This window comes from Nocardiopsis nanhaiensis, from assembly GCF_054778635.1.
The window spans coordinates 112,772-159,826 of the sequence record NZ_BAAGZJ010000004.1; the positions used below are offsets into that span (position 1 = coordinate 112,772).

Annotated in this window: 45 protein-coding genes and 1 pseudogene (1 of these 46 running past the window's edge); 40 read left to right on the forward strand and 6 right to left on the reverse strand. The window is 67.0% G+C overall.

The features are described from left to right. Together ACYVD1_RS03105 and ACYVD1_RS03110 are read right to left on the reverse strand one after the other, a co-directional pair. Nucleotides 1–124: the 5' portion of an acetoacetate--CoA ligase gene (locus ACYVD1_RS03105; RefSeq protein WP_460756676.1), read on the reverse strand. It extends 2,282 nt beyond the left edge of the window; the window shows 124 of its 2,406 coding nt (coding positions 1–124); it begins with the start codon at nucleotides 122–124; the stop codon falls past the left edge of the window. Further along, nucleotides 121–573 carry an FAS1-like dehydratase domain-containing protein gene (locus tag ACYVD1_RS03110; RefSeq protein WP_460756679.1) on the reverse strand — a complete coding sequence of 151 codons (453 nt, stop codon included), beginning with the start codon at nucleotides 571–573 and terminating at the stop codon, nucleotides 121–123. Before ACYVD1_RS03110 ends, ACYVD1_RS03105 begins: the two co-directional genes overlap by 4 nt. Before the next feature lie 94 nt (nucleotides 574–667). On the opposite strand from ACYVD1_RS03110, the gene ACYVD1_RS03115 reads away from it, so the two are divergent. The 8 genes from ACYVD1_RS03115 to ACYVD1_RS03150 all read left to right on the forward strand — a co-directional run bounded on the left by ACYVD1_RS03115 (nucleotide 668) and on the right by ACYVD1_RS03150 (nucleotide 10,097). Next, a complete protein-coding gene (locus ACYVD1_RS03115) occupies nucleotides 668–1,861 on the forward strand; it encodes an acyl-CoA dehydrogenase family protein (RefSeq protein ID WP_460756684.1) in 1,194 nt (397 codons plus the stop codon). Nucleotides 1,862–1,928: 67 nt separating this feature from the next. Then, on the forward strand, nucleotides 1,929–3,017 hold the full coding sequence (locus tag ACYVD1_RS03120; protein ID WP_460756688.1) for an acyl-CoA dehydrogenase family protein: 1,089 nt from the start codon (nucleotides 1,929–1,931) through the stop codon (nucleotides 3,015–3,017). A 160-nt stretch (nucleotides 3,018–3,177) separates the two neighbouring features. Next, nucleotides 3,178–4,353, forward strand: coding sequence for a helix-turn-helix transcriptional regulator (locus ACYVD1_RS03125; protein WP_460756694.1), 1,176 nt, complete (start codon nucleotides 3,178–3,180; stop codon nucleotides 4,351–4,353). A gap of 93 nt (nucleotides 4,354–4,446) precedes the next feature. Continuing rightward, complete coding sequence (locus ACYVD1_RS03130) at nucleotides 4,447–5,769, forward strand: cytochrome P450 (protein WP_460756698.1); 1,323 nt, start codon at nucleotides 4,447–4,449, stop codon at nucleotides 5,767–5,769. Next, nucleotides 5,766–6,989, forward strand: a complete 1,224-nt coding sequence (locus ACYVD1_RS03135) for an NAD(P)/FAD-dependent oxidoreductase (protein WP_460756701.1) — start codon at nucleotides 5,766–5,768, stop codon at nucleotides 6,987–6,989. Before ACYVD1_RS03130 ends, ACYVD1_RS03135 begins: the two co-directional genes overlap by 4 nt. Before the next feature lie 184 nt (nucleotides 6,990–7,173). Next, the gene (locus ACYVD1_RS03140) at nucleotides 7,174–7,410 is read left to right on the forward strand and encodes a 2Fe-2S iron-sulfur cluster-binding protein (protein WP_460756706.1); all 237 of its coding nucleotides are present in this window, start codon (nucleotides 7,174–7,176) and stop codon (nucleotides 7,408–7,410) included. Nucleotides 7,411–7,473: 63 nt separating this feature from the next. Then, on the forward strand, nucleotides 7,474–8,577 hold the full coding sequence (locus tag ACYVD1_RS03145) for an NAD(P)-dependent alcohol dehydrogenase (RefSeq protein WP_460756712.1): 1,104 nt from the start codon (nucleotides 7,474–7,476) through the stop codon (nucleotides 8,575–8,577). 50 nt (nucleotides 8,578–8,627) lie between these two features. Further along, nucleotides 8,628–10,097 (forward strand): aldehyde dehydrogenase, encoded by a 1,470-nt coding sequence (locus ACYVD1_RS03150; RefSeq protein WP_460756715.1) that lies wholly within the window; start codon nucleotides 8,628–8,630, stop codon nucleotides 10,095–10,097. Nucleotides 10,098–10,406: 309 nt separating this feature from the next. Here the strand turns inward: ACYVD1_RS03150 and ACYVD1_RS03155 are convergent, their stop codons facing one another. After that, a complete protein-coding gene (locus ACYVD1_RS03155) occupies nucleotides 10,407–10,922 on the reverse strand; it encodes a thioesterase family protein (RefSeq protein ID WP_460756722.1) in 516 nt (171 codons plus the stop codon). Nucleotides 10,923–11,181: 259 nt separating this feature from the next. On the opposite strand from ACYVD1_RS03155, the gene ACYVD1_RS03160 reads away from it, so the two are divergent. The 10 genes from ACYVD1_RS03160 to ACYVD1_RS03205 all read left to right on the forward strand — a co-directional run bounded on the left by ACYVD1_RS03160 (nucleotide 11,182) and on the right by ACYVD1_RS03205 (nucleotide 21,327). After that, nucleotides 11,182–11,961, forward strand: coding sequence for an electron transfer flavoprotein subunit beta/FixA family protein (locus ACYVD1_RS03160; protein ID WP_460756727.1), 780 nt, complete (start codon nucleotides 11,182–11,184; stop codon nucleotides 11,959–11,961). A 56-nt stretch (nucleotides 11,962–12,017) separates the two neighbouring features. Next, on the forward strand, nucleotides 12,018–13,007 hold the full coding sequence (locus ACYVD1_RS03165; RefSeq protein ID WP_460756732.1) for an electron transfer flavoprotein subunit alpha/FixB family protein: 990 nt from the start codon (nucleotides 12,018–12,020) through the stop codon (nucleotides 13,005–13,007). Nucleotides 13,008–13,380: 373 nt separating this feature from the next. Further along, nucleotides 13,381–14,262, forward strand: a complete 882-nt coding sequence (locus ACYVD1_RS03170) for a cytochrome b/b6 domain-containing protein (RefSeq protein ID WP_460756738.1) — start codon at nucleotides 13,381–13,383, stop codon at nucleotides 14,260–14,262. 50 nt (nucleotides 14,263–14,312) lie between these two features. Then, nucleotides 14,313–15,449 (forward strand): acyl-CoA dehydrogenase family protein, encoded by a 1,137-nt coding sequence (locus tag ACYVD1_RS03175; RefSeq protein WP_460756742.1) that lies wholly within the window; start codon nucleotides 14,313–14,315, stop codon nucleotides 15,447–15,449. A gap of 54 nt (nucleotides 15,450–15,503) precedes the next feature. Further along, entirely contained in the window at nucleotides 15,504–16,598 is a 1,095-nt protein-coding gene (locus tag ACYVD1_RS03180) for an enoyl-CoA hydratase/isomerase family protein (RefSeq protein ID WP_460756745.1), read from the forward strand. Continuing rightward, complete coding sequence (mmsB, locus tag ACYVD1_RS03185) at nucleotides 16,595–17,572, forward strand: 3-hydroxyisobutyrate dehydrogenase (protein WP_460756749.1); 978 nt, start codon at nucleotides 16,595–16,597, stop codon at nucleotides 17,570–17,572. Before ACYVD1_RS03180 ends, mmsB begins: the two co-directional genes overlap by 4 nt. A gap of 8 nt (nucleotides 17,573–17,580) precedes the next feature. Continuing rightward, complete coding sequence (locus ACYVD1_RS03190) at nucleotides 17,581–18,360, forward strand: enoyl-CoA hydratase (protein WP_460756754.1); 780 nt, start codon at nucleotides 17,581–17,583, stop codon at nucleotides 18,358–18,360. Nucleotides 18,361–18,419: 59 nt separating this feature from the next. Continuing rightward, nucleotides 18,420–19,922: an aldehyde dehydrogenase family protein gene (locus tag ACYVD1_RS03195; protein ID WP_460756758.1), complete on the forward strand. Its 1,503-nt coding sequence runs from the start codon at nucleotides 18,420–18,422 to the stop codon at nucleotides 19,920–19,922. Between the two features lie 2 nt (nucleotides 19,923–19,924). Then, nucleotides 19,925–21,178 carry a CaiB/BaiF CoA transferase family protein gene (locus ACYVD1_RS03200; protein WP_460756763.1) on the forward strand — a complete coding sequence of 418 codons (1,254 nt, stop codon included), beginning with the start codon at nucleotides 19,925–19,927 and terminating at the stop codon, nucleotides 21,176–21,178. Next, the gene (locus ACYVD1_RS03205; protein ID WP_460756767.1) at nucleotides 21,175–21,327 is read left to right on the forward strand and encodes a hypothetical protein; all 153 of its coding nucleotides are present in this window, start codon (nucleotides 21,175–21,177) and stop codon (nucleotides 21,325–21,327) included. Before ACYVD1_RS03200 ends, ACYVD1_RS03205 begins: the two co-directional genes overlap by 4 nt. A gap of 27 nt (nucleotides 21,328–21,354) precedes the next feature. Here ACYVD1_RS03205 and ACYVD1_RS03210 read toward each other — a convergent pair whose 3' ends face one another. Both ACYVD1_RS03210 and ACYVD1_RS03215 read right to left on the reverse strand, forming a co-directional pair. After that, on the reverse strand, nucleotides 21,355–21,942 hold the full coding sequence (locus ACYVD1_RS03210; RefSeq protein WP_460756771.1) for a TetR/AcrR family transcriptional regulator: 588 nt from the start codon (nucleotides 21,940–21,942) through the stop codon (nucleotides 21,355–21,357). 213 nt (nucleotides 21,943–22,155) lie between these two features. Then, on the reverse strand, nucleotides 22,156–23,031 hold the full coding sequence (locus ACYVD1_RS03215) for an SDR family oxidoreductase (RefSeq protein ID WP_460756774.1): 876 nt from the start codon (nucleotides 23,029–23,031) through the stop codon (nucleotides 22,156–22,158). A 650-nt stretch (nucleotides 23,032–23,681) separates the two neighbouring features. Here ACYVD1_RS03215 and ACYVD1_RS03220 point away from each other — a divergent pair. The 3 genes from ACYVD1_RS03220 (at nucleotide 23,682) to ACYVD1_RS03230 (ending at nucleotide 27,314) form a co-directional block, all read left to right on the forward strand. After that, complete coding sequence (locus ACYVD1_RS03220; RefSeq protein ID WP_460756779.1) at nucleotides 23,682–24,662, forward strand: quinone oxidoreductase family protein; 981 nt, start codon at nucleotides 23,682–23,684, stop codon at nucleotides 24,660–24,662. Nucleotides 24,663–24,708: 46 nt separating this feature from the next. Then, nucleotides 24,709–25,494, forward strand: coding sequence for an enoyl-CoA hydratase/isomerase family protein (locus ACYVD1_RS03225; RefSeq protein ID WP_460756784.1), 786 nt, complete (start codon nucleotides 24,709–24,711; stop codon nucleotides 25,492–25,494). A 143-nt stretch (nucleotides 25,495–25,637) separates the two neighbouring features. Further along, complete coding sequence (locus ACYVD1_RS03230) at nucleotides 25,638–27,314, forward strand: AMP-binding protein (RefSeq protein ID WP_460756788.1); 1,677 nt, start codon at nucleotides 25,638–25,640, stop codon at nucleotides 27,312–27,314. A 108-nt stretch (nucleotides 27,315–27,422) separates the two neighbouring features. On the opposite strand, the gene ACYVD1_RS03235 is transcribed toward ACYVD1_RS03230, so the two are convergent. Continuing rightward, nucleotides 27,423–28,229, reverse strand: a complete 807-nt coding sequence (locus tag ACYVD1_RS03235; protein ID WP_460756791.1) for a FadR/GntR family transcriptional regulator — start codon at nucleotides 28,227–28,229, stop codon at nucleotides 27,423–27,425. A gap of 246 nt (nucleotides 28,230–28,475) precedes the next feature. On the opposite strand from ACYVD1_RS03235, the gene ACYVD1_RS03240 reads away from it, so the two are divergent. The 19 genes and pseudogenes from ACYVD1_RS03240 (at nucleotide 28,476) to ACYVD1_RS03330 (ending at nucleotide 46,961) form a co-directional block, all read left to right on the forward strand. Beyond that, the gene (locus ACYVD1_RS03240) at nucleotides 28,476–29,642 is read left to right on the forward strand and encodes an acyl-CoA dehydrogenase family protein (RefSeq protein ID WP_460756795.1); all 1,167 of its coding nucleotides are present in this window, start codon (nucleotides 28,476–28,478) and stop codon (nucleotides 29,640–29,642) included. A 1-nt stretch (nucleotide 29,643) separates the two neighbouring features. Further along, nucleotides 29,644–30,438, forward strand: a complete 795-nt coding sequence (locus tag ACYVD1_RS03245; RefSeq protein ID WP_460756799.1) for an SDR family NAD(P)-dependent oxidoreductase — start codon at nucleotides 29,644–29,646, stop codon at nucleotides 30,436–30,438. Nucleotides 30,439–30,441: 3 nt separating this feature from the next. Next, nucleotides 30,442–31,644, forward strand: a complete 1,203-nt coding sequence (locus ACYVD1_RS03250; protein WP_460756806.1) for a thiolase family protein — start codon at nucleotides 30,442–30,444, stop codon at nucleotides 31,642–31,644. 32 nt (nucleotides 31,645–31,676) lie between these two features. Further along, nucleotides 31,677–33,026 carry an acetyl-CoA hydrolase/transferase family protein gene (locus ACYVD1_RS03255; protein ID WP_460756810.1) on the forward strand — a complete coding sequence of 450 codons (1,350 nt, stop codon included), beginning with the start codon at nucleotides 31,677–31,679 and terminating at the stop codon, nucleotides 33,024–33,026. Next, nucleotides 33,023–33,976: a hydroxymethylglutaryl-CoA lyase gene (locus tag ACYVD1_RS03260; RefSeq protein ID WP_460756813.1), complete on the forward strand. Its 954-nt coding sequence runs from the start codon at nucleotides 33,023–33,025 to the stop codon at nucleotides 33,974–33,976. The genes ACYVD1_RS03255 and ACYVD1_RS03260 overlap by 4 nt, the downstream gene beginning before the upstream one ends. 60 nt (nucleotides 33,977–34,036) lie before the next feature. Next, a complete protein-coding gene (locus tag ACYVD1_RS03265) occupies nucleotides 34,037–34,795 on the forward strand; it encodes an SDR family NAD(P)-dependent oxidoreductase (RefSeq protein ID WP_460756818.1) in 759 nt (252 codons plus the stop codon). A 31-nt stretch (nucleotides 34,796–34,826) separates the two neighbouring features. After that, nucleotides 34,827–35,654 carry a 1,4-dihydroxy-2-naphthoyl-CoA synthase gene (gene menB, locus ACYVD1_RS03270; protein ID WP_460756823.1) on the forward strand — a complete coding sequence of 276 codons (828 nt, stop codon included), beginning with the start codon at nucleotides 34,827–34,829 and terminating at the stop codon, nucleotides 35,652–35,654. Between the two features lie 114 nt (nucleotides 35,655–35,768). Then, nucleotides 35,769–36,554, forward strand: coding sequence for an enoyl-CoA hydratase/isomerase family protein (locus ACYVD1_RS03275; protein ID WP_460756829.1), 786 nt, complete (start codon nucleotides 35,769–35,771; stop codon nucleotides 36,552–36,554). Between the two features lie 390 nt (nucleotides 36,555–36,944). Beyond that, nucleotides 36,945–37,757, forward strand: a complete 813-nt coding sequence (locus tag ACYVD1_RS03280) for an enoyl-CoA hydratase/isomerase family protein (RefSeq protein WP_460767479.1) — start codon at nucleotides 36,945–36,947, stop codon at nucleotides 37,755–37,757. After that, nucleotides 37,758–38,606, forward strand: a complete 849-nt coding sequence (locus ACYVD1_RS03285; RefSeq protein WP_460767483.1) for an enoyl-CoA hydratase/isomerase family protein — start codon at nucleotides 37,758–37,760, stop codon at nucleotides 38,604–38,606. A gap of 11 nt (nucleotides 38,607–38,617) precedes the next feature. After that, entirely contained in the window at nucleotides 38,618–39,691 is a 1,074-nt protein-coding gene (locus tag ACYVD1_RS03290; protein ID WP_460756845.1) for a phosphotransferase family protein, read from the forward strand. After that, on the forward strand, nucleotides 39,688–40,701 hold the full coding sequence (locus ACYVD1_RS03295; RefSeq protein WP_460767486.1) for a hypothetical protein: 1,014 nt from the start codon (nucleotides 39,688–39,690) through the stop codon (nucleotides 40,699–40,701). Before ACYVD1_RS03290 ends, ACYVD1_RS03295 begins: the two co-directional genes overlap by 4 nt. 60 nt (nucleotides 40,702–40,761) lie before the next feature. Continuing rightward, nucleotides 40,762–41,704: pseudogene (locus ACYVD1_RS03300) on the forward strand (transposase). Nucleotides 41,705–42,235: 531 nt separating this feature from the next. After that, nucleotides 42,236–43,237, forward strand: a complete 1,002-nt coding sequence (locus tag ACYVD1_RS03305) for a DUF7064 domain-containing protein (protein ID WP_460756853.1) — start codon at nucleotides 42,236–42,238, stop codon at nucleotides 43,235–43,237. Nucleotides 43,238–43,347: 110 nt separating this feature from the next. Next, the gene (locus ACYVD1_RS03310) at nucleotides 43,348–44,502 is read left to right on the forward strand and encodes a phosphotransferase family protein (RefSeq protein ID WP_460756856.1); all 1,155 of its coding nucleotides are present in this window, start codon (nucleotides 43,348–43,350) and stop codon (nucleotides 44,500–44,502) included. Beyond that, nucleotides 44,502–45,029: a hypothetical protein gene (locus tag ACYVD1_RS03315; protein WP_460756859.1), complete on the forward strand. Its 528-nt coding sequence runs from the start codon at nucleotides 44,502–44,504 to the stop codon at nucleotides 45,027–45,029. The genes ACYVD1_RS03310 and ACYVD1_RS03315 overlap by 1 nt, the downstream gene beginning before the upstream one ends. Further along, on the forward strand, nucleotides 45,026–46,045 hold the full coding sequence (locus tag ACYVD1_RS03320) for a DUF7064 domain-containing protein (protein ID WP_460756862.1): 1,020 nt from the start codon (nucleotides 45,026–45,028) through the stop codon (nucleotides 46,043–46,045). Before ACYVD1_RS03315 ends, ACYVD1_RS03320 begins: the two co-directional genes overlap by 4 nt. Next, complete coding sequence (locus ACYVD1_RS03325) at nucleotides 46,042–46,503, forward strand: hypothetical protein (protein ID WP_460767489.1); 462 nt, start codon at nucleotides 46,042–46,044, stop codon at nucleotides 46,501–46,503. Before ACYVD1_RS03320 ends, ACYVD1_RS03325 begins: the two co-directional genes overlap by 4 nt. Further along, nucleotides 46,503–46,961 carry a phosphotransferase gene (locus ACYVD1_RS03330; RefSeq protein WP_460767492.1) on the forward strand — a complete coding sequence of 153 codons (459 nt, stop codon included), beginning with the start codon at nucleotides 46,503–46,505 and terminating at the stop codon, nucleotides 46,959–46,961. The genes ACYVD1_RS03325 and ACYVD1_RS03330 overlap by 1 nt, the downstream gene beginning before the upstream one ends. The last annotated feature ends 94 nt before the right edge of the window (nucleotides 46,962–47,055 follow it).

Here is a 47,055-nt window from a genome sequence, read left to right on the forward strand (position 1 = left end):
ACCCGGCATCCCGGGCAAAGGAGGGGTCGTGGTGCAGGGGGTTGAAGTCCCCGCCGGCCCCGGCGAACCGGACGATGTCCGTCTGCGTGACAGGTCCGAAGCGTCCTGCGGACGGGGTGGTCATTTCCGGCCCCTTTCGAGGATCGTTTCCCGCTGGCGGACGGTGACCGTGCCGTCGCGGTCCAGGTATTCGGTCTCCAGGGTGATGATCCGCAGGGCAGTGCCGCTGCTGCTCGTCTTGGCCTCGTCAGCGACAACCACCCGTCGGCCAGTCAGGGAGTCGCCGGCCGTGAGCGGGCGGAGGTACTGCCACCCGGTCTTGCCAACGACGACCCGAGCCAATTCCAGGCCGAGCGTCTCGAGCATCGCGGTCTGGCTGCGGTGGTGGCCGGCGGCGACCACATGGGTTGCCGTTGCGGCGACGTCCGGCAATCGGCGTCGCTGGGCCTCGCAGCGGTCGGTGTGCACGGTGTCGTGGGCCCCGGTGGCCCGCGCGAACTCGGCGATCTTGCCCCGTTCGACGTCGAAGGCGACTTCGTCCACCACGGTGCCGACCAAGCTGGTGTCCTCCATGAGCACGTCCTCTCGCTGATGAGGTCTTAGGCTAGCCATATTAAATGGTCTGACCTAAAGTTCACTGTAGCGAATGAAGGATGAAGGGACGAGCATGGATTTCTCCGAGCAGCCGGAAGAGGCACGGTTCCGCGCCGAGGTGCGTGCCTGGCTTGCCCGTGCACTCCCCGCCCTGGACTGGCCCGAGCCGCCGGAGCTGGAGGAGAAGGCACCGTTCTGGCGCAACTACCAGACCGAACTCTTCAATGCCGGCTATGCCGGCCTGACCTGGCCGAAGGAGTACGGAGGCCAGGGGCTCGACGAACGGATGGCCTCCATTTTCGCTGAGGAGTCTGCGCATGCGGGCGCTCCGGAGCGGCTGAACACCATCGGTGAGGACTTCGCCGGGCCGACCATCGCCCACTACGGGACGGCTGAGCAGAAGGAGCAATACCTGCGCCGGATCCTCACCGGTGAGGACATCTGGTGCCAGTTGTTCTCTGAGCCGGAATCCGGCTCAGACCTGGCCTCACTGCGTACCAAGGCCGTGAAGGTGGAGGGCGGTTGGCGGATCACCGGCCAGAAGATCTGGACCTCCCGGGCCCAGCTGGCCGCCCACGCCATTCTCCTGGCCCGCACCGGAGGGGGCGAGCGGCACAAGGGCATCACCTACTTCCTGCTGCCGATGGATGCGGCGGGAGTGACCATCCGCCCGCTTGAGCACATGCTCGGCGAGGCGGAGTTCAACGAGGTCTTCCTGGACGAGGTCTTCCTGCCGGACTCCGCCGTCGTCGGCGACGTGGACGGTGGCTGGAAGGTGACCATGGGCACCCTGTCTTTCGAGCGCGTTGCGATCGCCACCGGGCGGGTGAACACGGTGAAGGAGATCGAGCGCCTCATCGGGGACGTCCGGTCCCGCACGGCCGGAGACGGCGGCCCGCTGGGCGCCGACCCGCAGGTCCGGCGTACGGTGGCCGATCTGTGGGGCCGGGTGCACCTGCACCAGGCCATCAGCCAGCGCGTCATCTCCGGGGCCACCGGCGGAGAGCCCCCGGGTGAGGTCACCTCCATCGGAAAGCTCTACTTCTGCCCGCTGGTGGAGGACCTGGCCGATGCCGGGCTCTCGCTGGAGCCGCTGGATGACCAGTTCGGGCTGGCAGACGAGGTGGCTGCCTCTGGCGGCGGCGATCCGGGACGGCACTGGCTCCGCCTGGCGAACCAGGCCCGAGGCACCGCCATCGCCGGCGGGTCCACTTTCATCCAGCGCAACATCGTGGCCGAACGGATCCTCGGGATGCCCCGCAAGTAGCGGACCCCCGTTCCCGACTATCCGGGACCACCGCCAAGACCTCATAACCAGTGACTGGAGTAGAACCATGGAATGGAAGTTTTCAGAGGAGCAGGAGGCCTACGCCGAGGCTCTCCAGGACTGGCTGGAGAGCTCCGTGGACTCGAAACGGCTGCGGCGCTGGTTCGAGACCGGCGACCCCTCTGAGTTCCTAGGTTCGTTCGCCCGGTACTGGGCAGGTGTCGGCATCCCCGAGGAAGAGGGGGGACAGGGCGGGGGTCTGGTGGAGCTGGCCCTGACGTCCGAGCACCTCGCCCGCGTAGCCGCCCCGTCTTCGGAGTGGCTGGCGACGACCCTGGCCCTGCCGGCACTCGCCGGGCGGCCTGAGGACGTGGAGACGGCCCTGTCCGGCCAGACGCTTGCCCTGCTCGTACCCGCGGACCGGATTCCCGACGACGCCGCGCCCTTGGAGGTGCGGGATTCCGGAATCCACGGGGTTGTTCCCCGGGTGCTTTCCGGTGACAAGGCGGCCCGTTTCGTGGTGCCGGTCGCAGGTGCCGGCGGAGTGGAGCTCCACTTGGTCGGGGCCGCCCAGGACGGCGTCCGGTCCACGGCGCGCCGGTTGCTGGACCGGTCGAGGTCCATGGCGGACGTGACCCTGGACGGGGCCGCGTCGGAACGCCTGGACGTGGACGCGTCGGCCGTGCTGTCCGGGATCGCCCGTCAAGCCGCGGTGCTGGTCGCGGCGGACACCCTTGGTGTCAGTCAGAGGCTGCTCGACCTTTCCGTCGAGTACGCGAAGCAGCGTCAGCAGTTCGGCGTGGCCATCGGGTCGTTCCAAGCCGTCAAGCACGCCGCCGCCACCATCATGGTCGGTGTGGAGGCGGCGCGGTCTGCGGTGTACTACACGGCCGCTTCGGTGGACTCCGGCCAGCCGGAGGGCTCCTTGCACGCCGCCGCGACCAAGGCGCAAGTCACGGCCGAGGGGCCGCGCGCGGCGGACTCCGCCCTGACCATGCACGGCGCGATCGGCTATACCTGGGAGCACGACCTGCACCTGTTCTACAAGCGGGCCAAACTGAACGCTGGCCTGTTCGGTTCCCCGGAGGCGTGGAATGACCGGCTGGCAGACGCGCTGGGGTTGCTGGGAGCGCACTCGCCTACCCCGACGGGATAGTTACTCGATGAAGCCTGCCCGCAGCCTCTGCGGGCGGTGGAGCCCGGTCAAGTCGGGCGGCTCTGGACCGCTGGTCCGGCGAGGGCCGCAATGTTTGGACTGACCAATGGTCCATTGAAAGCATTGTACGCTTATCAGGCTTGTGGGATACTCACTGAGTATGACGAGTCCACCGTTGGGTCCGGCCAGCGGACCGTACGAGTCGTACGAGTCGTGGGAGTCCCTGACAGCGCGGGCCCACCACATCCTGGAAACCGTCGCCCTGTTGGACCACAGGTGTCTCCCACTGCACGGAGTCGGCGACAGTTGGCGGGAGCTGGACGCCGCACTGGCCTGGGCCGAGGGCGTTCTGCGGAGCCGTGGTCCCGTGTGGTCGCAGGCCGGCGGTCTGGACGTGCCGGGTGCTGCGCGCCTGCTGGCGTCGGACGTTGCCGTGCTGCGGAACAGTCTGATGACCCGGCAGATGGCAACCCGGCAGGAGATGATGCACCGGGTTGACCAGTCCCTGCAGAAGTTGCGGACGATCGGGTCGATCGACGAGTTCAGTTCCCGACTGCCGGTGGAGATCGTGGAACTCGGTTACGTCAGATCGCTGTTCTCCTGGGTGGACCGTCTGCATTGGGTAGCTCAGTCTGCGCACTCCGAGCGCGGTCCGGCGGAGAGCAGGCGGCTGGTGGAGGCCGGTCGGCGCAAACCGCTCCGGGACCTGAGGAGCCTTTTCGAGTACGACATGATCCAGGGTCGGCGCCCCATCCTCATGCGGGGGATCAGGGACAGTTCCAGGGTGCACCCGGACATCATCAAGGTCACCGAATCGGACTCCTATGTCGCGTCCCCGCTGGTGGTGGGCGATGAGGTAGTGGGGTTTGTCAGCCTGGACCTCCATGCGCAGAGCGGCACCGTGGACGATTTCGACCGAGACCTGGTCAGCCTCCTGACCGTCGGCGCCGGAGCCGCCCTGGAGCGGATCCTCCTGACTGGCGGTGGGGAGGAACCGAGGCTGGCTGCTGACCGCGGCCTTCGGTTGCTCCGCAAGGCGTCGGGTGCAAGCCGGGGCGGGACCGCGGTCGAAGTGGAGTCCGCGGGGGCCGCCGCCCCTGTTGGTGCCGCTGGCCTGAGGGCGCCAGGGCGCGGCTGCTGCGGGGAGTTGACGAAGCGGGAACTTCAGATCCTGTCCCTGATGGCCGAGGGCCTGTCCAACGCCGACCTGGCGGCGGCCCTGGTGATCAGCGAAGGTACCGCCAAAACCCATGTCAGGAACATCCTCCGCAAGCTCGGCGTGGACAACAGGACTCGGGCCGCTGCCCTGTACCGGCGCCACAGCGGCGATAGCTGACGGTGCCTTCCGGGCGGCAAGATACCCCATTCGATAGATGTAACCCAGGTCACATTCCTCCATGTTGGAAACAGCCAACTCACGGAGGACACGATGAGCGTTACCCAGAACGCGCAGGAGACGCAGGTCCCCGACCACATCGCCCGCCAGGTCGTCACCCCGGAAGGCCACCGCGACGACGAGGCCCTCTTCGAGGCGTACCGGTGGCTTCGCGAGAACGCCCCGCTGGCCAAGGTGAAGGTCGAGGGATACGACCCGGTCTGGTTGCTGACCAAGCACGCGGACATCATGACGGTCGAACGCCAGCCCGAGATCTTCACCAACGGCGGAGCCACCCCTGGTGCGCACAACCCGAACTTCGCCAGCCAGGCGGACGACGCGTTCACCAAGGAGCTGACCGGTGGAAGCCTGCGGATCATCGAATCCCTGACATATCTCGATCCCCCGGAGCACACCATGTTCCGCGACATCGGCGCGGAATGGTTCCGGCCGGCGTCGCTGAAGCACTGGGAGGACAAGATCCGGGTGCTGGCCCGCGAAGCCATCGACCAGCGCCTCGTCTCCGGCCGTAACGAACTGGACTTCGTGAAGGACTTCAGCGTCTACTACCCGCTGCACGTCATCATGACCCTCTTCGGGGTTCCAGCCGAGGACGAGCCGCGGATGATGGCCTTGACGCAGGACTTCTTCGGCACCGCAGACCCGGATGCCCAGCGCGCCGACGTGACCCCCATGTCCCCGGCCGCGGCGGCTGAGCAGTGGGCCGCCACCATCCAGGACTTCTACCGGTACTTCGACACCCTCGTCGACGACCGCCGCGCCGAACCGAGGGGCGACCTGGCCTCCATCATCGCCAACGCGACGCAGCCCGACGGCGAGTATTTCCCCCGCGAGGTGGCCTACGGCTGGTTCATCGCGATCGCCACGGCCGGCCATGACACCACCTCGTCCACCATGGCCAGCTGCCTGGAAGCACTGGCCGAACACCCGGACCAGCTCGCGGCGGTCCAGGCGGAACCGTCGAGGATCCCCGACCTGGTCAACGAAGCCCTGCGCTGGGCCTCACCGGTCAAGCAGTTCACCCGGCAGGCCGTAGAGGCCTACGAACTGCGCGGGCAGCACATCGAGCCGGGGGACCGGCTGATGACCCTGTACCAGTCCGCCAACCGCGACGACGAGGTCTTCGACAACCCCTACGAGTTCCGCTTCGACCGCAAACCCAACAAGCACATCGCCTTCGGCTACGGCCCGCACATGTGCATCGGCCAGCACCTGGCCAAAATGGAGCTCAGGGTGATGTTGGAGGAACTGCTGCCCCGCATCGCCTCCGTGCGGCTCACCGGGGGCCGCAAGGTCGTCCAGACCAACTTCGTCGGCGGCCTGAAGAACAGGCCCCTGATCCTGGAGCTGTCGTGAGTCCACGCAGGGTCGTCGTGGTGGGCGGCGGCCATGCCGGAGGAACCTTCGTGGCCTTGCTGCGCAGGGAGGGCTTCGACGGTGAGATCGTCATGGTCGGCGCCGAGGAGCACGCCCCCTACCACCGCCCCCCGTTGTCCAAGTCCTTCGGCAGCGAGAACGTCAAGTGGCTCTACGACCCCGCGTTCTACGCGGACAACGGCATTACCGCGCTCCTGGGGGACACGGCCGTGTCCATCCACCGGTCCTCCCGGCGGGTGACCTTGGCCGGAGGCACGCAGCTCGAGTACGACATGTTGGTCCTGGCCACCGGGGCGGAACCCCGATGTCTGGATCTGCCCGGGAAGGACCTCGAGGGTATCCACGTCCTTCGCGACCTGGCCGACGCCACCAGCCTGGGAAGGGACATCCTCTCCGGGCGGCCGCTGGCCATCGTCGGCGGCGGCTACGTCGGCTTGGAAGTGGCCGCGGCCGCCCGGACCCGTGGCGTGGAGGTCACCGTGATCGAACGGGAGGACCGCATCCTGGCCCGTGTGGCCAGCCCGGACCTCTCCGACCGCATCGCGGAGCACCACCAACGGAGCGGCACCACAATCGTCACGGGCGCCGAGACTGTGGGATACCGGTGCGACGCCGGCCGGGTCGGTGGTGTGCGGCTGGCCGACGGGACGGAAATCCCTTGCGGAACCGTGCTGGTGGGGGCAGGAGCGATCCCGAGGGACGGCTTGGCCCGTGAGGCGGGTCTGGCTTGCGATCAGGGGGTCGTGGTCAACGCGCGCTCCCGCACCAGCGACGAGTCCATCCTGGCGATCGGAGATGTCGCGAACCGGCCCGTGGCCGGACTGGCCACTCCGTCCGGGCGAATGCGGGTGGAAAGCATCCAGAACGCCGTGGAACAGGCGCGACATGCCGTCGACGTCGTCCTCGGCCGACCGGCGCAGGACCATGACATTCCGTGGTTCTGGTCGGATCAGTTCGAACTGAAGATCAAGATCGTCGGCATTGTCCACGGCGACTACGAGACGGTGCAGCGCGGGGATCCGGCTGGCGGGAGCTACGCCCTGTACCACCTCCGCGGCGGCCGGCTGCTCGCCGCCGAGACGGTCAACTCGCCCAGGGACTTCATGGCCGCGAAGAAGATGCTCACCAGGCAGTGCCCGGTCGACCCGCAGGCTCTTCTCGACCCGGACACCGACCTGCGGGTCCTCGTGTCGGCCTGAGGTCCGCCGGTCCGAGAACTGCCGGCCTGAGCCCTCCCGGGCCGAGGCCCCTGGGCGGCTGCCGATATCGAAATCCCAGCCCAAGAAGGAAGGGACTGACATGCCCACTGTCACCTATGTGCTTCCGGACGGAACCGAAAAACCGATGGATGTTCCCTGCGGGCAATCCGTCATGGATGGCTCCGTGCGGAACAATCTGCCCGGCATCGTGGCCGAATGCGGCGGGAGCTGTTCCTGTGCCACCTGCCACGTCTTCCTGGAACACGCCCCTGACGGCGCGTTCGAGGAGCCGATGACTGAGGAAGCGGACCTCATCGAGTTCCTCGAGGACGCGTCAGCGAACTCCAGGCTGTCCTGCCAGCTGATCGTCTCGGACGAGGCCGAGGGCGCCCGTGTCCGGGTCTCCCGCGGCAACTGCTGATACGGGCTGGCCGCAGCTGACCTCAGCCCGAAACCGGAGTCGTTCACACCCCCAGGAGAAACCATGAAAACCACCGCAGCTGTCCTAGAGGCCACCGGTGGAGAGTTCACGCTCAAGGACCTGGCCATCGGCGATCCAGGTCCTGGCGAGGTCCTGTTCGAAGTCGCCGGAGTCGGCCTGTGCCACACTGACATCGCCGTCCGGGAGGGTCACTTGCCCTTCCCGTTCCCCGGCGTGTTGGGGCACGAAGGCAGCGGCACCGTACTGGCCGTTGGCGAAGGCGTCACGAAGGTCGGGATCGGCGACCGGGTCGCTGCCAGCTTCAACAGCTGTGGCAAGTGCACTCAGTGCCGGGCCGGCGTCCCGGCCTATTGCCTCGAGTTCATGGACCGCAACTTCGGTGGTGCGCGCCCCGATGGCACCAGTGCCCTCAGTCACGCAGGCCAACCGGTGGCCTCGAACTTCTTCGGCCAGTCCACATTCGCCCGCCATGCCATGGCGCGCGAACGCAACGTGGTCAAGATCCCCGAATCGGTTCCTCTGGAGATCGCCGGACCGCTGGGCTGCGGGGTGCAGACCGGTGCCGGCGCCGTGCTCAACGCGCTGGACGCCGAGCAGGGCTCGTCCCTACTGGTGACCGGCGGGGGATCGGTAGGGCTATCCGGTGTCCTGGCCGCGGTGGCCCGTGGGGTGGGGACCGTCATCGTGTCCGACCCTCTGCCCCAGCGTCGGGAGCTGGCCCTGTCCCTTGGCGCCACCCACGTGGTGGACCCTACGGCTTCGTCGATGTCGGCGCGGGTGCGGGAGATCCTGCCCGAGGGGGTGGACTACGTCCTGGACACCACCGCCATGGAGGACGTCATCATCGAGATCCTCGCCTCCATGGGACAACGGGGGCACCTGGGCATGGTGGGCGTGCCGCAGCAGCCGCAGGCCGCCCTCAACGTCAATCTGCTGGAGATGCAGGCCCGCGGGATGAGCTTCACCGGAATCGTCGAGGGAAACAGCGATCCGGACTCCTTTATCCCTGAGCTCATTGCCCTGTACGAAAAGGGCGTCCTCCCCTTTGACCGGCTGGTCACCACCCTGCCTTTCGACCGGATCAACGAGGCCGTCGCCGCCCAGGCCAGCGGAGAGGCCGTGAAGGTCGTGCTGGTCCACGGTTGATCCGCCGTGTACCCGCACCTGTAACCCCATCCCGAACCAAGGAGCTGGACGTGACCACCTCGGACACCAAACAGATAGTGGACTACGACCGCATGTACATCGGCGGCGCCTGGGCAGAACCGACGACGCCCGCGCGCATCGGCGTCCGTTCCGCCACCACCCATGAGCCCGTCGGCAGCGTTCCCGAGGCCAGCGAGGCCGACGTCGACGCGGCCGTCGCGGCTGCCCGGACCGCGTTCGACGACCCGTCCGGCTGGGCCCACTCGACTCCCGGACAACGCCGCGAGGCCCTCGAGCGCTTCGCCCGTGCCCTGGAGTCCCGCGGTGAGGAGACCGCCCGGCGGGTCACGGTCCAGAACGGCATGCCCATTTGGTTGGCTCAGCAGTGGGAACAGGGCTTCCCGCCAGTGCTGGTGCGCTACTTTTCCGACCTCGCGGAGAAGACCCAGGAAGAGGTCAGGCCCGGCCTGCTGGGCAAGCAGACTCTCGTGGTGCGCCGTCCCATCGGGGTCGTGGCCCAGGTCGTCCCGTGGAACGTCCCCCAGGCCATCACCTTCCTTGCCTTGGCGCCAGCGCTGGCCGCCGGCTGCACCGTGGTGCTGAAGCCCTCCCCGGAAACCGTCCTGGATGCCTTCCTGCTTGCAGAGGCCGCTGACGAGGCGGGCCTGCCGCCCGGAGTGGTGAACATCGTCCCTGCTGGACGCGAGGTCGGCGCCTACCTCGTGTCCCATCCCGGTGTGGACAAGGTGTCCTTCACCGGGTCTTCGGAGGCCGGCCGGAAGGTCGCGGCCGCCTGTGGAGAGCTGTTGCGCCCGGTGACCTTGGAGCTGGGCGGCAAGTCCGCCGCTGTCATCCTGGACGACGCGGAACTCGAGTCGAACCTGGAGGACTTCTTCGCAGCGACCATGGTCAACAACGGGCAGGTCTGCTGGCTGGGAACCCGAATCCTGGTACCCGCCGCCCGCTACGGCGAGATCACCGGGACGCTCGCCGATCTCTACTCCGGGCTGGCCGTGGGCGACCCGCTCGACCCGGCCACGAAGATCGGACCGCTGGTCTCCGAACGCCAGCGGGACCGCGTCGAGGGTTACATCGCCAAGGGCAAGCAGGAGGCCCGCCTGCTCGTCGGTGGCGGCCGACCGCAGGGGCTGGGCCAAGGGTGGTTCGTTGAGCCGACGGTCTTCGCCGACGTCGACCCGAAGGCCACCATCGCCCAGGAGGAGATCTTCGGGCCCGTGCTCTCGGTGATTCCCTACGAGGACGAGCAACAGGCCACGCGGATCGCCAACGATTCGGACTTCGGCCTGGGCGGTTCGGTCTGGACGAGGGACCCCGACCGCGGCGCGGCCTTCGCCCGCACTGTCCGCACCGGCACCATCGGCGTCAACGGCTACAACAACGACCCCGTGGCGCCCTTCGGCGGCGTGAAGGCCAGCGGACTCGGCCGCGAACTCGGCCCCGAGGGTCTGGCGTCCTTCCAGGAAACCAAGACCGTGTACCTGGACCGCCCCAATCCCTGAGGCTGCTGGTGTCCGCACAGCCCCTGCCGCTCGGGCCCGGCCGAAGCGAGCTCTGTGGCATGAGTCCACCGGCGCGGCGATCGGCCTCAGCCGCGTCGATGCCCACCTGGCCGGGGCCCTCCCAGCCGTACCCGCACCAGCCGCTGCGCGGCACTTCGCCCCGCCGGGCAACTGCTCGACGGGGCGAAGTGATCTGCATCCGGGATAGGCCGACAGCATCCCGTTTCCGCCGCGGGCGCCAGGTCCGAGCGGCTCCGCGCATGTGGCGGCGGCACTGGTTCTCCAGGACCGCCCCCGTCCGGCGGGGAGTCAGTTCCGTCGGATCCCCAGGGAACCGCTCACCGGAGCTGGCCAGTGCAGTGCGGTGTCCTCGGCTATGAAGCGGTCGAAGGCTTGTGCCACGTCGTCCGGGAAACCCGCGGGGCGACGGCTGTCCATGTCGACGTGGATCAGGACCGTCTCGTAGATGCAGGCCAGCCGGTCCTTCTCGCGGTCCATGACCAGGGCCAACATATGCCCGACCTTCTCGTTTCGGTCCAGGACGCGGACATGTGCGGTGATAGGCGTGCCCAGCCGCATCTCATGGACGTAGGTCAGGTGCTGCTCCGCGGTGAAGAGGCCCAACCGGCGCTCTGCGCGATACGCGTCATCGATCCCCATCTTCTGGCAGACCTGGTCCGTGGAGAACCCGCCCATGTCCACGTAGTGACGGATGTTCATGTGGTCGTTGGCATCGATCCAGTCCTCACGGACCTCGTCGGTCCAGTGCACGGGGATCTGCAGAACCTGTTCCGCGGAAGGGTTGGTGCGCGTTGCTGATACCACGGCGATCTCCTGGGTGAGAGCCCTCGGGCTGACGATTCTATGGTCAGACCATACCTATCGATGGTCGAACAGGCGCAGCCGCCCCCGGCGCTGCGGTCGGCAGGGCTTGATGTGGGCCGGCTGCCGCTCGCCCCGCTGTGGGCAAGTCCTGGCTGGTGCTTCGCTGGCAATTACTTGGATGTCCTAGTATTTTTGGTCAGACCAACGTACTATGCTTATGGTCAGACCATGAAGGTTCCTTGGGCAAGGAGAGCACGCGATGAAGATTGTCGTATTGGCCAAGCAGGTGCCGGACACCTGGTCGGATCGGAAGCTCGACCTGGATTCGGGGTTGTTGGACCGGGGCGCCTCGGAACCGGTGCCGGACGAGATCAATGAGCGTGCTCTGGAGACGGCCCTCCGGTTCAAAGACGCCAATGCGGACACGGAGATCGTGATCCTGTCCATGGGCCCGGAGGACTCCGCCAAGACACTGCGCAAGCTGCTGTCGATGGGGGCGGACTCGGGGGTACTGGTGACGGATCCGGCACTGGCCGGTTCGGACATGGTCCAGACCGCACGGGTCCTGGCCGCGGCGGTTGAGAAGACCGGAGGAGACCTGCTGCTGGCCGGCAACGAGGCCACGGACGGCCGGGGCGGGATGGTGCCGGCGATGGTCGCCGAGGTACTGGGCTGGTCTGTGCTTCCAGCCCTGGAAGAAGTACGGATCGCCGCTGACGGCGTCACCGGCACAGCCCAGGTGGACGGCGCTTCGCTGTCCCTGAGCTCGTCGTTGCCCGCGGTGGTCTCGGTGACCGAGAAGGCGGCTGAGGCGCGCTTCCCGAACTTCAAGGGGATCATGCGGGCCAAGAAGAAGCCGCTGGACACCTGGGCCCTGACGGAGTTGGGGATCCAGGCGGGGCCGGACTCCGCCCCGGTGCGTTCGGTGATGGTCTCGGCGAGTGAGCGGCCTGCGAAGGAGGCTGGCCCGAAGGTCGCCGATGACGGCACGGCCGCCGTGCAGCTGGCCGATTTCCTGGTCTCCAACCGGCTGGTCTGACCGTCCGGCTGCCCTCTGAAACCACGACGCTCACAGGCCGGAAAGAAGACTGCATCATGGCAAACACCGGAAACGTCCTGGTCCTGATCGAGACCACCATCGAGGGAAGACCGAAGTCCACGGCCGCCGAGCTGCTCGGCGCGGCCGCTCAGATCGGCACACCGGTCGCCGTCGCCGTCACTGCCCCTGGGCAGGGCGGGGCCTTGGCCGGGCAACTCGGCGCACTGGGCGCCGCACACGCCTACCTGGCCGAGTCCGCGACCGTCGCCACCGAGCTGGGGACCGCCCAGGTTGGCGCCCTGGCTGACGCCGTGGCCGCCTATGGCGCGCATGTAGTGCTGGTACCGGCCGCAAACGATTCCAAGTCCGTGGCCGGGCGACTGGCGATCGTGGCCGGGGGCTCGGTGGCCGCCGACGTGGTCGGGGTCCGTTATGACGAGGAGGGCCGGGAGATCGTCACCGAGCACTCCGTGTTCGGTGGGGACTTCACCTCCGAGTCCACCGTCGAGGGTGGGCTGATGATCGCCACCGTCCGCTCCGGCTCCATCGAGGCCCGTGCAGATGCCGTCGCCTCCCCGCAAGTTCGGTCCGCCATGGTGGCCACCGCGGCCGCCCCGGGGGCGCGGATCGACGACGCCGTGGACACGCCGGCCGAGACCGACCGTCCCGAGTTGCGTGGGGCCAGGACCGTGGTCTCAGGCGGCCGCGGGATGGGGTCGAAGGAAGACTTCTCCCTGGTCGAGGACCTCGCCGACGCGCTTGGGGCGGCCGTGGGCGCCTCCCGGGCGGCCGTGGACGCCGGCTACGTGGCGCAGTCCCACCAGGTCGGCCAGACCGGTGTCTCCGTGACCCCGCAACTCTACGTGGCCCTGGGGATTTCCGGGGCGATCCAGCACCGGGCCGGGATGCAGACCTCCAAAACCGTCGTGGCGATCAACAAGGACGAGGACGCCCCGATCTTCGAGGTCGCCGACTTCGGGGTCGTCGGTGACGTGTTCTCTGTGGTTCCGCGGCTGATCGAGGAGATCAACAACCGCCGGAACTGATCCGGGTAGCCGTCCGGCCACACGCGAGCTTGTGCTGCCAGCGCCTGCCCTGAAGGAAGTAGAAGGACTGAGAATGCCCATGGCCAGCGATAACAACTCTGGCGGCGCGGGAAATACCCCGCAGGAACGCACCGGTGCCCCCGGTCGGCGCCGCATGGCCGGCGACCGGTCGGCGGTGCCCGGCCGGGACACGGCGGGGCAGGAGGGCGGTGCGCGAGCGGCGAAGCCGTCGCGGATGGACGCGAGCTCCTCTGCGGCCGCTGGTCCGGCTGCCGCCTCCTCAGCAGGAGCGGGGGGCACACCGAGGGGTTCGGCGTCGCGGACGGCACCCGCATCCGGGGCCGGGGCGGGGCGCCCGGCGTGGGTGAGGCCGGTGTCGGTCACCGCCGGACTGGTCGTCGTCGCGTTGGTAGTCGTGCTGGCCGCCCGTTGGCTGCGGACCCTGGAGCCGGTCCAGCAGTTCATCGCCACCTATGACGGGCATGCTTCCCAGCCGGAGGCGGCCCCGGAGGGGATGCCCTGGTGGAAGGGCTGGCAGCACTTCTTCAACATGTTCTTCATCGTGCTGATCATCCGCACCGGTCTGCAGGTGCGCACCGAGCGCAAGCCACCGGGTTACTGGACGGCCAAGGAGAACTCGTTCTTCTCCCCGAAGGGCAACGCCCCGAAGAAGGTGTCCCTGTCCCAGTGGCTCCACCAATCGTTGGACGTGCTCTGGGTGGCCAACGGAATCATCTTCGTGGTCTTGCTGATGGTGACCGGGCACTGGATGCGGATCGTGCCCACGGACTGGGACATCTTCCCGAACATGCTCTCCGGGGCCATCCAGTACGCCTCACTGGACTGGCCCACCGAAGACGGGTGGGTGCACTACAACGCGCTGCAGGTGATGGCCTACTTCGTCACCGTGTTCATCGCGGCTCCGCTGGCCGTCATCTCCGGGATCCGGTTCTCGACATCGTGGCCGGAGAAGGCCGAACGCCTCACCAAGCTCTACCCGGTCGAGTGGGCGAGGGCCGTGCACTTCCCGGTGATGCTCTACTTCGTGGCCTTCACGATCGCTCACGTGTTCCTGGTGTTCTTCACCGGTGCCCTGCGCAACCTCAACCACATGTACACCTCCCGGGACGTCGTGGACTGGTGGGGCCTGGTCATCTTCCTGGCCTCCCTGGTGGTCATCGCCGCCGCCTGGTTCCTCTCCAAGCCCTTGTTCACCACACCCATCGCCCAGCGCATGGGCAAAGTCTCCAAGTAACCCCGACCACGCCCGCACGTCGGGGCGGACCCGGAGGAAGGACCGCAGTCATGTACCACGTCACCGAGGAACAGCGGGCCCTCGTGGAGGCCGTTCGCAGCTTCGCCGCCGAGCGGATCGCCCCCTACGCCCTGCATTGGGACGCAGAGAAGCACTTCCCCGTGGACGTCCTCGCCGAGGCGGGAAAACTCGGGTTGGGCGGCATCTACGCCACTGAGAAATACGGCGGGGCCGGACTGGAGCGCAAGGACGCTGTCCTCATCTTCGAGGAACTGGCCAAGGCCGACCCGGCGCTTGCCGCCTACATCTCCATCCACAACATGGTCGTGTGGATGATCGACGCCTTCGGGTCCGATGAGCAGCGCACCCAGTGGATCCCGCAGCTGGCGAGTATGGAACACCTGGGCAGCTACTGCCTCACCGAGCCCGAAGCCGGGTCGGACGCAGCGGCCCTGAGTACCCGCGCGGTCCGGGACGGTGACCACTACGTCCTCAACGGGGTCAAGCAGTTCATCTCCGGGGCGGGCTCGTCTGAGCACTACGTGGTGATGTGCCGGACCGCGGACACCAGCTCCAAGGGCATCTCCACGCTCGTGGTCCCGTCGGACACCCCCGGACTCTCCTTCGGCCCGAACGAGAAGAAGCTGGGATGGAACACCCAGCCCACGCGCCCAGTGATCTTCGAGGACGCCCGAGTCCCCGTAGCCAACCGGCTCGGGGAGGAGGGCGACGGCTTCCACATCGCCATGAAGGGACTCAACGGCGGCCGGATCAACATCGGCGCCTGTTCCATCGGCGGCGGCCAGGCGGCCCTGGAGAAGGCGACGGCGTACCTGAAAGAACGCACGGCGTTCGGCGAGCCCTTGACCAGCAAGCAGTCCCTCGTCTTCAACCTCGCGGACATGGCCACGGAGCTGGAGTCGGCCCGCACCTTCCTGATGCGGGCTGGCGACGCCCTGGACCGCAATGACCCGGACACGGTGCGGCTGTGCGCCATGGCAAAGCGGGTGGCCACCGACGCTGGATTCGAGGCCGCGAACACCTCCCTCCAGCTCCACGGCGGCTACGGCTACCTGCACGAGTACGGGGTGGAGAAGATCGCCCGCGACCTGCGGGTCCACCAGATCCTCGAGGGATCCAACGAGATCATGCGGCTGATCGTCGGCCGGATGCTGGTCGAAGGCTGACACTGCCACGGCCGCGGGACCGGTCGAACCAGTCACGACGCCTGAAAGGAATCCATGAGTACGGAAGCCAAGCCAGTCGGGCCTTCTGAACCCGAGGTGATAGTCCGGCGGGCCGGTCGGCTCGGCCACCTCATCCTGAACCGCCCGAAGGCCCTGAACACGCTGACGCACGGCATGGTGGACACCGTCCGCGCTACCCTGGCGGACTGGCGCGAGGACAGCGGGGTCCGGACCGTCCTGGTGACCGGTACCGGCGAGAAGGGGCTGTGCGCCGGCGGCGACATCGTCTCCCTTTACCGTGCTGCCGTCGACGGCCGCCCGGAGGCCGGTGAGGCCTTCTTCGCGGCCGAGTACGCGATGAACGCGCTGATCGCCGACTACCCCAAGCCCTACGTCGCCTTCATGGACGGCATCGTCCTGGGCGGCGGAGTGGGTATCTCCGCCCACGGCTCGAACCGCGTGGTTACAGAGCGCACCCGTGTAGGTATGCCGGAGACCGGCATCGGGTTCTTCCCCGACGTCGGCGGAGCACGCCTGCTCCGCCGGGCCGGTGCCTTCGGGACCCACATGGCCCTGACCTCGGGCCACGTCACCGGGGCGGACGCCGTTGCCCTCGGCTTCGCCGACCACTTCGTCCCCTCCAACGCACTCGACGGTCTGGCCCGTGCCCTCGAGGTCACCGATGCACCGGAAGCGATCGCAGCCTCGGCAACCGATCCGCCCGGCGCGCCTCTGGAGGAGCACCGCCAGTGGATCGAATCCTGCTATGGACGGGGCACCGCCGAGGAGATCATCGCCGCCTTGCAAGCGGACGGGGATCCGGCGGCGGCCAAGGCGGCCTCCCAGATCCAAGCCAAGTCCCCGACGTCGGTCAAGGTGACCCTGGAACTACTCCGCCGGACTCGGGAGACGGACACGGTCCAGCAGGTCCTCGAGCGCGACTACCGGCTGGCCTACCACCTGCTGCGCGGCCACGACATGCCCGAGGGCATCCGAGCCCAGCTGGTGGACAAGGACCGGAACCCGCAGTGGGACCCGGCCACCCTCGAAGGCGTCTCGGACGCCGACGTCACTGCGCTGTTCGCACCGCTCAGTGACGGCCTCGAGCTCTCACAGCACCTCTCAGAGACCAAGGAGACCGCCTCATGACCGAGAACACGGCTGGAACCGGCGGCCCTCTGCCGGACATCGCCTTTATCGGACTGGGCAACATGGGCGGCCCGATGGCCGCCAACCTCGTCCGGGCCGGCTACCGGGTGACCGGATTCGATCTCGCTCCGGAGACACAGGACAAGGCCCGGGCCACCGGGGTGCGGATCGCCGAGTCGGCTCCGGACGCCGTCCGGCGGTCCCAGCTGGTCATCAGTATGCTGCCGGCCGGCCGCCACGTGCTCGGCGCCTACCAGGGCAGCGATGGCTCCGACGGCCGCGAGCCCGTCGAGGGCCTGTTGGCTGTCGCCGCGCCCAACACCCTGTTCATCGACTGCTCCACCATCGCGGTCGAGGACGCGCACGCCGTGCACGAGATCACGACCGCGGCCGGTCACCGCAGCCTGGACGCTCCAGTCTCCGGCGGCACCGTGGGGGCTGAGGCCGGGAGGCTGGCCATGATGGTTGGCGGCTCGACCGAGGACTACGCCGAGGCCCTGCCGATCCTGGAGGTGGTCGGAAAGCGCGCGGTGCACTGCGGCGGAACCGGCGCCGGACAAGCGGCCAAGGCCTGCAACAACATGATCCTCGGCGCCTCCATGATCGCCGTCTCGGAGGCCTTCGTCCTCGGCGAGAAGCTGGGCCTGAGCAACGAGTCGCTCTTCGACGTCGCCTCCAACGCCACCGGACAGTGCTGGGCGCTGACCACCAACTGTCCGGTGCCCGGTCCGGTTCCGACTTCACCGGCCAACCGGGATTACCAGCCCGGATTCGCAACGGCGCTGATGGCCAAGGATCTCGGCCTGGCCCGGCACGCCATCGAGTCCACCGGCACTCAGAGCCGGATGGGACTGCTGGCCGAACAGATCTACGCGGGCTACGCCGAAGGCGATGCAGGCACGAAGGACTTCTCCAGCATCATCGAGCTGATCCGCGAGCACTCCGGTGCCTCCACCGGACCCACCGAGAAGTGAGGACCACCATGGCCGCTGGCTACGAGACCATCCTGACCAGCACCGAGGGCCGGGTCGCGACCATCACCCTGAACCGGCCGAAGGCCCTCAACGCCCTGAACAACCAGCTCAGCCACGAGCTCATCGACGCCGCCACCCGCTTCGACCATGACCCGGGCATCGGGGCGATCGTCCTGACAGGTTCCGAGAAGGCCTTCGCTGCCGGCGCGGACATCAAGGAGATGGCCTCACTCAGCTTCACGGAGGCCTACACCACTGACCTGTTCGGTATCTGGGAACGGTTCACGACCGTGCGGACACCGGTGATTGCGGCCGTGGCCGGGCACGCCCTCGGCGGCGGCTGCGAGCTGGCGATGATGGCGGACGTCATCGTCGCCGCGGACAACGCGAAGTTCGGCCAGCCCGAGATCAAGCTCGGTGTCATCCCCGGGATGGGCGGATCTCAGCGCCTGACCCGGGCCATCGGCAAGTCCAAGGCCATGGAGATGGTCCTGACCGGACGCGTCATGGGCGCCGAGGAGGCCGAGCACTCCGGCCTGGTCGCACGCGTGGTGCCGGTGGCCGACCTGCTCACCGAGGCTGCCGCCCTCGCGGAGACCGCCGCCGCTATGTCCAAGCCGGTCGCGATGCTCGCCAAGGAGGCGGTGAATGCCGCCTACGAGTCCACCCTCGCCGAAGGCGTGACGCTCGAACGCCGACTGAACCACGCCTGCTTCGCCACCGAGGACCAGACCGAGGGCATGGCCGCCTTCACTGAGCGCCGCGCCGCGACGTTCCGTCACCGTTGAGCCCGCCACTGTCCGCATCGACCTCACCCGAATCGCCAAGAAACCCGGAAGAGGGACCCATGACCGAGATCATCCTGGACTCCCGTGCCAGCGACATCCTGGACGGCATCGAGCAGCTGCTGTGGATCGATGGCCGCGCAGTGGAGGCGAGCACCGGCGCATGGCGCGACGTGCGCAACCCGTCGTGTCGGGGCGGTGTGATCGGGCGCGTCCCGGCAGCCGGTCCGGATGATGTGGACCGGGCGGTGGCGGCCGCGCGCCAGGCCTTCCCCGAATGGCGGAGCCTGCACTTCACCGGGCGCGCGAAGGCGCTGTTGGCCATCGCGGACGACATCGAGGCCGAGGCCGAGAAGTTCGCCCGGCTGACTGCCCTGGACACGGGCAACGCCCTGCGGACGCAGGCCCGGCCCGAGGTCAGCACGCTCGTCTCACTGTTCCGCTACTTCGCCGGGGTCGCAGGGGAGTCCAAGGGAGTCACCCTGCCCGCCGGTGACCAGCAGTTGCAGTACAGTCGCCGGGAACCGCTCGGCGTGGTCGCCTGCATCCTGCCGTGGAACTCCCCGCTGATGATCGCGGCGTTCAAGGTCCCGGCCGCCTTGGCCGCCGGCAACACGGTCATCCTCAAGGCGGCCGACGACGCTCCGTTGACCGTCCAGTACTTGGCCCAAGTCTGCCAGCGCCACGTGCCGCCCGGTGCCGTGAATTCCTTGACCGGGCGCGGATCGGTCATCGGTGACGCCCTGTCCGCGCACCCGGGCGTGGACAAGGTCTCCTTCACCGGTTCCACCGAGGTGGGCCGTGGCGTGGCCGCACAGGCCTCCGAGCGCCTGGCCCACCTGTCCCTCGAACTCGGCGGGAAGAACCCGTCCATCGTGTTTCCGGACGCGGTGGAGGACGAGGGCATCCTGGACGGCCTGCTGCTGTCGTCCCGTTTCACCCGCCAGGGACAGTCCTGCACGGCTGGCTCCCGACTGTTCCTGCACGAGGACATCTACGACGAGGTGCTCGAGGGACTGTCCGCCCGGCTCGGGGCCCTCACGGTCGGAGACCCGCTCGACGATGCCACGGACATGGGATCGGTCATCAACCAGAGCCAGTTCGACCAGATCAGCGGCTACCTGACGGACGGCCGTGACCACCCGGACCTGACCACTGTGCTGGGTGGCAAGAAGCCCGCCGAGGGACCTCTGACCGAGGGCTTCTACCACACGCCCACCATCTTCGGCGGGGCCCGCAACGACTTCCGGCTGGCCCAGGAGGAGATCTTCGGCCCGGTCCTCGTGGCCATCAAGTGGAAGGACGTGGACGAGGTGGTGAAGATGGCCAACGACTCCCACTACGGCCTGGCCGCCTACGTCTGGACTCATGACCTGGACGACGCACTGAACACCGCCCACCGGATCGAGTCCGGTTGGGTCCAGGTGAATCAGGGCGGGGGACAGGTTGTCGGCCAGTCCTACGGCGGCTACAAGCAGTCCGGGATGGGCCGCGAGGCCTCCCTCGAGGGCATGCTGGAGGGCTTCACCCAGATCAAGCAGATCAACGTGAAGCTGCGGGGTTGACCATGGCCCCGCATCCCACCGAGAACTCCGCCGCGCTGCCCCTGGACGGGATCACCGTCATGGACCTGTCCCGGGCGCTGGCGGGACCGTACTGCACCGCCCTGCTCGGAGACCTCGGGGCGGCCATCGTCAAGGTCGAGTCCGCCAAGGGCGGCGACTCCACCCGCACGTGGCCCCCCTTCGAGGGCGACCACTCCCTGTACTTCGATTCGACCAACCGCAACAAGCAGTCCATCGCGGTGGACTTCTACTCGAAGGAGGGGCGTCGGCTTCTCTGGGGCCTTGCCACCTCGGCCGATGTCCTTGTGGAGAACTTCCGTCCCGGTGTGCTGTCCACCATGGGCCTGGACCCCGAACAGCTGCGCGAGGCCAACCCCGGGCTGGTGATCGCCTCGGTCTCCGGCTTCGGGACTGTCGGGCCGCTGGCCCAGTCCGCCGGCCTGGACCAGGTGGCCCAGGCAATGTCCGGCCTCATGTCCGTGACCGGACCGGACGCCGACCACCCCACGCGGGTCGGCCTCCCGGTGATGGACATCTACGCGGGTCTGTTCACCGCCGTCGGGATCTGTGCCTCCCTGGCCGGACGCGACCGCCAGGACGGTCAGGGCAGACAGGTGGCCACATCCCTGCTCGAAGCCGGCCTGGCGATCTCCGCCTTCCAAGGCCAGAACTACCTCAGCACCGGGGCCGTCCCCTCGCCGCAGGGCAACAACCACCCCGTCCTGGCGCCCTACGGGGTCTTCCGCACCGCGGACATCCCCGCCATCATCGCCGTAGGAAGCCAGGCCCACTGGAGGGTGTTCTGCGAGGTGATCGGTGCCCCGGAACTCACCGACGATCCGCGGTTCGCCACGGGGCGGGAACGGTCAGTGAACCGGGACGCCCTGACCGAGCAGATCGAAGTGAGGCTGGCCGCCAAACCCGGGATGGAATGGGTCGAGGCCCTCCGAGAGGCCGGGGTTCCCACCGGTCCGATCTACACGTACGAGCAGGTCTTCGCTGACCCACAGGTCCAGGCCCTGGACATGGTCCAGCGCGTCCAGCGCTCCGACGGCTCGGACCTGCCCCTGCTGCGCGGCCCGCTCAACATCGACGGCGAGGCCACCCCGCTACGCAAGGCGCCGCCCGCGCTGGGCGAGGACACCCGCGCCGTGCTGGGAGGACTGGGCCTGGACGAAGTACAGATCGCAGGGCTGGTCGACGCAGGCATCGTGCGCCAAGCTGCCACGGGGGGCCGGGGGAAGGGCCGGTCGTGAGCGCGCCGACGCCGCCGGACAGCGAGCCGGTGCGGTCGGGCGGGAACGTCACCGTCACCATGGAGGGTCCGGTGGCCACCGGCACCCTGGCCAACCCCGGTCGACGGAACACCATGACGGAGCGGATGTGGCCCTGTTCAGTCCGGTGATCGCCACCCTGGTCGCTGATGGTCGGTTCAGGTGGTCGACGCGGGTGCAGATGTTGCGGGACGGGAGAGGCCCAGGTCGCTGAGGCCTGCGTGGAGGAAGGACAACAGGTTTTCCTCCACGTCGCGCCCGCCCAGGGTCCGGCGGGGCCAGGATGTCATGGAGAAGACAGCGCCGAGGGTGGACTGCACGGCCTGCGAGGTTCTTTCGTCGGGCAAGTGGGGGTAGCGCCGCCTGACCAGGCTTTCCCACCGTTCGATGTACTGTCGCTGCCGCCGGTCGAAGGGACGTTTCCACGGTTTGGTGAGCGAACGGACTTCCCGCTGGTAGAGACCGACCATGGGGATGTGGGTGATGGAGAAGCGGACATGGTGCCGCAAGGCGCGGTCCAGGTCCTGGTAGGGGTCATCGTGTACGGGGATGGTGGCGCTCATCAGCTCATCCATGGCTTCGTTCAACAGGGTCGCCAGGATTTCGTCCTTACCAGAGAACGATCGGTACAGGGCAGGCCCGCTGAGGCCGGCGCGCTTGCCGAGCTCGTCCACACTGACACCATGGAAACCCTTCTCGGCAAAGGCAGTGGCCGCAACCTGGAGTATGGTCCGTTCCTTATCCACAGCGCGAGCCTATCCCTGGTAACGATCGTTCACAATAGGTGCACTGATGGAGGGTCCGCCCGCCCACGGGAACATCGACTGCCGTCACCGGTGATGTACCCCGAGGCGTCGCTGGCGGGGAACACATCGGCTGGGAGAACTGGTCCGTAAGCGCCCCCGGATCGGCCTGGCTCGGGGCAGGGCTTCGGGCCGGAGGCGCCCGAACCGGCGGTACTAATCCTCGCCGAGGATCCTGGGTGCCACGGAACGGTGGAAGGCCTGGAACGGCTGGACGTTCCGGGCCGGTTCCGGAACGACCCAGGTCCGCGCACCGTTCGGGGCGCCGCCGTCGACCCGGATCACGGAGCCGGAGGTGAAGCCGGAAGCGGGGGACAACAGGTAGGTGATCGCGGCAGAGACTTCGGACTCGGTCCCCCAACGCTGGAGGGGGATCTCGCCGCGCAGATCGCGCTGCATGTAACCGTCGTCCTCAGGGTCATAGGTATCCAGCCCGGAGGAGGCGATCGACCCCGGGGCCACGGCATTCACTCGGACGCCCGCGTCGCCCCACTCGGCAGCGGCCGTCTCGGTGAGGTTCCACATGGCTGACCGGGCAGCGCCCGAGTGCCCGTACATGGGCCAGCCCATCCACATGTCGGCGATCAGGTTGACCATGGAGCCTCCGTGTTGCTCCATCGTCCGGTTGAAGACCTCGCGCATGACGATGAATCCGCCGACCACGTTGGTCCGCATGACCGCTTCGAAACCCTTGGTCTTGATCGACTTGAGTGCGCCTCGGTACTGGCCTCCGGCGTTGTTGACCAGACCGTTGATGCGGCCGTGCTCAGACAGGACCGCATCAACGATCTCCACCACGCGGTCCTCGTCGCGGATATCTCCGGAGTACGTGGAGACTGAGCCGCCGTCCTTCCGGATCTCGTCAGCGACGGTGTCCAGCTTCTCCTGCTTGCGCCCTATGAGCGCCACGTGGGCACCCAATGAGGTCAGCTCATGGGCAGTGCACCGTCCGATGCCGCTGCCGCCCCCGGTGACCATCACGGTCTGACCGGCGAAGAGGTCCGGTCGGAAGGCCGATTGGTAAGCGTTCATGATCTTTCTCCAGCGGTTGTTGGCGGTGGTTCCGGACAGGACCAGGTTCGCGGAGACGCCCCCTCCACTGTTCTCCGCTTTCCGCGGCCGCGGTCCGAACCATCCCGGTCAGCCTCGCCTTGCTGCTGGCCAGGCACGCCTGCGCCGACGTGCATGTGCCCGGCCGAGGTGGACGAGGTCAGCACGTTGGAGACAGCCGCACTACCAACGGACTTGTCAACGGGGCTCAGAACCGGGGGGCATCCGCATCGGTCAAGAAGAGCCGGGTGGGCTTGTGGCCGTCGACGCCGCGCGTGCCCGGTCAACGCTCTGCACATCCGGTGACGCACCGGGGGTCTTGCGGCTCTCGCGGACCGGCACGGCGGACTCCTGCCCCGGCGGCCAGGGCCGTCTCCGCGTAGTTCCGCCAGGGCGAGTCCTCGTATGCCGCTTCGGATGCCGGTGGGCGGACCGTCACGAAGCCTCCAGAGTGCAAGTAACAGCTAATGAGCGATACTCTATAATGGTCAGTCCATTATATTCAAGGTATGTCTGGTGCCGCTCAGGTTCGACAGGGCAGGCCGTCGGGGTCGGTCGGACGGGTTCTGGGCCGAGGGTTCGGGGCTGCGAGCGCGCCGCAGGATGGTGATGATGAGACCGAAAGAGGCGGTATGCAGGCCATTCAGATGAACGCGTTCGGTGGACCCGGGGTCCTGGTCCCGAGCTCGGTGGCCGACCCCGAACCCCGCGAGGGTTGGGTCACGGTGCGATTGCAGGCCAGTGCGTTGAACTGGCATGACACCCTGATGCGCCAGGGCTTGTACGGTTCGCCTTTGCCCATCATTCCGGGGGCGGACGGGGCGGGCGTGGTGGCCGAGACCGGAGAGGACGTCCTCATCCTGCCGTCCCTGTTCTGGGGCGAGAAGGAATCCGCGCCCGCGCCGGGCTTTGAGATCCTCGGGGACCATCGGAACGGGACCTACGCAGAGCTGGTATCCGTTCCCGCCGGTTCCGTCTTTCCGCGGCCGTCCGGGTGGACCGCCGTGGAGTCCGCTGCGTTTCCCTTGGTCGGTGTCACCGCCTACCGTGCCTTGTTCACCCGCGGCCGCCTGGCCGCAGGAGAGTCCTTGCTGGTGATCGGCGCCAGTGGCGGGGTGGCCACTATGGCCGTTGCGCTCGCCGCCGCCGCGGGCGCCAAGGTCACCGTCACTTCCGGGTCGCCGGACAAGATCGCCAGAGCCCGCGGCTTGGGGGCGACCGCCGGCATCGACCATTCGGCTCCGGGTTGGGTCGAGGAGGCCCGGCGCTCAGCCAACGGCGGTGAGGGCTTTGATCTCGTGCTCGACCCCGTCGGCCGGGTCGACGAATCCATCGGAGCCCTCCGGCCCGGTGGCCGCTGCGTGGTCCTCGGGGCCAATGCCCGAGACACTGCGCCCCTGGCCACGCGCTCCTTCTACTTCGGTCAGTACGACCTGCTTGGAACCACCATGGGAAGCCCTCGGGACTTCGGCGGGCTACTCCAACTGGTCAGGGCCGCTTCGGTTCGCCCGCCCGTCATCGACCGGGTCTTCCCCTTGGGGCAGGCCGCCGATGCCCACCGTTACCTGGAATCCGGCGGGGGGTTCGGCAAAGTCGTTCTCGACCACGGCTGAATACCTCCCCACCAGTGCGGCGTCCGAGAACAACGAAAGACATGCCATGACCTCGAACAGAACCATTCGCCACGGTCGCGACGGATCCGTCCTGACACTCACCCTCGACGACCCGTCCACCCGGAACGCCCTGGGGGACGACACCCTGGATCAATTGCTGGCCGAGTTGGAGGCTGCCCGGCTGGACGAGTCGGTGCGCGTGGTGGTGCTGCGCTCCGCGGACCGGAAGGTCTTCTCCTCCGGGGGCAACCTCAAGGATTTCACGGACGACCGCCCCGTCATTGAGAAGTACGCCGGGCTCGATCGTTTCCCGCGGCTCTACCGGGCCTTGGGAGGGCTCGGAAAGCCCATCGTCTGTGCGGCGGAAGGCGACGTGCTTGCCGGTGCCTTCGGCCTCGCCCTCGGCTGCGACTTCATCGTGGCGCGGGAGGGAGTGCGCTTCGGTTGCCCGGAGATCAACGTGGGGGTCTTCCCGTTCATGATCTCGGCGCTGATCTACCGCAGTGTCCCGCGGTCCAAGGCCAACGAGCTGATGATGACCGGTGAACTTATCACCGCTGAAGAGGCCCAGCGCATGGACATCGTCAACCGCGTGGCACCCCGGGAGAGTTTCGAGGAGGAGCTCTCCCGGCTCACCGGCCGACTGGCCACACGATCCCCGCTGCTGCTTCGGATGGGAAAGGACGCGCTGGATGCCACTAGGGACATGCCCTTCGACGATGCGCTGGGTTACCTGCGGTCCCAGCTGGCGCTGGCCTTCGCCACGGAGGACGTCCGCGAAGGGGTCGCGGCGCTGAAGGAGAAGCGCGAACCGCGGTGGCAGAGCCGCTGAACTGCCGGGCAGGTCTGAAGTAAGCCCCAATTCTACATATTGTGCTAATGGTCTGACCTAAGTAACATGCTGGTGAGCCGCGTCACAGCCGTGGTCGGCGGCAAGGTCGAGTTGGGGCCCAGAGCGGCTCGGAAGTAGGAATGATGGCTCTCGCGACAGTCCATGACCGCTATCCCCCGGAGCAGATCGACCGCTTCCACGCGGAGGGGGTCTGGGGCGAGCTCTCCATGTTCGGCGAACTGGAGAAGCAGGCGGTCCAGCGTGGCGACAAGGTCTTCATTACGGACGACACCAGCCAGTACACCTATCGGCAGGTACGTGACGAGGCCCTGAGGATTGCTGTTGGCCTGGCAAGGCTCGGGGTGTCCCGGGAAGACACTGTCGCCATCCAGATGCCCAGCTGGGCGGAGTTCGCCCCGCTGACGATGGCCGTCAACCGCTTGGGCGCCGTCATCGTCCCCATCCAGCCCATTTACCGCGAGGACGAAGTGGGGCACATCATCGAGACCGCTGGCGCCAAGGTCGCCTTCACGGTGACCGCGTACCGCGGCTTCGATCATGCCGGGATGTTTCGGGCGTTCCAGGACACCGCCCCGAGTCTCGAGCACGTCATCACGGTGCGGGGAACCGGCCCCGAAGGAACCCGGACCCTCGAGGACCTAGTGGACGGGATCACGGTCGAAGGGGACGCTGGCGATCTGCCGGAGGGTTCCGGCCCGAACGACCCTTTCGCCATCGTGTTCTCTTCGGGTACCACGTCCAAGGCCAAGGGATGCCTGCATACCTTCAACACGCTGGCCGCGTCGGCCAGGATCCAAGGGGGGAACTACCGCTACGGCGAGCAAGATGTGCAACTCGGCCCTAGTCCGGTCACTCACACCACCGGGCTCGTCACGAGCATCATCCTGCCCCTGATCCACGGGGCGGCGACGCACGTGATGGAGCGGTGGGACCCGGAGAAGGCCCTGGAACAGATCAAGGAGCACGGCTGCACCGGCACCATCAACGCCTCGACCTTTCTGCAGAACCTGCTGAGCGTCTATGATCCCGAGCGCCACGATGCCTCCTCCATGCGGTTCTGGACCCTGGCAGGCGCACCCATCCCGGCATCGCTGGTTGAGAAGGCCCGGCGGATGCTGCCGAACCTGTCCGTGTTGAGCCTCTACGGCCGGACCGAGAACACCACCATGACCATGTGCACGCTGGATGACGACCCGGAGCGCTCCCTGGCGTCGGACGGAAAGCCGTTGCGCGGCCAGGAGGTGGTCATTCTCGGTTCAAAGGACGAGGTCCTGCCTCCGGGCGTGGAGGGGGAGATCGGCTACCGCGGCGGCATGTGCATGCTGGAGTACGTGGGTCAGCCGGAGCAGACGGCGGAGTCGTTCACGACCGAGGGCTATTCGAAGTCAGGTGACCTGGGTGTCTTGGATGAGGACGGCTATGTTCGGGTGACCGGCCGGCTCAAGGACATCATTATCCGCGGAGGCATGAATATCTCTGTGCGCCAGGTGGAGGACCTGCTATCGGCCCACGAGGCGGTGGACATGGTTGCGGTGGTCGCCATGGAGGACGAGGCCATGGGGGAGCGGGCCTGTTGTTACCTGGTTCCGGCCTCCGGCCGCGACCCCCTGACCCTGGAGCAGATCAAGGATTATCTCACGGGTCACGGCCTGGCCATTCAGAAGGTTCCGGAGCGCCTCGAGGTCGTCGAGGACGTTCCCACCACGCCCACCGGCAAGGTCCAGAAGAACTTGCTGCGGGCCGACATCGCCAAGAAGCTCAGGGAGGCCGGAGGGCCCAACGAGTCCATGCCGGTCTGACGGGGATCCGGCCCGTCGAGGGTAAGCCCACGCAGAGGCGCCGGGCAGTCATCTCACAGTGACCGCCCGGCGCCTCTGCGTTGTGTCGCTCGGTTCGTATTCGATGCCTCAGCGCCGAACATTGATGCCCGTCCGTTCCTCGACCTCGAGGATCGCCTCGGCGTAGGAGTGGACGTGCCGGGACATGCGGCGGACCGCCGCGTCGTAGTCCTTGGCGCGGATGCCCCGGGTGATGGAACGGTGCGCCTTGACCGTGGTGGCCCGGACCTCGTCGTCGACGAACCCCTGGTTGTCAGTTCCCTCGTAGATGGCCTGGGACAGGGCGCGCATCATGCCGGAAAGCAGTTCGTTGTGGCTGGCCTCGGCGACGGCCACGTGCCAGTCGACGTTGGCCTGCAGGAACTCTGCCAAGGAGGGACCCTTGGCGTCCTCGATCCTCGTGTTCAGCTCCTCCAGCCGGTCGAGGTCCTCATCGGTGCGGTGCCTGGCGGCGAGACCGGCGCACTGGGGTTCGATGGCCTCGCGTGTCTCCAGGAGGTCGTCCAGGCGGATCTGGCGTCCTCGGATGAGTAGCTCCACGGAATCGGCCATCGAGTCGCTGTCCGGGCGGCGCACGAAGGCCCCGCCTGAACGGCCGGTCCGGATGGTGACCAGCCCCTGGACCTCCAGGATGCGCAGACTCTCCCGGACCGTCGTCCGGCTCATGGAGGTCTGGGCCACCAGCTCGCGCTCCGGGGGCAGTGAGCTCCCCTCGGGGAACTCGCCCCGGAGGATGCGTTCGCGTAGATCGCCCGCCAGGACATCTGAGGCTTTCGGTACCCGCAGGGGGGAGAGGGTTGCGCGGGGAGTGTCGGGACCTGTCGTCTCGGCGTCAGGCGCTGCGCCGTCCCGGTCACCGTCGGTCTGTGTACTCATGGATCCTCCGGAATGGCGGCGGGAGCGTCCTCTGAATCGAGGGGCGTTGGCCGTCGTGTCGGTACTGGCCGGTCTTGCGGAATGGACAGTCCAACAGCCTGATGGCAAGAAGCGAATAGTTCTCGTGTCGTGACACTATCACCGGGGTCGCGATAGTTATTCGGTCTGACCTTTGCTATGGTTCATGAGTTGGGTGATACGACCGTACCCCCGCGCCAAGAGGCACCCCGGGCTAGGAGGCCACTCATGGACTTCGAGGTGACAGAAGACCAGCAGGCGATCAAGGACGCGGTGTCCGGACTCGCCTCCCGCTTCGATGCCCAGTACTGGATGGACAAGGACTTGGCGAAGGAATTCCCCACGGAGTTCTATGACGCCTTCGCCTCCGGCGGCTGGCTGGGCATGACCATCCCCGAGGAGTTCGGCGGCCACGGGATGGGCATCACTGAGGCATCCATACTCCTTCAAGAGGTGGCCGCGTCCGGGGCTGGCATGAACGGAGCCAGCGCCATGCACCTGTCCATCTTCGGCATGCACCCCGTGGTGGTGCACGGCAACGAGGAGATGCGGCGGAAGCACCTGCCGCGGATTGCCAACGGGGACCTGCACGTGTGCTTCGGCGTCACCGAGCCCGGAGCTGGTCTGGACACCACCCGGATCAGCACCTTCGCTCGCAGGGACGGCAACGACTACGTGGTCAATGGCCGCAAGGTCTGGATCTCCAAGGCTGTGGAGTCCGAGAAGATGCTGCTCCTGACCCGCACCAGCCGACCTGAGGATGTGGAGAAGAAGACGGACGGCATGACCCTGTTCTTCACGGACATCGACGGTGATCACGTGGACATCCGCCCCATTAAGAAGATGGGCCGCAACGCCGTCACCTCGAACGAGCTGTTCATCGACGACCTCCGGGTCCCGGAGGAGCACCGGATCGGCGAGGAGGGCAAGGGGTTCACCTACCTGCTCGACGGCCTCAACCCCGAACGAATGCTCGTAGCCGCCGAGGCACTCGGGATCGGTTACGCGGCGCTGAAGGCCGCCACGCAGTACGGCAACGACCGGGTGGTCTTCGAGCGGCCGATCGGAAAGAACCAGGGTATCCAGTTCCCTCTGGCTGACTCCTTGGCCCGCCTGGAGGCCGCCGAACTCATGTTGCGCAAGGCCACCTGGCTCTACGACAACGGCAGGCCGTGCGGCAAGGAGGCGAACATGGCCAAGTACCTGTGCGCCGACGCCGGCTTCGACGCAGCCGACCGCGCTCTGCAGACCCACGGGGGCATGGGCTACTCCGAGGAGTATCCGGTGGCCCGGTTCTTCCGTGAAGCCCGGTTGACACGCATCGCCCCCATCAGCCAGGAGATGGTCCTGAACTACCTGGGCTCACACGTACTGGGCCTGCCGAGGAGCTACTGAGATGACTGCAGACACCACACCCGCCGTGCGACGGGACTACCCCGCGGCCTTCTCACTGGCTGGCAGGTCCGCACTGGTAACGGGGGCCGGCTCAGGGATCGGTGCGGCCGTAGCCCGAGCTTTCGCCGCTGCCAACGCCGCCGTACTGGTGACGGACATCGACGAGGCCGCGGCCCGGTCCGTGGCCGAAGGCATCGCGGCTGACGGCGGTCAGTCGGATCACGCCGTCCTGGATGTCCGCGACGAAGGCCGGGCGGCCGAGACGGCGCGCAAGGCGGCCGCACTGAACGACGGGACCCTGAACATCGTCGTGAACAACGCCGGTGCCATCGCCCCCTCCATGTTCCCGAAGATGACCGCTGAGCAGTTCCAACGCATCGTCGGCATTCACCTGGGCGGTTCCTTCACCGTCAGCCAGGCGGCCGAGCAGTACCTTCCCGACAACGGAACCGGGCGGATCCTCAACGTCACCTCCGCTGCCGGGCTCACCGGCACGATCGGCCAGGTGAACTACGGGTCCGCCAAGGCCGGTGTCATCGGCCTCACCAAGTCGCTTGCCAGGGAGCTGGCCCGGCGGCAGGTCACCGTCAACGCGCTCGCCCCCCTGGCGGCCACGGCCATGACGGAGACCGTCCGCACCAACGAGAAGCTGGCGGCCAAGCAGCTGTCGCGGATCGCCATGGGCCGTTGGGCCGAGCCTGAGGAGATAGCCCCGAGCTTCGTCTTCTTCGCCTCCGATGCCGCGAGCTACATCACCGGTCAGGTACTGCCGGTCGATGGTGGGACGGTGGTCTGAGCCATGGCGAAGTCCACACGCCAGTTCACGAACCCGTTCATCGAGAACGGACGCGACGCCTGGATCGTCGAGGCCCTGCGTACCCCCATGGGCAAGGCCCACCCCGAAAAGGGCTGGTTCAGGGACGTGCATCCCAACGAGCTGCTCGGCCGGGTCTACACGGCGCTCCTTGGTTCCACCGCTCTGGCGCCTGACGATGTCGAGGACCTGGTCATCGGCTGTACCGCGCCGTTCGGCGAGCAGTCCCGGAACATCGCCCGCAATGCCTGGCTGCAGGTCGGCTACCCGCCGGAGGTCCCGGCGACCGTCCTGGACCGCCGGTGCGGATCGGCCCAGACCGCGGTGGAGATGGGGGCCGGGCTGATCTCTTCGGGCACCCATGACGTGGTCATCGCCGGCGGTGTGGAGCACATGGGGCAGGTGCCCATGAACGCCCCGCAGGAGATCTCCAAGCTCTACGGGGATCCCTGGCCGGAGGAGTTGCGGTCCCTGTACGAGTTCGTCCCCCAGGGAGAGAGCGCAGAGCTCATCGCGGACCGCTGGGGTATCACCCGTGAGCAGATGGACGACTACGCCGTCCGGTCACAGTCCCGGGCCGCGGAGGCGGTCGCCCACGGCAGGTTCGACCGGGAGATGATCCCCTGGGAGACGCACGGAGAGCTGCACGCCAGTGACCAGGCCATCCGTTCGGGAACCTCACGGGACACCCTGGCCGGCCTCAAGGCGGTCTTCAGGAAGGACGGGCGGATCACCGCCGGGTCCTCCTCGCCGATCTGCGACGGTGCGGCAGGGGTGGTCATCGCCTCAGACAGCGCGGTCGAACGCCACGGCCTGACCCGCAGGGCCCGCATCTTGGACCAGACGACGATCGGCGTGGACCCGGTCATCATGCTCACCGGGCCGATCCCGGCCACCCAGAAGCTGCTCAAGCGCAACGGCATGACGATCGACGACATCGACCTGATCGAGGTCAACGAGGCTTTCAGCTCCGTGGTGCTGGCTTGGGAGCAAGAGCTGGGTCCGGACATGGACCGGGTGAACGTCAACGGCGGGGCCATCGCCCTCGGCCACCCGGTAGGCGCTACCGGGTCTCGGCTGTTCGGCACACTCTTGGCCGAAATGGAACGCCGCGACGTGGAGATCGGCCTGGTCACCATGTGCTGCGGCGGTGGTCTCGGCACCGCCACGCTGGTCCAGCGCGTCTGAGGACGCAATGCGCGACAACGAAGGAGGAGTGCGTGGACGTCCACAGGATGAGATCCCTGCTCGGCCAACAGGCCGACGTGTGGTGGGGGCAGGGGGCCGGCGAGCCGGTCAGCCTGGTCGACACGTTGCTGGACGTCTCAGAAGCCCAGAAGAATAGGCAGACCGCGGCCCCCGCGGCGAGGGCTTTCAGCGGATTGAGCCTGAATCCCCGCCTCGGCCGTCCCCTGCCGGATTCGCTTGAGCTCCTCTCCTACGGGGCGCTCGGGCAGCTGCGCTGGCCTGCCGCCGCGGGCAGGCTCGAAGTCATCCCCGCGCACTATTCGGCCCTACCGCGTCTGTTCGCCCGAGGCCTGTTGCCGACCGACATCGGGCTCGTCCAGGTCTCCGCGCCGGGTCCGGACGGACGGGTCAGCCTGGGCGTCGCCGTCGACTATATGGCTGACGCCTGGGCACACACCCGGACTCTGGTAGCCGAGATCAACCACGCCATGCCGATCACCCGTGACGCGCCCACGCTGCCATTGGACGCTTTCGCCGCCACCGTCGAGGTGGACCGGCCGCTCGCCGAGATGGTGTTCCGTGCCCCCGACCGCGTGGACCGGGCGATCGCCGGGCACGTGGCCGGGCTCATCGATGACGGCTCCACCCTGCAGTTGGGAGTGGGGTCCCTTCCCGACGCCGTGCTGTCAGCCCTCGCCGATCACCGCGATCTGGGCTTTCACTCCGGCATGATCACGGATTCCGTCCTGGACCTCGTCGAGTCCGGAGTGGCCACCGGGGCCCGCAAGGAAGTCGATCCAGGGCTCGTCACCACCGGCTCGGCACTGGGGTCCACAGCTCTGTACGACCGCCTCGGACCTGACGGACCGGTCTCCTTCCGCCCGGTGAGCCACACTCACCACCCGGCTGTGCTCGCGCAGCTGCGCGGCCTGGTCTCGATCAACTCGGCACTCGCCGTGGACCTGTCCGGCCAAGTGGGGGCGGAACGGGCCGGGGGCCGCTGGCTAGGTGCAATCGGCGGCCAGGCCGACTTCAGCCGCGCCGCCGCTCAGACGGGGGCACGCTCGATCATCGCTCTGCGCTCCACGAACCAGGGCGCTTCGACCATCCAGACGGCGCTCGATGCCGGTCTGGTCACCACCGCGCGCGCCGATGTGGACATCGTGGCCACCGAGCACGGCATCGCCGAGCTGGCGGGTGCCACGGAAGCCGAGATCGCCCGGCGGCTGATCGCCATCGCCGCCGAGGAGCACCGCGAGGGCCTGACCCAGGCCGCTGTCGCCTCCGGCGTTCTGCCCCGCACCCAGCGCCTGGGCGGTGGGTCCGCCACACAGGGCGCCCGAAGAAATGGCCAGTACAACACCCGGGAGGTGTCCGCATGACGCTGGACCAGACCCAGACCAACGCGACCCCGGGGGAGGAGCGCACGGCCACGATCCGTGAGGTCGGACCCCGCGACGGCTTCCAGAACGAACCCGAGACCATCGCCACCGCCGACAAGGTCCGGCTCATCAACGAGTTGGGACAGACGGGCCTCACCCGCATCGAGGTGGCCAGCTTCGTCCGTCCTGACGTCATCCCCCAGCTGTCCGACGGGAGGGAGGTGCTTCGCGCCATCGACCTGCCGGAGACGGTCGAACGAATGGTGCTGATCCCGAACTCCAAGGGCCTGGACAACGCTCTGACCTGCCGGGAGCTCTTCGATGCCTGCACGCTGTTTGTCAGTGCCTCGGAATCGCACAACAAGGCCAACATCAACCGGACCGTGCGCGAGACGATGCAGGACGTGAAGTCGATGGGGCGCCGGATCGTGGCTGAGGGGGTCAAGTCCGGGGCGGTGATCGCCACCTCGTTCGGCTGTCCCTATGAGGGCCACGTGCCCATGGGCCGGGTGCTCGACCTGGCCGAGGAGTTCGCGGACGCGGGCGCCGCCGAGCTGGGCTTCGGGGACACCACGGGCATGGCGAATCCGGCCTACGTCCACCGGTTCTTCACCGAGGCGGCCCGTCGCCTCCCAGGCGTGGAGCTGACGGCCCACTTCCACAACACCCGCGGACAGGGCCTGGCCAATGCCTATGCCGCCCTGGAGGCCGGATGCCGTTCCTTCGAGTCCAGCTTCGGTGAGCTGGGCGGCTGCCCGGTGCCGAAGGGCGCCACAGGCAACATCGCCACCGAGGACCTCATCAGCATGTTCCACGAGATGGGGGTGCGGACCGGTGTGGACCTCGAGGCCGTGATCGGCGCTTCCCGGCACGCCCAGGACATCCTCGGCCGCAAGCTGACCAGCCACTCGATCGTGGCCGGCCCCATCGACTGGAACACGGCCGCCTGACGCGTTGCGAACCAGCCCGCCATCACGCACGACCCGCCATCACGCTCGAAGGGAAAGACCATGACCGAACGCGCCGCACTGATCACCGGAGGGGCCCAAGGCATCGGCAAGGGGATCACCGCGTCCCTGGCCGAGGCCGGCTTCACCGTCGTCATCGCAGACCTGAACCCGGAGGTCGCCACCGAAACCGCGGAGGAACTGAACGGCCGCGGATTGAAGGCCGTGGCCGTGGCGATGAACGTCACGGACACCACGTCCGTCCAGGAGGCCGTCAAGCAGGCCGAGGAGAAGGCTGGCCCTATCGACGTACTGGTCAACAACGCGGGCTGGGATGACTTTATGCCGTTCCTGGACACCACCGAGGAGTTCTGGGACAAGATCGTGGACCTCAACTTCAAGGGCCACCTGCGCACCATCAAGGCGATCGTGCCGGGCATGGTCGAGCGCGGCTACGGCCGTGTCATCAACATCGGTTCCGACGCCGGCCTCGTCGGCTCGTCGCTGGAGGCCGTCTACTCCGGTGCCAAGGGCGGGGTCATCGCCTTCACCAAGACTCTGGCCCGCGAGGTCGCCCGCAAGGGCGTGACCGCCAACGCGGTCTGCCCCGGCCCGACCGACACCCCGGCCCTGCGCAAGTTCGCCGACGGTGCAGGTGACGACGCGGACAAGGTGATCTCCGGTATGGCCCGCGGCGTCCCCATGAAGCGCCTGGGCACCCCAGAGGACGTCGGCCCCGCCGTCGCCTTCTTCGCTTCGGAGGGGGCCGGCTACATCACCGGCCAGACCCTGTCCGTCTCCGGCGGACTGACGATGGCCTGAGCGGCCGCGCGCGATCGGGAGGACGGGCAGCATGACCACCACCGAGTGGGTCTCGCAGGGACACTACGAGGACATCCGTTACGAGTGCACGCTGGACGGGATCGCCAAGATCACCATCGATCGTCCGGAGGTCCACAACGCGTTCCGGCCCCAGACACTGATCGAGGTCTCGGATGCTCTCGCCACGGCCCGGGAGAACGAGCGCGTGGGCGTCATCATCCTCACCGGTGCGGGAGAACAGGCCTTCTGCTCGGGTGGGGACCAGCGAGTCCGCGGTGACAGCGGGTACAAGACGGACGCGAACGCCACCGGCCGGTTCCACGTCACGGACCTGCACGTGCAGATGCGTCGGTGCCCCAAACCGATCGTGGCCATGGTGTCCGGCTGGGCCATCGGCGGCGGGCATGTGTTGCAACTGGTCTGTGATCTGGCCATCGCGGCGGACAACGCGCGCTTCGGCCAGGTCGGACCGCGCGTCGGATCCTTCGACGGCGGTTTCGGGGCCTCGCTGCTCATCGAGCTGGTCGGTGCACGCAAGGCCAAGGAGATCTGGTTCCTGTGCCGCCAGTACGACGCGGCCCAGGCTCTGGAGATGGGCCTGGTCAACACCGTGGTCCCTTTGGAACGCGTCGAAGAGGAGACCTTGGCCTGGTGCCGCGAGATGCTCGCCCTCTCGCCCTACGCCCTGCGCCTGATGAAGGCCTCCTTTCACGCCGCGGAGGACGGCTTCGCCGGGATTCAGCAGCTAGCACACGATGCCAACCTCCTCTTCTACGGGACGGAGGAAGCCCAGGAGGGCCGAGAAGCTTTCAAGGGTAAGCGGGACCCGGACTTCACCCGGTTCCCCCGGCGAGCCTGAGCAGTTCAACCGCAGCGCTGGTTCCGTTCGACCCCGCTGCGGAAAGCCTTCCCAAGGGAAGGTTGCCCTAGTATGGTCAGACCATTAATTTCCTTCTCCGGTTCGGAGGTTCCGATGGCAGAAGCGCAGGCAACCGAAGTCGTCACCTGGCGGGTGACCCGACCCGGCACCATGGTCGTGACTATGGACTGCGGACCGGCAAACGCCCTGAGTGTTCCACTCCTGGAGGGCCTGAATGCGGCCTGCGACGCCGCAGAGGCGGCGGGGGACATCAAGGTGATGATCATCGGATCCGCCATCGACGGGTTCTTTGCCGCCGGAGCGGACATCAAGCACCTGGGAACCATCAGCGCGGAGACCTTCACCGCCTACGGGGACGAGATGCGCGCCGTCAACGACCGGCTCGAGGCGTCCGCGTTCATCAGCATCGCCGCGGTGGACGGGCTGGCCCTGGGCGGCGGGCTCGAACTGGCGATGGCCTGTACGTTCCGCGTCGGCGGAGCCCGGTCACGCTACGGACTTCCTGAGGTGAACATCGGTCTCATCCCGGGGGCCGGCGGCACACAGCGGCTACCCCGGCTGGTCGGCCGCGGAAAAGCCCTGGACATGATCCTCACCGCCCGCCAAGTCCCAGCCGAGGAGGCCGCGGCCATGGGGATCGTGGATCGGTCCACGGACGGGGACGTCCTCGAGGCCGCCCTGGCCCTCGCGGACGAGTTCGCGGCGGCCTCGCTGCCGGCCCAGCTGGCCGGCGTGCGCTCGGTCAACGCTGCCTACGACCTGCCGTTCGACCAGGGAGCTCGGGTCGAGGTCGAGCAGGAACAAGGGCTGTTCGAGCATGGTGAAGCAGCCGAAGGCATTTCGGCGTTCATCGCCAAGAGAACGCCGGAGTTCCGGTAAGCACCATGCAGAGGCATACAACCGGCCCGCTGTCCGGACTCCAGGTGCTGGAGATCGGATCCATGGGCCCCGGACCCTTCGCAGCCATGATCTTGGCCGACCTGCTCGACGTACTCCGTCTGGACGGGGAGTCCCTTCCCGGGGGCCAGTACGACCGGTCGGCGTGGCCAGCCCCCCGCCTCTGCCGGGCGAACACAGCGAAGAGGCCCTGGCCGGCTGGGGCACACCGTCGTGGCGGATTGCTTCCTGGCTGAAGTCAGGCGCTGTGGCCGACCAGGAGAGTGCTGCCGCCAACCTCGCCCCGTCGCCGGTCACGGACCGGCCAGCTGGTTCGGCCCAGTAGACCACCGACCACCTGCGGTTCCGCGGGCTCACAGTCACGGAGAGACCATGAAGACCACAGAGGCAAGTTACGAGACCTTCACCCTCGAAGAACCCGCCACCGGGGTGGTGGTGATGACTCTGAACCGGCCGGGCTCCTACAACGCCATGACCAACACCATGTTTCGGGAGTTCGAGGATCTGGCGTGGGAGGTCGACCAGGACGACGAGATCCGAGTCCTGGTCATGACCGGGGCAGGCAGGGCCTTCTGTTCGGGCTATGACCTGGGGGACGTCGATGAACTGCCGCAGCTCGGGGCCATGGGCATGCTTGATCAGCAGGAGCGGGCCGCGCGGTCCCTGCTGGCCCTGCGGAGCATCCGCGTGCCCTGCATCGCTGCCGTGAACGGTCCTGCCGCCGGTGGGGGAATGTCCCTGGCCCTAGCCGCTGATATTCGCCTTGCCTCTGAATCCGCACGCTTCAATGCCGCCTTCGTCAAGATCGGCCTCAGCGCCGGGGACCTCGGCGCCTCTTGGTTACTGACTCGGCTGGTCGGTCCCGGCCACGCGGCGGAGATCGCCTACACCGGGCGGCAGGTAGGCGCCGAGGAAGCTCTGCGACTGGGGCTGGTCACCAGTGTCCACCCCGACACCGAGGTGGTGCAGGCCGCCGTCGAGCTGGCCGCGTCCATCACGGGCAACTCGCCCACCGGTGTGCAGCTGTCCAAACGTGCCCTGCACGCCAACATGGAGGCCGCCTCCTACGCGGGTGCTTTGGAACTGGAGAACCGCGGACAGGCCCTTTTGACCCGCACCCAGGACATGGGCGAGGCACTGGCGGCCTTCAAGGAAAAGCGCACCCCGAACTACATCGGCGCCTGAGTGGCGGACAGCCCGGCCCAATGGAAGGCGAGAACCATGAACCTGCAGATTCCTGAGCTGGAAACGCTGACTCTGGAAGAAGTGCCCGGGGAAATCTTGGTCCTGCGGATGAACCGTCCGGACCGCATGAATTCCCAAACCGTTCGCATGTTCACCGAATACGGTCTGGTTGCCCGCGCAGTCCGGGACAGCGGTGCTCGCGCCATGATCCTCACCGGAACCGGTGACCGCGCCTTCTGTGCCGGATTCGACCTCGAAGAGATCGACGTGATCACCACCATGGGCGTGCGCGAGTTCCTGAAGTTCCAGGAAACGGCCACCGGCGGGATCCAGGGCATCCGTCACCTGCCGTTCCCCGTGATTGCCGCGGTGCACGGCCCGGCCACCGGAGGCGGGCTGGCCCTGGCCTTGGCCGCCGATATCCGACTGGCCGCCCCCACCGCCAAGTTCAGTGCCGCCTTCGTCAAGGTCGGGCTGTCTATCGGCGAGTTGGGCACCTCCTACAACCTCACCCGGCTCATCGGGCCTGGCCGGGCCGCCGAGATCGGCTACACCGCCCGCATCGTCCGGGCAGAAGAAGCCGAACGGATCGGTCTCGTCAACCGCGTCGTCCCCACCGAGGGGCTGTTTGACGCCGCACTGGAAACTGCCTCACAGATCGCCCGGAATTCCCCCGGCGGGGTGCGGATGTCCAAGCGGGCCATCCAGCGGAACCAGGAGATCACTTCTTACGCGGCAGCCCTCGAGCTGGAGAACCGCGGACAGGCATTGATGACCCGGACCGAGGACATGCCTGAGGCGTTGGCTGCCTTCAAAGAGAAGCGCCCTCCAGAGTTCACCGGCCGTTGAGGGAGATCCCTGTGACTAAGAGAAGTGCACTGGTCTGGGACTGGACCGAGGAGACCCTGACGGGTCTGGCTGCCTTTCTCGACCAGCACGGTGTGATGACCGGGCCGTTGGCCTCGAGGCCCATCGGGGACGGACATTCCAATCTGACCTTCCTGATCAGCAATGGTGAGCGGGACGTCGTCGTACGCCGACCGCCGCCGCCACCGTTGCCTCCAGGAGCCAACGACATGCTGAGGGAGGCGAGGTTCCTGACCGGCTTGCACGGCGCCGGGTTCCCGGTTCCCGAGGTGCTGGCCACGGCCCAGGCAGGGGAGGTGCTGGACGTCCCCTTCTACGTGATGACCCTTGCCCAGGGCCACGTAGTCACCACGCGGACTCCCGAGGAGCTGGCGACTCCCGAGCGGCGGCGCAGTATCGCCCACTCCCTGGTGGACACCCTGGCAGCACTGCACACCACGGACCACGTGGCCGCCGGTTTGGACGACCTTGGGCGGCCGGCGGGTTTCAATGCCCGGCACCTGAAGCGCATAGCACGACTGGTGCAGGACGCTGAGGGCAACCAGTCGCAGGCCTTCGCGACCGTCTTCGACTGGTTGGAGCAGAACGTCCCTCCGGAGTCCGGGGCCTCGGTAGTCCACAACGACTTCCGGATCGGCAACATGATCATCGCCCCGGACGCCCCCGGCCGGGTCGCCGCCGTCCTGGACTGGGAGCTGGCAACCCTGGGAGACCCCCTGCTCGACCTGGGATATTTCCTGTCCTCGGTACCGAAGCCGGGACACGCCCGCACCCCTACGGAGGACCTGGGCACGGCCATGCTCGAGGAGGGGTATCCGAGCCGCGCCGAACTGGCCGAACGCTACGCCGAGCAGACCGGGGCGGACCTGGGCCGACTGGACTGGTACATCACCATGTCCCTTTGGAAGCTGGCCGCACTCTACGAATACAGTCGCCGCCGCGGTGAAGACGACTACTACCAGACCCCAGGGCTGGTGGACAGTTTCCTGGCCGAGGCGCGGGAGACGGCGGGCCTGAACCCGCCTGAGACATCGACGCAGAACGAGAACCATCAAGGAGTACCATGAGCACCGCCTTCGATGACGCGATGGTCACCAGTAGCGCCCCGGGCATGCCGGAGAAGTTCTTCGACCGGTTCATGTTCAACCTCCACCCCGATGACGGCACCACCCCCTCCCTTGTCCTAGGAGCCGGCAGCTACCCGCCCCGGGACGTGGCTGACGGCTTCGTGGTGCTTTCCACCGGCACCGAGCAACGCAACCTGCGCTTCTCCACCGAGCTCTCCGCCACCGACGGCGCTTCGGTCGGTCCTCTTCGCTGGGAAACCGTGGAGGACAACAAGGTGTGGCGGCTGGTGCTCGGCCAGAACCGCACCGGCCTGGAACTGGACTTGACCTGGCATGCCCGGGCACCGTACTGGGTCGGCACTGTGGACGTGGAGAACACCGACGGCAACACCACATCCTTCGACCACCTTTTTCAGCCCGGAAGATATGAGGGAACCCTGACCCTGGACGGGGAGAGTCGCTCCGTCAACGGCTGGTACGGGGGGAGGGACCGTTCCCGCGGTGTGCGTACCATGTCCGGCGGGCAGGGGCTGCACGCCTGGTACCAGGCTCAGTTCCCGGATCGGGCCATCGGCTTCCTCCTGGTGGAGGACCGTTCCGGCGGCCGGAGCCTGCTCAAGGGCGCGGTCATGCACGAGGACGGTCAGGTGGATGACGTCGTCGATGTTCAGCACGCCCTGACCTTCACAACGGACAACGACCTGGTCTCCGGCGACGTTCAGGTCACTACCGCCGCCGGTCGCACTTACCGCGTGTCGGCGAAGTCTCCGACCCGGGGCGGATACATGGCCGGTGGAGGGTACGGCGGTCACCACGGCAAGTTCCGCGGGCTCGACCATGAAGAGTATGACGTCTACCCGCTGGACGGGAGCGTCAATGCCACGACACTGGACTCGGCGCTGACCGATCGGTGCTGTGTCTTCGACTGGGAGGGGACCGCAGGCTACGGCATCTTCGAGTACGCCCTCACGCGGTCGCCCTCGTACAGCTACCAGCCGACGCTGGTCTAGATGGGTAAGCCCAAGGGGTGCTGGGGCTCAACATGAGGCGAGGGAGCCCGCGGTCTTTTTGTGACGCAGAACCTGCACTCCCTCGCCAAAGTAACCCACACCCACACCTTGCTCGAAGCCCCCGACCTAGACCCATGGCGCCCTGGAATCGGCTACCACCCCCTTAGTCCGACTCCGACCTGATTACTCTGGCCCTTATACAAGACCTGCTCGGCTACACCAACGAGACCCGATAGCTGCGCTACGCTCGCACCCGTCTCTTCGAAGAGTTCCCCTACCCGACCCAACAGAGCGGCTACAACAAGCGCTGACGCAAATCCGCCCACCTGATCCGCCACCTCATCCGACATCTGGCCACCCACACCAGCTCCTGGACCGACGATGTGTGGGTGGTGGACTCCACCCCCGTGGTGTGCGCCCGCTTCCGCGAGACCGTCAAACGCTCCAAGCTGGTCGGCTGGGCCCAGCGCGGGTACTCCGCCTCCCGTCCCCGGTTCTGTTGAGGGCTGCGTCTGCACTTGGTGTGCACCCTGGGTGGGCCTCCCGTCGCTTTCGCCCTGACTGGCGCTAAGGCCGACGGGCGCACCACGCTAATCGAGATTTTCGAGACCGCTCCGGGCCTGGTGAGCGAGCGTCCGAACCAGACATTGATCGCGGACATAACTACGTGGGACGCCGCTTCGAACAAGAGCTGTCCCAGTCAGGACTCTCCCTGCTGCGTCCGGCCCGCGGGGGTGTGGGCCGCACGGGCGGGATCAGCGTTGTTTCGTCCCTTGAGGCACGTGATCGAGTCGATCAATCAGATCTTCAAGGGCCAGTTGGACCTGGGACGACACGGTGGCCACACTTCGGGAGGGTGCTGGTACGGGTGCTCCAGCGTGTTCTGGCACTAACCGCCCCTATTTGGCACAACGACCGGACCGGCCGACTCGTCCTGCGCTCCCTGGCCCTTTGGAACTACTCACCTATGAATCGGCTGAGCGCCCCTATCACCTTCGAGTGAGCCAACGAGCGATCGGCCAGGTCGAACAGCATGCCCGCGACGCCTGCGGCGAGAAGTGCGAACGCACAGTTCACTGCGGGTGTGAGGGCGCGTGTGTCAGCTGCAGGCAGCCTTGAGTAAAAAGGTTAGACCAAAATACTTTTCAACTTAAAGTATGTGTCGTACCATACGACCATGTTGCCTGCATCACACTGAGAACCCGACGCTCCGAGGAGCAGCTTGAGTCGACCGTGGGCGATGTCCTTAGCAGCGCGGTGACAGAGACTCCCGATCGACTCACCCTTGTCGCCGCCGTCGCCGATCCGGCCGCGCGCCGGAGGTGGACCCTGTACCGACCTGCCGACAAAGGCGGAGATTGGCGCCCGCGCTCTTCTTGCCACCGTTGAGCCCGGCGAGCGGTGGCTCTCGTTTGATACTTCGTCGAACGAGTGGGCTTGAGAGGCACTGGGAGGGATATTCGCTGACGAGTCTTTCCGGCTTTCCTAGCAATCAGCCGATTTTGCGTTCACACCCCAGTAGGGAGATGACTCCGTGATCAAATCAGAAGACGTCGACTTCCATACGCGAGACCCCGAGGACTGGTCCTGGACCGAGACCACGGCCCTCATCTTCGCGGTTCCCGAGGCGGGAATCCTTGGCAACGCTTATGTGCTAGCGCGGCCCAACCTGGGGGTTGCGCTGTCGAGCATCTGTCTGGCACAGGGCATTTGCCGCCAGCCCTACGAGATCGACTTCACTGACTGCCAGGTGCACCTGCCATGCCCAGACAACTTCACCAATTACACGCTGCCGAATGGGCTCAGCGTGGAGGTCAGGAACCCGCCCCGTGACTATCACCTCACCTATGAGCACAACCTGGGGACCTGCTCGTTCGACCTGAACTTCCAGGCGCTGCACGACCCGTTCGACATGCATGACCCCGAGCAGAACGCCCTCCTCACCGAAGCGGACGGAAAGGCGACTCTGGACACCCGCGGAGACGGATGGGCGACCGGCCACTTCGAGACCAAGGGCCATATCACCGGCACCCTCACGCTCCACGGCCAGGAGTACGCCGTCGACTGCTATGAGGGCATGGACCACAGCTGGGGTCCGCGTCGCGATCTGGGCACGTGGGCGGTCGCGTGGATCTCGGTGAACTTCGGCCCGGCCTTCTCCATGCACCTCGCCGTCGACGAGCGGATCGACCCGGACGGGGAGGTGCGGTACGGCGACCTGCGCTTCGGCTACGTCACTCAGCACGGGGAGACGCGGAGCCTCGTCAGCGCGACAGTCGAAGCGACGCGCGTCGAGATGCTCGCCATGTCCAACGTCATCCGAGTGACCGACTCCGCAGGCACCTCCTGGGAGTTCCGCGGCACGGCGATTGCAGCTCACCCGTTCCATGCATTCAATCCACGCGATGTCGCCTATCAGAGCCTGATGCGATATGAACACGACGGCATAGTTGGTACGGGTGAGATGGCGGACATCCTCGGCCTCGACTACCTGGCGAAGCACAAGTCGCGGCACGGTAAGCGGGCGCAAGCATGAGCAGGGTAACGCGTACCTCGGATCGCGCCGGATGGTCGGAGCTCCACCGCAACGATCCAGGGGCTTACTTCGCGCTCCGAGACGACCCCCCGCAGGAGTTCGTCGAAGAGATGCGTCGGCGGTTCGAGATCGACTCGGAACTGGACCGGCAACTCGTCCGCAAGCTTGAGCAGCGGGGCAACGGTGCCTACCAACACATCGGCCTCGACGAGTTCGTCGCCTGCTTTGAGTCAATGCTCGAGGCCAGTATCGGCTCAGGCTTCGAGGTCACCAACGCTTGCTGGTTCGCCGGTGGCGCTTCGAAGATCCAGCTCGGCTGCGACCTCACCTGGACCGACCCGGTGCGGGGCCGGGTGACGGACGATCTCGTGGTGCGGATGGACCCGGCGGAGTCGCTGAACGCCACCAGCCGACGGCAGGAAGGTGAGGTCCTCACGGCCGTCTCTGGCCACCTCCCTGTCCCCCGGGTGCTCTGGCTGGACGAGGAGGCCCGGTGGTTTCTGCAGCCCGCACTCGTCTACACCCGCATGGCTGGCGTTGCGAAGCCGGAACTGACCGACTCGGGGGCAGTCAGTGGGTTGGGGACGAACTTTGGTCCGGACCTGCGCCGCCCGCTTGGGGAGCAGTTCGTCAGCCACCTCGCGGCATTGCACACCCTCGAGGTCGGGTCGCTGGAGCTTCCTTCTTTCGACAAGCCGGCTGTGGACACCGTGGACGCCCCTCGTTGGAAGCTCAACCAGTACCGACGGGTTTGGGAGGAGGACCGGAGCGAGGACTTCCGCCTGGTCGACGCCGCCGCCAGTTGGTTGGGGCGCAACCTACCCACGGTCGACCGGGTGAGTCTGCTGCACGGTGACTACCGGAGCGGAAACTTCCTCTTCGATGAGCAGGATGCGCGGATCACCGCGTGGCTCGACTGGGAGTACACCCACTTGGGTGACCGCCACCGCGACCTCGCCTGGGTCACCGATGCCACATTCGGCCACACCGACCCGGAGACCGGCATGTACCTGGTGAGCGGGCTTTTCACCGAGGAAGACTTCCTCGCCCGCTACGAGGAGGCCTCCGGCCTCCCTGTCGACCGGAATCGCCTGCATTACTACAAGGTCGCCAACACACACCAGCTACTGGTGGCCACGCTGGCCACCGCAACACGTATCTCGTTCCTCGGCAAGACCCATCAGAATGTGCTGCTTGCCTGGGTTAGGGGCATGACGCCGGTCCTGTCCCAACAGCTACTTCGACTTCTAACTGTGGAGGAATGATGACGGAACAATTGCAGAACGCGCTGCAGGCCGTCTCGAGCTCCCTGACAACGATCGTGGCGCCTGCTGTCGCGGACGAGGATCCGCTCGCACAGCAGCAGTTGATGCTCTCGATCGCATATCTCGCCCTAGTGCGTGATCGGATGGCCTACGTAGCGGCGCGAGAGTGGCGTGACCTCGAGGACGATCTGGGGGTCGGCCGCGCGGTGGAACCCCATCTGCCGACGGAGTCCGCCGCCGCTATGCGTGAGGAGCTGGACGAGGCGGAGCGGCTCCTACAGGGCAGGGAAGGCGCTGGCGAACGCGTACGCCGCTCCTCCGCGCGCATCCAGGCGTTGGCCTCAGAGGCGTTCGAGTTGGTCACCGAGGAGGCGGCTCCGGCTCTTGAGCAGGCCGTCGTGAGTGCCTCGCACGCTCGGGTCGCACTGGAGCGGGCGTGGTTTCTCCCGATGGGATTCGATCCTGATCCGGGCTCTGTGCAACCGGTCGGGGAGCTGCTCGGCAGCGTTAGCGGAGTGGAGTCATGATCGGGCCCAAGGATGCTGAGTTCCACAAGAACGACTCCTCACTGACGCGGTGGGCCGAGAGCATCGGATTCTGGTTCGCGATCCCCGAGGAACGTATGTACGGGAACGTCTACCTCTTGGCGCGTCCGAACGTCGGAGCCACGATCTCGTCGATCAATGTCGTCCAGGGGATCAACCCGGAGCCGTTCACGGCCGACTTCACGGATCCGCACATGCACACGCCGTGCCCTCCGTCGATGGCGAAGTTCGAACTGGAGAATGGCCTTTCCGTCGATGCGTACGGTCCACCCACCGACTACCGGTTCACTTACACCAGCCTCAACGGCGTCTGCGAGTTCGACCTCGACTTCACCGGTTGCATGGCGGCCTGGGATCCCAACGATCCTGCGGAGAACCCGCTGTTGAACGTTTCCAATAAGCACCGCGACCTCGGGCTCGGCGACGCCTGGGCGGGCGGGCACCTCGACTACGTGGGGCGCGTTCGGGGTGCCCTGCGACTGCGAGGTAAGACCTACGAGGTCGACGCGATGGGCGGGTTCGACCGTAGCTGGGGAACCCGCACCGAGTTGGGCGAGGCGGCGCTCACCTACCTCCACATCCCGTTCGACGAGGATTTCGGAATCCATCTGGTGATGGGGATGGACCTGGTCGACGACGATATCGTCTGCGCCCCCCTACGCTTCGGCTACGTCTATGACCGTGGGAAGACCTACGGCATCACCGCCGCCACGATGGAAGCCGAGCACGTCAACATGCTGCCGACTTCCAACCGGATCAGCGTGACCGACGAGCGGGGGCGCACCTACGAATTCATCGGGGTCGCCAAGGCGGCCACACCTTGGTACACCTTCAGCCCTTCCTACCTGACCAACCAGGCGCTGATGCGTTACGAATTCGACGGGCGCGTGGCCCACGGGCTGATGGCCGACGTCTGGGGGATCGAATTTCTAGCAGCTAGACGCTCACGCCACGGGCGCGCGGCCCGCCTATCCCTCACCGAAGGAGATCAGGGATGACCACCACACCAGTGGCAGAGAACGACTATCCGACGTCCGATCAGGTCGCAGCAGTAAAACGGAAGTTCCCCACTGATCCGGTGAGCCAGAAGGCTCTCGACATCAGGTACCAGCGGCGCTCGGGCGGGAGTTGGTCCCCGCTGGACCTCGACGACGTGCACCGCTGCCTTAGCCGGTTCCTCGAATCGCGCGTTGCGGGGGACTTCACCGTCTCCGACGTCGGTTGGATTACGGGAGGCGCCTCGAAGATCCAGATCGGCTTCACCCTCGACTGGCAGGCGCCTAGTCGCGGAAGGGTCCAGGACCGTCTTCTCCTGAGCATTGACCCGCCGGAGACACTGAACACCACCTACAAGCAGACCGAATTTGAGATCTGCAAAGCATCCGCGTCCGCGCTCCCCGTTCCCAAAGCGCTCTGGGCGGACCCCTGGGTGAGGAGCTTCCAGACCCGGCACTGATCTACTCGTTCGTTCATGGCGTCACGAAACCGTCTGCGACGAAGGACGGGAATGTGTCGGGTCTGGGTACGGGCTTCGATCCCGATCTCCGAGCCAAGCTGGCGCCGCAGATCGTTGAGCACCTGGCATCGATGCACAACCTCGATGTTGGGCACCTGGCGTCGCCGGCCGTGTGGGTGCCGGGCACAGGGACGACCCAGGCGGCACGGGAGCGGCTCAACATGGAGCGTTCGGTGTGGGAGCTGGACCGCGGTCAGGACCATGCGGTCATGGACGTAGCCGCGACTTGGATGGCGGACAACCTTCCCGCCACGGATCGGGTTGGGATCGTCCACGGAGACTTTCGCAGCGGAAACTTCCTTTTCGATGAGGCGACTGGGGAGATCACTGCGTGGCTGGACTGGGAGCTGGGGCACGTTGGCGATCGGAGTGTGTCAAGTCGAATCGGACAGGGGTAGGTGATCGTCAGGCCGCTTCACACAGGTCAGCGCTGTGCTGCGCGGTAGGTGCGGTGTCCGGTTCGTTGATCCACGCGGCCTCGGGAAGAGCAGG

Coding starts and splice junctions, on each gene's coding strand:
- ACYVD1_RS03110 (WP_460756679.1), bottom strand. CDS start 573: ATGGAGGACACCAGCTTGGTCGGCACCGTGGTGGACGAAGTCGCCTTC.
- ACYVD1_RS03115 (WP_460756684.1), top strand. CDS start 668: ATGGATTTCTCCGAGCAGCCGGAAGAGGCACGGTTCCGCGCCGAGGTG.
- ACYVD1_RS03120 (WP_460756688.1), top strand. CDS start 1,929: ATGGAATGGAAGTTTTCAGAGGAGCAGGAGGCCTACGCCGAGGCTCTC.
- ACYVD1_RS03125 (WP_460756694.1), top strand. CDS start 3,178: ATGACGAGTCCACCGTTGGGTCCGGCCAGCGGACCGTACGAGTCGTAC.
- ACYVD1_RS03130 (WP_460756698.1), top strand. CDS start 4,447: ATGAGCGTTACCCAGAACGCGCAGGAGACGCAGGTCCCCGACCACATC.
- ACYVD1_RS03145 (WP_460756712.1), top strand. CDS start 7,474: ATGAAAACCACCGCAGCTGTCCTAGAGGCCACCGGTGGAGAGTTCACG.
- ACYVD1_RS03160 (WP_460756727.1), top strand. CDS start 11,182: ATGAAGATTGTCGTATTGGCCAAGCAGGTGCCGGACACCTGGTCGGAT.
- ACYVD1_RS03165 (WP_460756732.1), top strand. CDS start 12,018: ATGGCAAACACCGGAAACGTCCTGGTCCTGATCGAGACCACCATCGAG.
- ACYVD1_RS03175 (WP_460756742.1), top strand. CDS start 14,313: ATGTACCACGTCACCGAGGAACAGCGGGCCCTCGTGGAGGCCGTTCGC.
- ACYVD1_RS03180 (WP_460756745.1), top strand. CDS start 15,504: ATGAGTACGGAAGCCAAGCCAGTCGGGCCTTCTGAACCCGAGGTGATA.
- mmsB (WP_460756749.1), top strand. CDS start 16,595: ATGACCGAGAACACGGCTGGAACCGGCGGCCCTCTGCCGGACATCGCC.
- ACYVD1_RS03190 (WP_460756754.1), top strand. CDS start 17,581: ATGGCCGCTGGCTACGAGACCATCCTGACCAGCACCGAGGGCCGGGTC.
- ACYVD1_RS03195 (WP_460756758.1), top strand. CDS start 18,420: ATGACCGAGATCATCCTGGACTCCCGTGCCAGCGACATCCTGGACGGC.
- ACYVD1_RS03200 (WP_460756763.1), top strand. CDS start 19,925: ATGGCCCCGCATCCCACCGAGAACTCCGCCGCGCTGCCCCTGGACGGG.
- ACYVD1_RS03215 (WP_460756774.1), bottom strand. CDS start 23,031: ATGAACGCTTACCAATCGGCCTTCCGACCGGACCTCTTCGCCGGTCAG.
- ACYVD1_RS03220 (WP_460756779.1), top strand. CDS start 23,682: ATGCAGGCCATTCAGATGAACGCGTTCGGTGGACCCGGGGTCCTGGTC.
- ACYVD1_RS03225 (WP_460756784.1), top strand. CDS start 24,709: ATGACCTCGAACAGAACCATTCGCCACGGTCGCGACGGATCCGTCCTG.
- ACYVD1_RS03230 (WP_460756788.1), top strand. CDS start 25,638: ATGGCTCTCGCGACAGTCCATGACCGCTATCCCCCGGAGCAGATCGAC.
- ACYVD1_RS03235 (WP_460756791.1), bottom strand. CDS start 28,229: ATGAGTACACAGACCGACGGTGACCGGGACGGCGCAGCGCCTGACGCC.
- ACYVD1_RS03240 (WP_460756795.1), top strand. CDS start 28,476: ATGGACTTCGAGGTGACAGAAGACCAGCAGGCGATCAAGGACGCGGTG.
- ACYVD1_RS03245 (WP_460756799.1), top strand. CDS start 29,644: ATGACTGCAGACACCACACCCGCCGTGCGACGGGACTACCCCGCGGCC.
- ACYVD1_RS03250 (WP_460756806.1), top strand. CDS start 30,442: ATGGCGAAGTCCACACGCCAGTTCACGAACCCGTTCATCGAGAACGGA.
- ACYVD1_RS03260 (WP_460756813.1), top strand. CDS start 33,023: ATGACGCTGGACCAGACCCAGACCAACGCGACCCCGGGGGAGGAGCGC.
- ACYVD1_RS03265 (WP_460756818.1), top strand. CDS start 34,037: ATGACCGAACGCGCCGCACTGATCACCGGAGGGGCCCAAGGCATCGGC.
- menB (WP_460756823.1), top strand. CDS start 34,827: ATGACCACCACCGAGTGGGTCTCGCAGGGACACTACGAGGACATCCGT.
- ACYVD1_RS03275 (WP_460756829.1), top strand. CDS start 35,769: ATGGCAGAAGCGCAGGCAACCGAAGTCGTCACCTGGCGGGTGACCCGA.
- ACYVD1_RS03280 (WP_460767479.1), top strand. CDS start 36,945: ATGAAGACCACAGAGGCAAGTTACGAGACCTTCACCCTCGAAGAACCC.
- ACYVD1_RS03295 (WP_460767486.1), top strand. CDS start 39,688: ATGAGCACCGCCTTCGATGACGCGATGGTCACCAGTAGCGCCCCGGGC.
- ACYVD1_RS03310 (WP_460756856.1), top strand. CDS start 43,348: ATGCGTCGGCGGTTCGAGATCGACTCGGAACTGGACCGGCAACTCGTC.
- ACYVD1_RS03315 (WP_460756859.1), top strand. CDS start 44,502: ATGACGGAACAATTGCAGAACGCGCTGCAGGCCGTCTCGAGCTCCCTG.
- ACYVD1_RS03320 (WP_460756862.1), top strand. CDS start 45,026: ATGATCGGGCCCAAGGATGCTGAGTTCCACAAGAACGACTCCTCACTG.
- ACYVD1_RS03325 (WP_460767489.1), top strand. CDS start 46,042: ATGACCACCACACCAGTGGCAGAGAACGACTATCCGACGTCCGATCAG.